The organism is Pandoraea commovens, from assembly GCF_902459615.1.
Lineage (GTDB): Bacteria > Pseudomonadota > Gammaproteobacteria > Burkholderiales > Burkholderiaceae > Pandoraea > Pandoraea commovens.
On the sequence record NZ_CABPSA010000002.1, the window covers coordinates 688110 to 744172 of the forward strand.

The window sequence follows — 56063 nt, forward strand, 5'->3', positions numbered from 1 at the left end:
CGTCTGCGGCACCGACGTCTCCATCGACGTGAATTGTGTCTTCGAAGGCAAGGTCACGATCGGCGACGGTGCGACCATCGGGGCGAACTGCGTCATTCGAAATGCCACGATCGGTGCGGATACCCGTATCGAAGCGTTCAGTCATCTGGACGGCGCAGTGGTCGGGGCGAATGCCGTCATCGGGCCGTACGCACGTCTGCGTCCGGGTGCCGATCTGGCGGACGATGTGCACATCGGCAACTTTGTGGAAGTGAAGAATGCGTCGATGGCCAAGGGTTCGAAGGCGAACCATCTGGCGTACGTCGGCGATTCGACCGTGGGCGCGCGCGTGAATATCGGTGCGGGCACGATCACGTGCAACTACGACGGTGCGAACAAGCACCGCACGATTATCGAGGACGATGTCTTCATCGGTTCGGACACGCAGCTCGTAGCACCCGTCACGGTCCGACGCGGTACGACGATTGCTGCTGGCACGACGGTCTGGAAGGACACGCCGGAAGACGCACTGGTGCTCAACGGCAAGACGCAGGAAGCGAAGGCGGGTTATGTCCGCCCGCGCAAGCAGAAGCAGTAAAATCGGCGGTTATGTGCTGGCGCATGGCCCATTGGCGTGCGCTGGTGAGTGAATACGGATCTCATCCGATTGGATGAGCCAGAGTTTCTGGCACTTAGGAAAGCGAATATGTGCGGCATTGTCGGCGCGGTGGCGCGACGTAATGTAGTACCGGTGTTGGTCGAAGGTTTGCGTCGTCTCGAGTATCGTGGCTACGACTCCTGTGGCGTGGCTGTGCTCAAGGACGGCGTGCCGCAACGTGCACGCAGCGTCTCGCGCGTGGCTGACCTCGACGAGCAGCTTGCCCAGACGCAACTGACGGGCGAGACGGGCATTGCCCACACGCGCTGGGCAACGCACGGCGCACCGGTCACGAACAACGCGCACCCGATTTTCTCGCGCGACGAAGTGGCGCTGGTTCATAACGGCATCATCGAGAATCACGAAAGCCTGCGTGACGAATTGCGCGGTCTTGGCTATGAGTTCGTGTCGCAAACCGACACCGAAGTCATTGCCCACCTGATTCACCACATTCTCTCTAACGGCGCAGCTGGCGATCTGTATCAGGCGGTCCGTCTGGCGACGCGTCGTCTGCATGGCGCCTATGCCATCGCCGTGTTCCGCAAGCAGGAACCGCATCGCGTCATCGGCGCACGTGCGGGTTCGCCGCTCGTGGTCGGTGTGGGCGAGGGCGAGAACTTCCTCGCGTCGGACGCGCTGGCGCTGGCTGGCACGACCGACCAGTTCATTTATCTGGAAGAGGGCGATGTCGTCGAACTCACGCTGGACGGCGTGAAGATCGTGGATCGCAACGATGCGGCTGTCGAGCGCGAAGTGCGCACCGTTCAGGCTTACACGGGTGCCGTGGAGCTGGGACCGTATCGTCACTACATGCAGAAGGAAATCTTCGAGCAACCGCGCGCGATCGGCGACACGATGGAAGGCGTCGAAGGTATCTCGCCGACGCTTTTCGGCGAGAAGGCCGAAGCGATGCTCAGCAACGTCGATTCGATTCTGATTCTGGCGTGCGGCACGAGCTATTACTCGGGCATGACGGCGAAGTACTGGCTGGAGTCGCTGGCGCAGATTCCGACGCAGGTCGAAGTGGCGAGCGAGTACCGCTACCGCGACAGCGTGCCGAATCCGAAAACGCTGGTCGTGACGATCTCGCAATCGGGTGAGACGGCCGACACGATGGCGGCGCTGCAACACGCGCAATCGCTGGGCATGACGAACACGCTGGCGATCTGCAACGTGGGGACGAGCGCGATGGTGCGTCAGACCGCGTTGCATTACCTCACGCGCGCGGGTACGGAAATCGGTGTGGCGTCGACGAAGGCGTTCACGACGCAGCTCACGGCGCTGTTCCTGCTGACGCTGACGATTGCGAAGTTGCGTGGTCGTCTGAGCGCGGCGCAGGAGGCAGATTACCTGACGCAACTGCGTCACCTGCCGTCGGCGCTGCACAGCGTGCTGGCGCTGGAGCCGCAGATCATTGCGTGGGCCGAAGAGTTTGCCCGTCGCGAAAATGCGCTGTTCCTGGGGCGCGGTCTGCACTACCCGATTGCTCTGGAAGGTGCACTCAAGCTCAAGGAAATCTCGTACATCCACGCCGAGGCGTATCCGGCTGGCGAGCTGAAGCACGGTCCGCTGGCACTGGTGACGGATCAGATGCCTGTCGTGACGGTGGCGCCGCGCGACGCGCTGGTGGAAAAGCTGAAGTCGAACATGCAGGAAGTGCGTGCCCGTGGCGGTCAGCTGTATGTGTTTGCCGATTCGGACACGGAGATCGCGAATGCCGAAGGCCTCCATGTGATCCGTATGCCGGAGCACTACGGCCAGCTGTCGCCGATTCTGCACGTTGTGCCGCTTCAACTGCTCGCGTATCACACTGCCTGCGCTCGTGGCACCGACGTCGACAAGCCGCGCAATCTCGCGAAATCTGTCACGGTGGAGTGAGGTGACCGACGGAGGGGCTGGCGTTCGCCGGCCTTGTCGGCAAGCTCGAAAAGAGGCACCTGCGGGTGCCTCTCTTGCTTTGTGCGTTCAGCGATGTCGACGTGAGTCGTTTCCGGACATCGGTGGGTTTACGTCGCTGCGGACCAGACCGCGAGTTCGTAACCATCGGGATCGAGGAAGTGGAAGCGGCGGCCGCCGGGAAACGAGAACACGGCACGGCTGATCGTTGCACCGGCCGCTTCGACACGCTGTTGGGTTCCAGCGAGGTCATCGGCGTAGAGGATCACCAGCGGGCCACCGGGGCGAACCGCTTCTCCCGTCGTGAAGCCACCCGTGAGGCGTCCGTCAGTGAATTCGGTGTACGTCGGGCCGTAGTCGGTGAAGGTCCAGCCGAACACGCTGCCGTAGAACGCCTTGCTGCGTGCGATATCGGAAACATTGAACTCGATGTTGTCGATCTGACGATCGCGGCCTTGGTGGCTCATGCTTGTTCTCCTGCGGAAGACGGTTCGTCGGGAAGGGCGTAGCGGAAGTCGTAAGCGTGCGTGCCGTCGGTGATCTCGATGACGAGACTGCCGGTCAGGCCCGTCAGCGCGTCGGTCCCGGAATCGGGCACGACGGTAATCGACTGCGTGGGCACACCGCGCGTCATTGTCGAGCTGTGTTGCAACACAAACGTCCCGTTGCGCCCATGAAGCGCACCGCGCACGGTTTCCATGGCGACGTAACCGGCTGAGCCGGGTGTGCCGCTGCGAAATGCCAGCATCTCTCCCCGACCGGTTGCGCTCAGATCCCCGTGGTACGTCTTGTCCAGCGAGAGACGACCAAGCCCGGTGTCCTGCGCAACGGCACTTAACGCTTCCGGCCCGAGCTGAACATCGAAAAGCCCTTTGGCGGTCTGATTCACTTGTGTGCTCCTCCAGCTGAATACGAGTACTGTGTTTTTGTACAGTATTAAGTGTACTCAAACCTGAGCAAGATGCAAGCTGGAATCGTGTCCATCGCCTGACCTCAACAAAAAAGGGAGTCCCTTTCGGGACTCCCTCAACTACTGGAGCACTCAAATCAACGGCTAAACATCTCGCGAAGCGTTTAGCTTAGAACTTGTGGCGCAGGCCCGAGATCACCGCCGTTTGGGTCTTCGTGCTCGACGCACCGCCAGCACCGTTGATCGATGCGGCCGAGGCGTCGCCAGCGGCCTTTTGATAGATGCCGACCAGGTACACGTCGGTACGCTTCGAGAGCAGGTAGTCCACTGCGGCGTTGACCTGGTGGTACTTCGGGCTCAGGTTGGCGAGCGTGGCGCTACGCGTGCTGGCGTCCGTGTACGTGTACGACAGGCCCAGCAGCAACGACGGCGTCAGGTTGTACGTGCCGTTCAGTTCGTAGTTCGACACGCGTGCGCCCGTGCCGCCAACGTACTTCAGCTGCGTGTTGCTGTAGATGAAGCCGACGTTAGCCGGACCGAACTTGTAGCTGCCGCCCGTGGCGAACACGCGCTGCTTGTCCACACCGACCGTTGCCGTGCCGACCTTGGCCGAGTAGAAGTCGCCGCTGTAGTCGCCAGCCACTGCGCCGCCGGTGTTCGCGCCGTTCGGCGTGCCGACTTCCAGGTAACCGATACCGAACTTGAACGGACCGTTGGCGTAGCTCGCACCCAGGCTCCATGCGCGGTTGTTCGAGAAGCCCGTGCCGTTACCGCTGTTGGCCTGGTTCGAGAAGCCATACAGGCCGCCGAACGAGAAGCCTGCGTAGTTGGCGCTCGTGTACTTGATCGAGTTGTTGATGCGGAACGAGTTGTACAGGTTGTCAACGTCGCCGACGTGAGCGCCGAGCTTTGTTGCAAACTGCTTGGCCGACGTCAGGCCGCTCACGTAATCCACCACGGAGTCGTACTGACGACCGATGGTCACGCTACCGAACGTCTTGTTCGACAGACCGACGAATGCCTGACGGCCGAATTCACGGCTGCCCTGACCCAATGCGCCGTTCGTGATGTTGAAGCCGTTCTCCAAAGTGAAGATGGCCGACGTGCCGCCGCCCAGATCTTCCGAACCCTTCAGGCCCCAGCGGTTCCCCGATTGCAGGCCGTCGGCCGTCGTGAAGTTCTTACTTCCGCCGACGTTGCTCACGTAGGCCAGACCGCCATCGAGAACGCCATACAGCGAAACGTTGCTTTGCGCATGTGCAGCACCTGCTGCAGCGACTGCGATCACGCCAGCCAGTGCGGCGGCCAGTTGCGTCCTTTTCATCGGTCGAATCCTCTATCGAAAACTTATTAATCAATTCGAACCCTTCGCCTGTGGACGGGCGCCCCGTGGGTTCGGGCCGAACTATATCGAACGACGCCGCAATTCCATAGGTGTATTAACGAAATGAGGCGTGCGATGTCTGCTCGACGCAACGCATCGCGGCACATCGCGACGAATGCTCTCAAATTCATTTTCATGACACATGAATGCCGTAAAAAGGAATCCGCGAGAGGTCCAACGTGCAGACCGCTTGCGCTGAATTTCACCGCAGCGTCATCTGCCTTTCACGCTCGGCTACCAGCACCGCATAGCGCTTGCGAACCTTATCGGCGTAGCGCTGGCGCAGCGTGGCGCGTGCCTCACCGCTGCCGGCGTTATACGCGCCCACGGCTTCCCATCCATACCCGTACTGACGAACGAAGCCTGCGAGAATCCACGCGCCGGTGACGATCGACGCACAGGCGTCTTCACGCAATCGACGTTCGGTCAAACCGTAGCGGGCGAGTGTCGGCAGGTGGGCGCTGTTGATCTGCATCAGCCCGATATCGTGCGTGCCGTTGCGGTTGACGTTGCTGGCGTTCACGTCGAGATTCGATTCGACTTGTGCGATGGCGTACAGCAGCAGCGGATCGAGACCATAGCGATCGGCGGCGACGTCCCAACAGTCGGCCCGTGCAGGTGTCGACACAAGCGCAACGAGGACAGCGGCTGCGGCGCAGGCATGACGAAGACGAAGGTGACGAAGGAGAGGGGAGATCGGGGGGGATGACAAATCGAGACTCCTGACAGTGCCACGACCGCGCGGGTGGGCGAGATTATCGATAAACGCTCGCCGCCTCGGCTTTCAGAACGTGCTCATCCCTGTGCGAGTCGTGCGTCGATTCGCAGACTCAAGGTGCTGTCGGCTCAACGTGTCAGTCGTCGCATGGGGGCTTCCGAAATGACGATATGAATTGATATAAACGACATATCGTCATAATTATCGTATTAATAGACGAATTAACGCTACATTTCATCTGAAGCTCTCCCTAGAATTGAGGCATATCGCGTCGCGCGGCAAACCGTGACGACGCGTCGACCGACGTTCCTGAATTGGGGGAAAACATGAAGAAGATCGCCTTGCTGGGTGCGGGACACATCGGCCAGACCATCGCGCGTTTGTTGCACGACAGCGGCGACTACCGCGTGACGGTGTTCGACCGCAACGCGCAGTCCTATGAAGCGGTGCGCGACTATGCGCACGCATTCGTCGAACTCGCCGGCAATGACACTGGCTCGCTGCAACGCGCTGTTACCGGTTTCGATGCCGTGGTCAACGCGTTGCCGTACACGATGGCCACGAGCGCGGCCACCGCCGCCGTGGCAGCGGGCTGTCACTACTTCGATCTGACCGAAGACGTGGCGGCCACGCACGCGATTGCGCAACTGGCCGAAGGCGCGTCGACAGCATTGATGCCGCAATGCGGACTCGCACCGGGCTTCATCGCGATTGCGGCGCATCACCTCGCGGCGGCGTTCGATCGCGTCGACTCCGTGAAGATGCGCGTAGGTGCGCTGCCAGCCTTTCCGACTAACTCGCTGAAGTACAACCTGACGTGGAGCGTCGATGGTTTGATCAACGAGTACTGTCAGCCGTGCGAGGCGATTCGTGATGGTGCGCGTCTGAGTGTGCAGCCGCTGGAAGACCTGGAACATTTCTCGCTCGACGGTGTGGAGTACGAGGCCTTCAATACTTCGGGCGGTCTCGGCACGTTATGCGAAACGCTGGCGGGGCGCGTGCGCGACCTCGACTACAAGTCGGTGCGCTATCCGGGGCACGGTGCGTTGATGAAGGTGCTGTTGAACGAGTTGCGTCTGAAGGACGATCAGGAAACGATCAAGACGATTCTCAAACGCGCGATTCCGAGCACTTTGCAGGACGTGGTGCTCATTTTCGTGGTGGTGAACGGAATCCGTCGAGGCGTGCTGACGCAGGAAGTATTCGCGCGCAAGATCTTCGCGGAACGCAACAACGGTCACAGCGCGAGCGCCATCCAGATCACGACGGCGTCGGCCATTTGCGCCGCCGTCGACATGTTCTTCGCAAAGCAACTCCCGCAGCGCGGTTTCGTGCGTCAGGAACAGATTGCCTTGCCGGACTTTCTGGCGAATCGCTTCGGTCAGGTCTACGCGCACTCGACGCATATCGAGTCGCTTTCCTGACGTCGCGGACGTAGCCCAGGACACGAAAAAACACGACGGCCCGGCAAGCGGTGCGCCCCGCCATCGGCGGGCCGTCGTTGAGGAAACGCATTGGCTGACGCGAATGCGAAGAGGTTTGAAGCGGTTTAAATCGGTTTAAAGCGGTTCGAAGCGATGTGAAACGTCGTTACGGCGTTTTAGAAGCGATGCTGGATGCCCGCCGTCACGCCGACCTGCGTATCGGCTGCGCCCGTCAGGTCACGCGAAAGACTGACCTTCTGGCCGTGCTTCGCGAAGGCATAGCCGCCGGACAGATACAGCGCCGTGCGCTTGGACATCGCATATTGCGCGCGCAGGGAGATGAGCGTCGGATCGGCGTCGCCCGCGTCCTTGATGTCCTGATGGTAGATCGCGCCATACAGCGTGAACGCCGGGGTGAAGTCGTACGATGCGCCGAGCCAGTACATGTCGCTGCGCAGCGACGCGGTGCCTGCGCTCACGAACGTCTTCTTGTAGTTGCGATACCCGGCCATCACCTTGGCCCCGCCAAAGCGATAACTCGCGCCCGCGTGGATCCCCTGAATGTAGTCCGTCGTGTCGGCCGGCGTCACGCTGTTGCCCGCGCCGTTTTGACGGTCATACGTTGCGACGACGGCGAACGGACCGTTCTCGTAGCCGATGGCGAAGTCGTACTTCGACGACGTCTTCATGCTGTCGGCCACGTTGCCGAAGCCATACATCGCGCCGAGTTTCAGGCCGTTGAACTCGCCGTCGTAGCGCACGGCGTTAGCCGAGCGGGAGAACAGACCGTCTTTGCGTGCGCCGGTGGCCGTCGAACTCGTCGCCCACGAGTAGTTCGGCGCATAGCCCATCGGGTCGAACTGGAGCATGTAGTCGTACGTCGTGGTGAACGTGCGGCCGAGCGTGAACTGGCCCCACTTCTTGTGCGACAGGCCCACGGTGGCGCGGCGGTCGAAGATCGCGCCGGGGCCATCGTCGAACTGGCCGTTCACGACGTTGATGCCGCTCTCGAGGTTGAACACGGCCTTGAGATCGCCGCCGAGATCTTCCGTGCCCTTGAAGCCGAAGCGCGACGTGTTCTTGCCGCCCGAGACCGCACGCATTGCACCGCCGTTATCGGCAGCGTGATTCACATACTCGACACCGGCGTCGACGATCCCGTAAATCGTCACGTTCGATTGGGCGTGCGCCTGAGCGGCCAGTGCGCCCACAGCGATCAGCGCGGCGCGCGCCATACTGCTTCGTTTCATTGTTGTCTCCTCTCTTCTCTTTCTCGTGGTGTTGCGCGGGAGAGCGCCCGCGCGTCGCATGAAAAGCGTGGCTACGTCTCCCTTAGCCGTTCGATTGCGCAAACGCCCAGCAGTCGTTGGCGGGGAATTCCACCCAGTGATTGCCGGGTTCGCGTGGGACGTGACCGAATGCGCGGAAGCGCAACGCGCCGCAATGGAACAGGTACTCCCAGCGGTCGCCGAGATACATCGACGTGACGAGCTGCGCGTTCACACGGTTGTGGCCCGGACCGTCGGCCACTTGCACGCGCTCAAGACGAATGACGGCCTGCGCATCCTGCCCCGGGGCGAGCGTGTCGCGTGCACGTGCTTGCAGTGCGAAGCCGTCGCCCGCGAGCGTGACGAGATCGCCGTCGACGGCGCTGACCGTCGCGTCGATGCGGTTATTGCTCCCCATGAATTCCGCCGTGTAGAGCGAGCGCGGCGAGCCGTACAGTTCTGCCGGTGTGCCTTCCTGCTCGATGCGGCCGTTGCGCAGCAGCAGAATGCGATCCGACATCGCCATCGCTTCGGTCTGATCGTGCGTGACGCACAGCGCCGACAATCCCAGCGACACGATCAGCTCGCGCAGCCAGGCACGGGCTTCTTCGCGCAGCTTGGCGTCGAGGTTCGAGAGCGGTTCGTCGAGCAGAATGACGGGCGGGTTGTAGACGAGCGCACGTGCAATGGCGACACGCTGTTGCTGACCGCCCGAGAGCTGGAACGGGAAGCGTTCGGCGAGATGGCCGAGACCCAGTTGGTCGAGGGCGTTCTGCACGCGTTCACGACGCTGCGCTGCGCCCACTTTGCGCAGCTTCAGTCCATAGCCGACGTTGTCCGCCACGGTGCGGTGCGGCCACAGCGCGTACGACTGGAACACCAGACCGAGCGAGCGTTGCTCGACCGGACAATCGACGCCTTTGGCGCCGTCGAAGAAGACCTGATCGTCGAGCGCGATGCGGCCTTGCGACGGTTGTTCGAGGCCAGCCACGGCACGCAGCAAGGTGGTCTTGCCGCTGCCCGAAGCGCCCAGCAGACACACGACTTCACCGGCCTTGAGTTCGAACGAGACACCCTTGAGGATGGGGTTGGCGCCGTAGCTCAGAAAGAGGTTGTCGACGATGAGCTTATCCATGCAATTTGACTCCGAAGCGCAACGCCACGCCCAGACCGGCGCCGACCATCGCGATGTTGATGACAGAGAGCGCGGCGACCTGATCGACGGCGCCGGTCGCCCACAGCGACACGAGCAGCGAGCCGATGACTTCCGTGCCCGGCGAGAGCAGGTAGACGGCCGTCGAGTATTCGCGCTCGAAGATCATGAAGATGAGCAGCCACGCAGCGAGCAGGCCGAAGCGCACCAGCGGCAGCGTGACGTCGAGGCTCACACGGCTGCGCGTGCCGCCGACGCTGCGCCCGGCTTCTTCCAACTCGGGGCCGACTTGCAGCAGCGCGCTCTGGATGAGGCGCATGCCGTAGGCGAGCCACACCACCGTGTAAGCCACCCAGATGCTCCACATCGAGTTCTTCAGTTCGCGCAGCCCCGGAACGAACAGGAAGATCCAGAGGAATGCGAGACCGGCGAGCAGGCCCGGCACCGCACGTGGCAGCAGCACGAGGTAGTCGAGCAATTTCGCGGCCCAGTCGTTGCGGCGATGACCGGCAAAGGCGACGAGCGAGTAGAAGCCCACCGCCAGCGCACCGCCGATCACACCGATGCCCAGCGTGTTGACGATGGCGCGCACGAGGTTGTCCTGCTCGAACAGTTCGGTGAAGTTCGCGAGCGTGAGTACTTCGGCGAGCGCGACGCCTTCGCCCCAGTGCGTGACGAACGAGCGCAGCACGATGCCGGAGATCGGCACGAACACCGTCACGATCAGCCACACGGCGACGATGGCCAGCGCGATCCAGCGCCAGATGCCCAGCGGCAACACCGTCTGACGACCCGCTTTGCCCTTGACCGTGACGAACTTGTTAGCGCGCTTGAGGAGGTGGCGTTGCAACAGCACCAGCGGGAAGGTGATCGCCACGATGCACATCGCCACGGCTGCCATCAGGTGATACGACGGCACGCCGAGCTTGTTGGTCAGCTTGTAGAGGTAGGTGGCAAGCACCAGATGGCCCTCGGGGTCGCCAAGCACCAGCGGCAGACCGAAGACTTCGAAACCGAGGAAGAACACGAGCACGCCCGCGAACAGCAGCGCAGGCATGGTCATCGGCAGGCTCACGTCGAGCGCCACGCGGAACGGGCGCGCACCGGCCACGCGGGCAGCTTCTTCGACGTCGGAGCCGAGATTACGCAGCGCGGCCGACGAATACAGGTAGACGTGCGGCACGTGCGTGAGGCCCACGATTACGGTGATCGCGAAGATCGAGTAGACCGACCACGGGGCGTCGAGACCCGTCAGTTCACGGAACCAGACCGAGTAGAAGCCGACGGGACCGGCAGCCACCACGTAACCGAACGCGAGCACCATCGGCGAGACGAACACCGGCGTGAGCAGCAGCGGTTCGAGCCAGCGGCGGCCGGGCAGGTCGGTGCGCACCATCAGGAAGGCGAGAATGCCGCCGAACGGGATCGAGATGAACAGCATCCCGAACGCGATGATGAAAGAGTTCTTCACGGCCGACCAGAAGTCGGGGTCGGTGAAGATGAAGCGGTAGCCGTCGATGCCGAACGTGCGGCTGGCGTCGAAGAACGGTGCGGAGAGCAGACTCTGCAACACGATGAACGACAGGGGCAGCAACACCGCAATCGTGAGCACGGTGATGACGAGCCAGCGCGACGTAGCCGCGAGTGCGCGCCAGGGGGGCGCTACGTGAGGGGCGGCACCCGCTGGCGGGCGGCCAGCAGGGGCCGCTGCGCGGTTGGCAGTAGAGGACGACAGCATGAGGGTCTCCCTGCACCCCGCAGGGCGCATATCGAGAAAGGCTTGGGGAGAGGCGGGCCGCGCGTTACGTCGTCAGGAGACGAGGTGAGGGCGCGGCCGCCGGACTTGAGGCCTGGGGCTTAGAAAAACTGAGGGCGGATGCAGCGACTTCGGTCGGCGCCGATCAACGCTTGATCGACTGCTGCCAGCGCTTGAGGAATTCAAGACGCTTCGACTGATCCAGATAGACGAGCAGACCCGCGCCGATGGGGATCGGCTTGAGCGCTGCACCAAGCTGCTGTGTGAGGTTCGCCATCGAGGTTTCGCCGTCGACGTCCGCACGGATCGAGAACAGGTTGGCCTGGTTGGCGAGCAGCGTCTGACCACGCTTGGAGAGCAGATAGTCGACCCACAGCTTGGCGGCGTTCGGGTTCTTCGACTGCTTCGAGATCGTCACGAGACGGCTCACGACCTGCGTGTAGTCGCGCGGATAGACATAGCCGATGGACGGATCCTTCTTCGCCTTGGCGAACGCATACGAGCCGAGAATGTTGTAGCCGATCAGGTTTTCACCCGACGAGATGCGCTCCATCATCGCGCCCGTGCTCGATTGCAGCTTGGGATTGAGCGCGCCCATCGCGCCGACGAGTTCCCACGTCACTTCCGGGTTCACGCGTACATCCTGCGTCAGATAGTTGAAGCCCACACCCGACTTTTCGATGTCGTAGGTCGTGACCTTGCCCTTGAACTTGGCCGCATTCGTCTGCAGCAGCTTGATCAGCTCCATGCGCGTTTGCGGCACTTCGCCTGCAGGCAACAGGCGCTTGTTGTAGACGATGGCGAGCGGCTCATACGTCGTGCCGTAGGCCTGCTTCTGGTACTGCGCCCATTGCGGAATGTGGGCGGCTTCGGGCGATTCGTAGCTCGCCATCGTGCCGTCGTTCACGAGCTTGACCTGGAGGTCCATCGCGGAGCTCCAGAGCACGTCGGCGCTGGTGCTGTTCGCGGCGTACTCGCTGATGTAGCGGTTGTACAACTCCGTGCTGTTCATGTCGTTGTACTCGACCTTGATGCCGTACATCGACTCGAAGTCTTTGATGAGCGGGCGCACCAGCGCGGTGTCCGTCACCGAATAGACGATCAGCTTGCCTTCCTTCTTTGCGCCGTCGATGGTGGCCTGATAGTTCGCCGGATAGCCGGGCGGCACCTGAGCGTGGGCGGCCGGGAGCGCTGCCGTGAAGAGCGCTGCACCAAGCGTCGTCGCGAGCAGGGCGCGGGGCATTGTCGTTTGCTTCATGTCATCCTCCGGAAGACCCCTTGCAAGGGGTTTGTCGTTTTCGCGTGGCGCATGTTAATTTGCCGAAACTTTCAATTCGCTTTCGATTTCGTGTCGAATCCGGCCCGAGACCCGATTTTCGGGTCATGGATTTCCCTAGGTCTCATGCGCATCCTGCTTGTCGAAGACAATCCGAGTCTGGCCAAATCGCTCTCCGAAGCGCTGACGCAGGCGAACTTCGCCGTCGATTGCATGCACGACGGCGAGGCGGCCGATCACGTGCTGCGTACGCAGGAGTATTCGCTCGTGATTCTCGATCTGGGGCTGCCGCGACTGGACGGGCTAGAGATCCTGCGCCGACTGCGTGCACGCCGTAATCGGGTGCCCGTGCTGATCCTCACCGCACACGGCTCGCTCGAAGATCGCGTGAAGGGCCTCAATCTTGGGGCCGACGATTATCTTTCGAAGCCGTTCGAGCTTGATGAACTGGAAGCACGTGCGCGTGCGTTGATTCGCCGCTCGCAGCATCACGAAAGCGCGGACGTGACATGCGGGCCGCTCGTGTTCGACGGTGTGGAGCGCAGTTTCCGGCTGGATGGCGAGCTGCTTGCGCTGACCAAGCGTGAGCGCGCCGTGCTGGAAGTGCTGATCTTGCGCGGTGGACGCGCGATCAACAAGGAAGCGCTGTCGGAGAAGCTCTTCGGTATCGACGAGTCCGTGAATCCGGACGCCATCGAGATCTACGTCTACCGTCTGCGCAAGAAACTCGAAGGCAGCCGCGTGGCGATCGTCACGTTGCGCGGGCTGGGGTATCTGCTGGAAGAGAAGGCCGATCCTGCCCCCCCCGCACCTTCCGTCGACTGACATCGGACGTACCGTCACCTCATGCCGCAACCGAACCTTCGCCGTCAACTGGCGCTCTGGCTGCTGTTCCCATTGCTGGGACTGCTTGCGCTCGATACCTGGCTGACTTATCAGCGCGCAATGAGTGCGGCCAACTCGGCGTTCGACCGCTCGCTGGAATTCTCGATCAAGTCGATTCGCGAAGGCACGCAACTGATCGACGGCGAGGTGCAGGTCAATCTGCCGTATCTCGCGCTGGAGATGTTCGAATCGGATCGTGGCGGCAAGATCTACTACGTGATTCGTGAAGGCGGCGACGGCGTGCAGGGCGGCGATAACGACGGCCGTGCCGTCACGGGCTATCACGACCTGCCGTTGCCGCCCGCACGCGTCACGCCGGAGCCGTATCACACGGCCTTCTACGACGCGACGTATCGCGGTGAGACGTTGCGCATGGGCGCGCTTCAGTTGCCGGTCCACGACGTCCCGAACGCGAAGACGCGTGTGGTGTGGATCGTCGTCGGCGAGACGACCGAGGCGCGTCACGAGCTTGCCCGTCAGATTCTGACCGGCGCACTTCAGCAAGAGGTGCTGCTGGTGGTGCTGGCGCTCGCGATCGTGTGGCTCGGTGTGACGCGCGGCCTGCGTCCGCTCAACCGGCTCTCGGCCAAGGTCGCCGCGCGCGAGGAGGACGACACGACGCCGCTCGAAAACGTCGATCTGCCGACCGAGGTCAAGCCGCTCGTCGAGTCCATCAACCAGTACGTGGGACGGGTGGGACGCATGCAGGCGTCGCGTCAGCGCTTCTTTGCGGATGCTGCCCATCAGTTGAAGACGCCGCTGGCGATCATCCAGGCAGAGTCCGAGCTGACGCTGCGCGAATCGTTGAGCGCACAGGCGCGTGAGCGCGTAGAGCGCCTCAATCAGGCGGTGAAGCAGGCGGCGAAAAGCGTGCGGCAGTTGCTCTCGCTGTCGCGTCTGGAGGCGGAGGACGGCCCGCCCGTGGCGATGGTGCCGACCCGGCTCGACGAGGCGGCACGCAGCGTCACACTCGACTGGTCGCCGGTGGCGCGCTCGCGCGGGATCGATCTCGGCTTCGAGAACGACGGTGCCGTGACGGTGCTGGCGCAACGTGAGTTGCTGGCCGAGTTGTGCGGCAACCTGATCGACAACGCCATTCGCTACGCGGGGAACGGCGCGATGATCACAGTACGTACACGGCGCGGCGGGCAGACGGGCCGTGTGGACGATGCGGACGTTGCAAACGTTGGGCAAGCGTCGACTGGCGCGCACGACAACCTTGACGGGCCGACGCTTCAGGTCGTCGACAACGGCCCCGGCATTCCGGCGCACGAGCGCGACGCCGTGTTCGAACGCTTTTATCGTCGCGAGTCCGCAGCGCTCACCCCATCCACCGCCGACGGCTCCGGTCTCGGGCTCGCCATCGTCAAAGAAATCGCACGCAAACATCACGCCGTCGTGACGCTTGCAGAAGCCCCGGGGGGCGGTCTGGAAGTCACCGTCCGATTCCCGGCAAACGAGGCTACCTAACTGCCAATGGATGAAATTTCCTCGTTATTCCGTTCTGCGGGAAAAATATTCCATGAAACTGCATAACGAAGGGTAATTCTGCAAGCCTTTTCCCCGTTCCCGCGCGTACGATCGATGCACTCTTTTTTGGCGGGGGCCGATCATGCGCGAGAACGAAACACTTCACTACTTCGATTACGCTGCGACAACGCCAGCGGACGCCTCCGTCATCGCGGCGATGGCCGACTGTCTGGGCATCGACGGTGTTTTCGGTAATCCCGCGTCCAGTTCGCATTCTGCGGGCGTGAGCGCCCGCCGTCTCGTGGAACGCTCGCGTTCGCAGGTCGCGTCGCTGATCGGCGCAGATGCGGCCGAGATCGTCTGGACGTCCGGCGCGACCGAATCGAACAATCTCGCGCTCAAGGGCTATGCCGAGTTGGGGCAGGCGCGTCCGCATCTCATCACCAGCGTGCTGGAACACAAGGCGATTCTCGATACGATGGCGTGTCTGGAAAAGCGCGGTGTGCCCGTCACCTATGTGAAGCCCTCGGCGACCGGCGAGATCACGGCCGAGACCGTGGCGGCGGCGCTGCGTCCGGATACGGGGCTGGTGTCGGTGATGCTCGTGAACAACGAACTGGGGACGCTGACCGACGTCGCGGCCATTTCGAAGGTTGTGCATGCCGCAGGCGCGTTGCTGCACGTGGACGCCGCGCAGGCGCTCGGCAAGACCCCCATCGACGTGAAGGCCATGGGCATCGACATGCTGTCGATGTCGGCACACAAGGTGTATGGCCCGAAGGGCATCGGTGCCCTGTATGTGAGCAAAGACGCGATGTCGCGCATCGCGCCGCAGATGCATGGTGGCGGCCATGAGCGCGGCCTGCGCTCGGGCACGCTGGCGACACATCAGATCGTTGGCATGGGCACGGCGTGCGAGTTGGCGATGCAAAACATGACGGTCGACACCCATCGCATCGAAGCGCTGAGCCGTCGTTTGCTCGACGGTGTGCGCGTGCTCGATGGCGTGGTGCACAACGCCGCAAAAGCCCGCCGCATTCCCCATACGCTCAGCCTGACGATCCGCCACCCCGGCTTCTTCACGTTCATGCTCAATGGCAATCTCGCGGTGTCGTCGACGTCGGCGTGCAATTCGGCCTCCGGGCAACCGTCGCACGTGTTGAGCGCCATCGGGCTGGACAGCGAAGCGGCGAGCCGCACCGTGCGCCTGAGTCTCGGACGGTTTACCTCCGAGGCGTCCGTCGATTTTGCGATTGCGTGCTTCGAGCGCGTGGTTTGCCAGTGCCGCGCGCTGGCGGCGTAATACCTTTGGGGGCACTGCGGTCGGTGCCGTCGGTGCCCAGCGCGGCGACTTCTTGCTGCAACCACTCGCGAAACGCCACGAGACGCGGTAGCGTGGCGCACTCCGCGCGATACGCCACGTAGTACGCGAGCGGCGACGAACAATCGACCTCGGGGTAGAGTCGTACCAGACGATTCGCCGCGAGGTCGTCGCGCACAAGCACGCTGCGTGCGAGCGCAATGCCGTGTCCGTCGACCGCCGCCTGCAATACGGCCGCCGAGTTGTTGATCTTCAACCCGGCGCGCGTCTCCAGCGAGGAGAGTCCCGCCCGCTCGAGCCACGTCGGCCACGTCACGTAGCCGGTGCTTCGGTCGACGGATAAGTCGTGAATCAGCGTCATCCCCTTCAATCCCGCTGGCGTTTTCAATGCCGGATGCGCGCGCAATAGCGACGGCGCGCAGACCGGAAATACCGCCTCGTCCATCAACTTCTCTGCCACCAGTCCCGGCCAATGGCCGAGTCCGTAGCGCACGCCGATATCGATGCCCTGTGCGACGAAATCCACCGGCTTGAGGTTGGTGTCGAGCCGCACGTCTGTGTCGGGCCACGCGGTCTGGAACCGGTCGATGCGTGGCAGTAGCCACTTCGCGGCAAAGGCCGGGCTGACTGCAACGGTCAGCACGCCGACGGTCGAGCCTTCGCGCAACTTGGCGAATCCCAGATTCAGACGGTCGAAGCCGTCGCGCAGATCGGGCAGCGCGCGCTGTGCGGCCTGCGTCGGCACCAGTCGCGCGCGTCCAGACGCGCTGCGCTCGAAGAGCGGCACGCCGAGCCATGCTTCGAGACTGCGGACCATCTGGCCGACGGCCGCCGGCGTCACGTTCAGTTCGCCCGCAGCCGCGGAAAAGCTCTGGTGTCGGGCGCTGGCTTCGAACGCGCGCAAGGCGTTCAGGAATACGGGCGCTTTCATGTGAGCCCCTATGAGAAAGATTTTCTTTCGATGCGACGCAGAATAACTGATTTGTGAAGCCATTGCCCGAGGCGAACAATGCGGTCATCGAAGGACGGCATTGTTTGCACAAGATGTGGATTGCGAAACCGTCCGGCGACACCTCAACGTTTCCCGGGAGTCAGAAAATGCATAGTTTTTCTTCTAAGGTTGCCATCGTGACGGGTGGCGGTTCGGGCATCGGCAAGGAAGTGGCGGCACGACTCGTCGCTGCCGGTGCGAAGGTCGTCATTGGCGGGCGCGACGAAGCCAAGCTCAAGTCGGCCGCCGCGCAGATCGATGCGAGCGCTGAGAACGTGCGCTATCTGGCGGGCGATATCGCGCGTCCGGAGACGGCACAGGCGCTGGTAGATCTGGCGACGTCGGCCTTTGGCGGTGTAGACATTCTCGTGAATAACGCTGGCGTGTTCCGTCCGAAGGCGTTCCTCTCGCTAACCGAAGCCGATTACGACGGTTTCCTCGACATCATCCTCAAAGGCAAGTTCTTCATGGCGCAGGCGGCGGCCAAAGCCATGTCGGTGCGGGGCGGTGGCGCAATCGTGCAGACGGGGTCGCTGTGGGCATTGCAGGCAATCGGCGCGACGCCGTCCTCCGCCTACTCGGCCGCGAACGCGGGCGTGCACGCGCTGACGCGTAATCTCGCGATCGAGCTTGCGCCGTTGAACATCCGCATCAACACGGTCGCCCCCGGCGTTGTCGAAACGCCCGTCTACAACACCTTCATGAGCGACGACGAAGTGAAGGCGACCCTGCCCGCATTCAACGCGTTTCATCCGCTTGGCCGCAATGGTCAGCCGCGCGATGTGGCCGAGGCCATTCTGTTTCTTGCCTCCGACGCGGCTTCATGGATCACCGGTACGGTGCTTCCGGTGGATGGCGGCGTGATGGCCGGTCGCCACGCATAACCATCGTCAGGAGAATGCGAATGAAGCTCGAAGGCAAAACAGCGCTGATCACCGGCGCGACAAGCGGCATCGGTCTCGCGACGGCGCGGCTGTTCGTGGAAGAGGGCGCACGCGTTGCCATCGTGGGACGCGCTGCCGCCAAACTCGACGCCGTACGTGCCGAACTCGGCGAGCGCATCGTCACGATTCAGGCGGATGTGCGAAACGTCGATGACCTGCGGCGAATGCAGGATGTCGTCAAGCAGACGTTCGGTGTGCTGGACGTCTTCTTTGCCAACGCGGGCGTCGCTTTCTCGACACCGCTCGATGGCACAACGCCTGCGCAGTACGACACGCTCATGGACATCAACGTGAAAGGCGTCTTCCTTTCGATGCAGGCGGTGACGCCCGTGCTGCGCGACGGTGCGTCGGTGATCCTGAACACCTCATGGCTGAATCAGGTCGGCACGCCGGGCTTGTCGTTGCTTTCGGCGTCAAAGGCGGCCGTGCGGTCGCTGGCGCGGACATGGTCGAGCGAATTGCTGTCGCGAAGAATTCGGGTGAACGCCGTAAGTCCCGGTGCGACGGACACCCCGATTCACGCGCGCGGGGGCGCATCGGCAGAACAGGTCACGCAGACGAAGCAGAAGATAGCATCGCGCATTCCCGTGGGCCATCTTGGCGCACCGGAAGACATCGCCCGTGCCGCGCTATTCCTGGCGAGCGACGATTCGCGCTACATGCTCGGCGCTGAAATTGTGGTGGACGGCGGGTTTTCCACGCTGTAGACCTTGCGACAGGTAGTCTGGGAGATGGGAAACGAGGGAGTGTTACTTGATCCATAGCAAGTTGACGAATATTCAACGCACTGGGTGCCGGGGAGTGCATTTCGCCGTCTTGTATTATGCTTTGAACGACTTGCGATATTGCTGACTCTAATTCTCTCCCTCTCCCCACCCACCTTCATGTCGGAGGTATGTATGAGCAAAGAGAAAGACCGTCTGGACACCGGCTCGACGACCGGTGCCGGTGCACCGGCGGCAAGCGACCGAAACACGCTTTCGGTCGGAGCGGATGGCCCGCTTCTGTTGCACGACGTTCATTTCCTCGAACAGATGGCGCATTTCAACCGGGAGAAGGTCCCCGAGCGCCAGCCGCACGCCAAGGGCGCAGGTGCCTTTGGTGTTTTCGAAACCACGGAAGATGTGAGCCGTTACACCAAGGCGTCGTTGTTCAAGAAGGGCGCGAAGGTCGACATGCTCGCGCGTTTCTCCACGGTCGCGGGCGAAGCCGGGAGCCCGGACACCTGGCGCGACGTGCGCGGTTTCTCCCTCAAGTTCTATACCGACGAAGGCAATTACGACCTCGTTGGCAACAACACCCCAGTCTTCTTTGTCCGCGACCCGATGAAGTTCCCGCACTTCATTCGCAGCCAGAAGCGTCTGCCGGACTCGGGCCTGCGCGACAACCACATGCAGTGGGATTTCTGGACGAACAATCCGGAGTCCGCGCATCAGGTGACCTATCTGATGGGCGACCGTGGTTTGCCACGCACCTGGCGTCACATGAACGGATATGGTTCGCATACCTACATGTGGGTCAACGCCAGCGGCGAGAAATTCTGGGTCAAGTACCACTTCCACACACAGCAGGGCATGGAGTTCTTCTCCAATGCAGAAGCTGCGACCATGTCCGGTCAGGACGCCGACTTCCACCGTCGCGATCTATTCGACGCCATTGCGCGTGGCGAAAACCCGAGCTGGATCCTGTCGGTGCAGGTCATGCCGTACGCGGACGCGAAGCAGTACCGCTTCAATCCGTTCGATCTGACGAAGACGTGGTCGCACAAGGACTATCCGCTGATCAAGGTGGGCAAGATGACGCTCAACCGCAATCCGGAGAACTTCTTCGCGCAAATCGAGCAAGCGGCGTTCTCGCCAGGCAACACCGTGCCGGGCATCGGTCTGTCGCCAGACAAGATGCTGCTCGGTCGTGCGTTCGCCTATAACGACGCGCAACGCAATCGCATCGGCACCAACTTCCACCAACTGCCGGTGAATCGCCCGAAGGTGCCGGTGCAGACGTACATGTTCGACGGTCACATGGCTTACGAACATAGCGGTAACGCCCCGGTGTATGTGCCCAACAGCGGTGGGCGTCCGTATGCCGATCAGACCGGTGCGGCCGAAGACGGATGGGAATCCGACGGCGCCATGGTCCGCAGTGCCTACACGCTGCACAAGGACGATGACGACTTCTCGCAGCCGGGCGACCTCGTGCGTAACGTGTTCGACGAGGCGGCCCGTACGCGTCTCGTTGAAACCGTCTCCGGTGCCCTGCTCGGCGGTGTTCGCAGTCCGGTGCTGGAGCGCGCGTTCGACTACTGGAAGCAGGTCGACGCTGATGTCGGCGCGCGCATCGAGAAGGCGGTGAAGGCTGGGAAGAAGTGATGCGTACTTGGTAACGCTGTATCGATGTCGATGACGGTGAGGACAATGCAAAGCATCGTCCTCGCCGTTGTTTTATGTGAAGAGTTTCTCGTCGAGCCGTTCAATTCGTTTAAGGATTCGCTGTGCCGTGGGCGTCGCGCGGAGCAATTCGCGAGTCTTTTCATCGACGCGAGCAATGATGTCGTCGACGGTTGACCCGGCTTCCCTTATCGCGCGATCAGGCTCATAGGAACCAATCAACTGGAGCCGGGACGTAGCCTTGTCGCGAAAGATTGATTCGAAGAGTTCCGGTGTCTCGAAAAGCATCCATTCAAGCGCAGGCGCTACGACCTCCACTTCGAATCGTCGCTCTGACGAATACAGAGACAGCATCTCCTCTGAATCGCCTTCCATGTCTAGGATCAGCTCCTCATGATAGGTATAGGCGTTGCGAATCAGCAGAAGTTGTAGTTCGTTCTCCCGTAGGATCGGCGCGGCATGGCAGTCGGCGAGCGTCTGACTCGTGCTCAGATAGAAGAGTGACGAGTCCACAATGTGTTGCGGTAGCCAGGCTTTGAGGAGCTTCGCGTCGTCCGATGACGGGCAAACGATATTTCGCTTCAACATGTTCACGCTCCGCTGTGATTTGGTGAGATGTGGTAGTGCGTAGCGTCTTCCATACACGCACGAAGCTTGCTTTTTAGCGCGTCAGAGAAGTCTTTCCGACGAACGCAATGGTCGATGTCGCGACCGGTCCAGCACAAAATGGTTGATGGCTTGGTGAAGTTGACTAACGCAAGCGTTGATCGACTGAATTCTCCCGTGGTGAACAGACAGCCGATCAGCGCAGAAGGACGCCGCGCGAGTTGTCCCTGCAATTTCGCAATGGGACCGTATGCCAACTTCCGGCTCGCCCGACTTGCAGGCGTCGAATAGTCTTTGCATTCGATCATCGCGGCGATGTTGGCCACGTACACGACCCCGTCGATCTGCTCGACGTTCTTTGTTCCAAAAAGGTCGACCCTGTACGGCCATCTGACCTTCGCCCCACTCAACTCGAATCCCTTGATCACCAAATACTCAAGCGCTTTCCCCGGATCCCATCCGGGCGTTGAACACTGCCGGACGTCCCGCCACAAATCACCGACATCCTCCCACCCGTAATCCCTCACCCGTTCCACATATTCCCTGTCCGCCACCATGCTGTCCTCCGTGAATCTGAGGCCGATTCTAGGGGCGTGAGCCGGGGAAAAGCGGCGATTGGCCGATTTATCGGAATCCGCCGATCGGGTTCGGCATTTGGTCCCAAAAAATGTCACTTATTGTGAGTGCGCGCGGTTCCTGATAGCATCGTGACTGCTGCACGGAGATGGCATTCCTCCGGCGTTCGTTTCGCAAACCGCCCTGCAACGGGGCTGATGATGCCTGCAAGATCCTGGCGTGCCGGGAGGTTGCGGGCTATGCAAACGAGCGTTTTTCTCGTTCCCCTGAAGTCGCATTCCCCAGACCGTTCCCCTTCACGTTCAGGCCATGTGTCGACGGCATTGTTCGTCCTTGTTTGAACCTGTGAAGATGTTCCGCGATTCTCCTTTGTGGTCCTCCATGCGCGATCTGTTAGGCGTATTGCCGCGCGCTGCCCATGCGAGCGCGCTCGCAGCACTCGTCGGCGTGATGGCGGGCAGTGCATCGGCGTTCTTCCTCGTCGTGCTGGATCTTGCGACGAATACGCGCCTCGTCCACCCCTGGCTGCTATGGCTGCTGCCGCTCGCCGGATTCGCGGTCGGCTGGCTTTATCTGCGGCTGGGCGCGAGCGTCGAAGCGGGCAACAACCTGCTGATCGACGAGATTCACGATCCCCGGCGAGTCGTGCCGTTGCGCATGGCACCCCTCGTGCTTTTCGGCACGGTTGTGACGCACCTCTTCGGTGGCTCAGCGGGACGCGAAGGTACAGCCGTGCAAATGGGCGGCGCGCTCGCCGATCAGTTGACGCACGTCTTCCGCTTGTCAGGCGAGCAGCGCCGTGTGTTGCTGATGTCGGGGATCGCCGCAGGGTTCGCGTCGGTGTTCGGTACGCCGCTCGCGGGTGCGATATTCGGTCTCGAAGTGCTTGCCATCGGCCGATTGCGTTACGACGCCTTGCTGCCGTGCCTCGTGGCCGCCCTCGTGGGCGACGCGGTGACCCGCGCGTGGGGCGTGCACCACACCGTCTACACGATTACGCCGACGGCATTCGCGCCGTCGATCACGCTCGCCGGTGCCTTCAGTGCCGCGGCGGCAGGCGTGCTTTGCGGACTGGTCGGCATGGCGTTCGCACAGGCGACGCACGCCACGTCCGCCTTCATGAAGCGGCGTATCGCGTACGCGCCACTGCGTCCCCTCGCGGGCGGTGTGCTGGTGGCAGCAGCGGCCACGATGCTCGGGACGCCCCAGTATCTCGGCCTTGGTATTCCGACCATCGTCGACGCCTTCCATACGTCGCTGCCGTGGTACGACTTCCTCGGCAAGACGATCTTCACGGTGATCACGCTCGGAACTGGATTCAAAGGCGGCGAGGTGACGCCGCTGTTCTATATCGGCGCGACGATGGGCAATGCGTTGTCCCATGTGCTGATGCTGCCAGCGGCAGTGCTCGCGGGCATCGGCTTCGTCGCGGTATTCGCAGGGGCGGCGAATACGCCCATTGCGTCGACGTTGATGGCGATCGAGATTTTCGGTCCGCAGATCGGAGGCTACGCAGCTATCGCGTGCGTGCTTGCGTATCTGTGTTCCGGACACACGGGCATCTATCGTGCACAGCGTGTGGGCCACAGCAAACATGGTGCAGTGCCCGAAGGCACGCGACTCGCGGATCTCCCGGCGTGGCGCAAGGCGCTCAGGGCGAATCCGTCATCGTCGGACAATGCGCATCGCCCTTAAGCACGCAGGCGAGCCAGCTCGGCGAGGGCACGTTCAAACGCAGACGCGTTTTTCATCCCCTGATCTTCGTGATTGGTGTTGAAGAGCACATGAGTGTCGTCGGCGAGCGCGGCGATCCGTTCGACGCGCGCCGAGATGTCGATCAGTTCACTCGCGCTGTACTCGTAGACGAAGCGGCCCGACGACGCCGTGATGCCTCGCCGGTTCCACGCGGCAGCATTGCGCCCGTGCAGACGCACGACGCACAGGTCGTCGCGTGTCGTGGCCCATACGGCGGGCACGGTGTTGTCGAATCCGCAGGGGCTGTCGACGATGGTGTGCGCCGCGCCCGTCTCGCGCAGCATGGCGAGCGTGGCTGCCTCGCGCGATGGCGTATCGAACCAGCTCCGGTGACGAAATTCGATGGCGTGGCGCTCCCCGTCCAGCCGTCGCGCGGTCTCGAAAACGAGGGCGCGTCCGGCGCGGTCGTTCTGCACCCTTGGCGAGAACTGGAAGTGGATGGCTGTCAGTTGCCCGCTTTGACGCAACGGCTCGATGGCCTCGAGATAGCGTCGCCACAACTCGTCGCGCAACTCGGCAGGTATGTCGGTAGCGGCAATTTGTGCGCTTTCCGGCGATGCACGGTGGTGCTGCGCTTCATGTGACGGTAACGCTCGCGCGATATCGGACGGCAACGCGGCGACAGGCGTGCTGTGCCCGGTAAAGGCGCGAAACGCTTTGATGTGAAAGCGAAAGGCGGAGGGCGTGCGCTGCGTCCATCGCCAGGCAACGTCGGCGGCGGGCAGCCGGTAATAGCTGCTGTCGACCTCGACCAGATCGAACGTCGACGCGTAGTGGCGCAGGCGCGCGGCCGGTGTATCGACGCCCGGCGGGTAGAACCGGCCGCACGCGATGAGCGTGGGGTCGGTCCAGGACGACGTGCCGGTGCGGATTGTCATAAGGGCCGTAGGCGGGGTGATGAGTGTGGTGGGTGGTCAACGCGGGTGTCAGCGAGGATTCGTCCGAATTTCGCAAGGAGCTCGATGGGCGTAAAAGCCATCGTTATAATGTATAAATATACAGTACTCTTTGAGCGTACCTAACCCGTTTTCCTGCCGTTCATCCGCCAACTCGCATGTCAGAACAGCCGTCCGCCGCCGCCCGCGATCCTTGGGCCGAACTCAACGACCGTCAGCGTGAGGCCGTCGACTTCGGTGTGGGCGACGATGGCGCGCCCGGCGGCCCGTTGCTCGTGATTGCCGGGGCGGGGTCCGGCAAGACGAGTACGCTTGCGCACCGGGTCGCGAATCTGATCGTGCGTGGCGCAGATCCCAATCGCATCCTGCTGCTCACCTTCTCGCGTCGTGCCGCTGGCGAAATGGAGCGTCGCGTGGGGGCCGTGTTGCAGAAGGTGCTGGGGCTGGCGTCGACACAGCCGCCATCGCTGCCGTGGGCGGGTACGTTTCACGCCATCGGCGCACGGCTGCTGCGCGATTTCGCGCCACGTATCGGGCTGTCGGAAGCGTTCACCATCCATGACCGCAGCGACGCCGAGGATTTGCTCGGGCTGGTGCGGCACGATCTGGGTTTTTCCGCGACGCAGTCACGTTTCCCGCTCAAGGGCACGTGTCTGTCGATCTACTCGCGCGTGGTGAACAGTCAGGCGCCGCTGGCCGAAGTGCTTGCGAAGCATTTCCCGTGGTGTGCGCAATGGGAAGCGCAGCTCAAGCAGCTTTTCGGCGGTTATGTCGACGCGAAGCAAGCGCAGCACGTGCTCGATTACGACGACCTGCTGCTGTACTGGGCGGAGACGATGGGCGCACCGGAACTGGCGCGCGAGCTCGATGCCCGCTTCGATCATGTACTCGTCGACGAGTATCAGGACACCAATCGCTTACAGGCGCAGATTCTTCTCTCGATGAAACCGGACGGGCGTGGCCTGACGGTCGTGGGCGACGATGCGCAATCGATCTACGCATTTCGCGCGGCGACGATCCGTAACATCCTCGATTTCCCGGGCCAGTTCGCCGAGCCGGCGCACGTGGTGACGCTGGAGCGGAACTACCGGTCGACGCAGCCGATTCTCGATGCGTCCAATGCTGTGATCGCCGAGTCGAACGAGCGTTACGCGAAGGCGTTGTGGACGGACCGACCATCGGACCGGTTGCCGCAACTCGTCAATGTGAGCGACGAATCGGGGCAGGCGCGCTGGGTCGCCGATCAGGTGCTGGCGCAACGTGAGACCGGCACGCGACTCACGCAACAGGCGGTGCTGTTTCGCACGGGCAGTCACAGTGCGGCGCTGGAACTGGAGCTCACCCGCCGCAATATTCCCTTCGTGAAGTTCGGTGGGTTGAAGTTTCTCGAAGCGGCGCACGTGAAGGACATGCTGTCGATCTTGCGATGGGCGCATAACCCGGCGAGCCGGTTGTCGGGTTTTCGCGTTGCGCAGTTGATCCCCGGCATCGGGCCTGTAAGCGCCACGCGCTTGCTCGATGCCATGGCGCAGTCCGCGACACCCGCGCAGGTACTGGCCGAGTTCAAGCCCCCGTCGGGTGCCGCGACGCAGTGGCGAGCGTTCGTCGAAGTCTTCATGACGTTGCACGACACACGGCTGGCGTGGCCGGCAGATGTGGACCTGGCGCTGCGCTGGTACGCACCGCTGCTCACCCAACGTTTCGACGACGCCGCCGTGCGTCAGGCCGATCTCGAACAACTCGCGCGCATCGCTAACACCTACTGCTCGCGCGAGCAATTCCTCACCGAGCTGACGCTCGATCCCCCCGATGCCACGAGCGCGCAATCCGGTCCGCCGCTCCTCGATGAGGACTACCTGATCCTGTCGACGATTCACAGTGCCAAGGGGCAGGAGTGGCATTCGGTGTACGTGCTCAACGTGGTCGACGGCTGTATTCCCTCCGACATGAGCACCGGTGACGACGAAGACATCGAGGAAGAGCGACGCCTGCTCTATGTGGCGATGACGCGTGCAAAAGAGTCGCTGCAACTCGTTGTGCCGCAGCGCTTCTACGTCCATCAGCAAACCGGTCTGGGCGATCGCCATGTGTATGGCACGCGCAGCCGTTTCGTGTCCGACAAGATGCTGCCGCTGTACGACATTTTCCCCAAGCCGCGCGAGGACGATGTGCCGCGCGGACCGGTCGGCGACGTCACGGTGCACATCGACGTCGCGAGGAAACTTCGCAATGCCTGGTCCTGAACGTTGTCCCGACATCGTGCTGCGCGAAGCGCGTGCGTCCGATATCGATGCGGTGACGCAGCTTCTCATGCAGACGTATCGCACGACGTGGGCGCCGATGCTGCGTCCGGAGGTGGCGGTGGCGTTCGCCTCCGGTGAACGCACGCGTGCCTATGTGCAGGCGCATTGGTCTGAATTCGTAGTGGCTGTCTCGACTGCGTCGGATGACGATGTCCTCGGCATGGTGCACGTTGTCGGCGATTTCATCGATGCCCTGCACGTAACGCCTTCGCAGCAGCGACGCGGTGTCGGTGCGTTGCTGCTCGCACATGCGGAAGCGAAAATGCGGTCGCTCGGCCATCCGCTCGCACGACTCGAGACGGACACCTTCAACGTACAGAGCCGCGCGTTTTATGTCCGCAATGGGTATCGGGAAGTGGCCACCTATCCCGACGAGGAGTGGGACAGCGGCTTCACCACGGTGCTACTGACGAAAGCGCTTTAGGCGCAGTCTTCTGCGTCGCGCGGCGTTGTGAAATCTTTCGTCACGTTTCCGCTGTCAGGCGCGGAAATTTTCTAAAGTTGCCGTCTTCCGTGCATCAGGTATAGTCGCCGCATCGGCGGCGGAGCATTACGCTCACGCTGCCCGGAATACCTAAGAAATGGATTGTCGTCGCGGCATCGTAGATGTCGGAAGACACGGAGGCGATGGATGGTGGATCAGATGACGTTGCTGCCGACGGGGCTACTGCTCGTCGGCCTGGCGCTCGGCACGGCGGGGCTTGCCGTTGCCGTGGCCTGGCTCGCGCGCGTCGTCCTGTTCGACCGTCTCGCAGACCCGACGGAGGTGCGCGGCACGGTGGCTGACGTGGTCCACGGGAGCCTGCTTGCGTTCATCGTCTTTGTGCTTGCCCATGTGCTGACCGATGTGCGGGCCAACCTCGGCCATGCCGACGATCAGGCGTTGCACGAAGCGTCGGTGGTGCGACGCCTCGATCGTGAGCTGAAAGCGGTGGGCGACGCCGACGCGCAGTCGGCACGTGTGCTGCTGCGCGGGTATGTGACCTCTGCCGTCACGGACGAATGGAAAACGTTGAGTACCGCCGATCCCGATCTCTCACCGGACACCGAATCTGCGCTGACAGCATTTGTCGGTGCCACGCGGCGCGTCATTGCGCGGCACGAAGACAGCGCGAGTTCGATACGTACGTTGCTGGATCGACTCGAAGAGGCGAGACAGGGGCGGTTTGAAAACGCGACGAAGACGGTGCCGGGCGTGTTCTGGTGGGTCATCTCGTTGTTCATGCTCGCGGCGATGGCGATGAACGGCCGCTATCCGGGGTCGTGGAAGAGCAATCTCATCATCGCCATTCACATGGGCGCGATCGGGATGGTGGTCGCACTCATCGTGAATCTGGATGAACCGTTTCGTGGCGCCTCGGGTATTTCGCCCGCGCCATTGGCGAAGTCGGTGGGAATCGTGGTGCCGCGCTGAGTTGCTGAAGCACTGAGGCCCTGAGGCCCTGAGGCGTCGAACTCGACGCTTAGGCAGGGTGTCTCATGCGCGGCGGCGCGCGGTAGTCGTATGTAGGAATGCAGGAGAAGAGAACGATGTTTTCGAATGTGCCAGCGGCGTCGGCGGAATCGACGCCTGAAATCGAGGCGTTTCGCCCCGGTGTCTATCGTCACTACAAAGGGAATTGCTATCTCGCGCTCGGCATTGCCCGTGCCGACGAGACGGACGAACCCGTGGTCGTCTACACACGGCTCTACCCGCGTGAAGGCTTGCCGATGAGCACGCGGCTACTGCGCATCTGGAATGAACCGGTGATGACGGAGAGTGGCCCGGTGGCCCGTTTCACGTACATCGGACACACGACGCCTCCCGCGTGAGGTATTTGTTCACTGCGCGCCGTCAACGACCGTAAGGCGATTGCCCGACCTCCGAACTGACAGAACTCACCCGAACCGCTGGTAATTCCGGCACCTAGCCCTTCTCAGGACGCCCCCCATGACGACGCTTCATACGATGAGCCGAAAGGCCGTCGCGACTCCTTACGCCCATACGGCCTGTACGATTGAGACGAGCGATGCATCCGCTCTGCGTGAGCCTCGCCGTTCGGCGGGTTCGGACGACTCGGACCTTAGCGGTCGGCGGGCATCGAAGCCCGCACCGCGCAATTTGCGTCGTTGGTGGGCGCTATTCGCGATTCTGCCGTTCGTGACGTCAGTGGCGGGATGTGGTTTGCTGGCGGCACCCTGCCGTGTAGTGTCGGCGGGGCTGAAGATCATTCCGGGGGTAGGGGGCGCACTGGCGACGCCGACGGATGCATGCGCGGCAGCCATCGACTGATCGTAGAAAGCGCTCGCAGAAAAAAAGAAAGCCCGCGCGTTGCGGGCTTAATCCATATCAGGAGGAGACATGGAGGAGACGAGTTCAGTATAGGACGACGTGTTGCATCGCACCATATGTATTTTTACGTAAGTGTCTCCATGTTGCGTAGGCGCAACGAAAAACAAATAATATAAAAAACAATGATTTGCGTCGCTTTCCGTGAGCGATGAGCTATCGTCGCGCCCCGTAGCTTTCCGAGTCGTTCCTCTAGTTATTGTGCGGATGCACGCTTTTTCGTCGACATCAGTTGCAGGATGAACGGCACCGAGTCGCGCAGTGACGGGTTGACCGTCGCGTCGTGATCGAGTCCGTCGTACATGCGCACCGTGGTCTTCGTGCCCGCCTTGGTGACATCCCGCGCGAATGCCTTTTGCATGATGACCGGCACGTCGATGTCTTCCATTCCCATGCCGATGAACACCGGATGTTTAATGCTGAGCGTCGGATAGCGCAGTGACGGTGTCTGGCTATCCAGCAGCTTCTGAATACCCGGCTGCATGCTGTTCCCGGCGTTCAGACCGGCGGCCGTCGAGTGATCGGTCAGCGTATCGATGCACAGCGTGCGGGCCTCATCGAGCACCGGTAACGCCTGTGGAGAGAAGTACTTCGCGGGATTCAACGACGGATCGCGGTCGGCGGCCGACAGGAAGATGTACATCGCGTACGGAATCTTCGGGTCCGGCGCGCCCGGATCGGGCTGACCCGCGAAGAGGGTGGCAGCCGACGTCTGTGCATTGAAATACGGCGTGCCGGTAAGAACTGTGGCGATCACCTTCACGTCCGGGGCGTAAATCGGCTGAAAGCCTGCCGCGGCGAACGCTGCATGAGCCCCCTGCGATTGCCCGACGAAGATCACACGGTTCTGCAACGGAAAGACGCTGCGGGCGGCGAGCAGGCTGTCCAGCACGCTATACGCTTCGGCGCGGGCGTTCAGATAGTGATGCAGCCCTTGCGAACCAAGACCCGCGTAGTCGGGGGCGACGACCGCAAAGCCGAGCGACAGCCAGGTGCCGAGGTACTGAATGTCGCGCGTACTGCGCACGTTGAGCGACGGCGCACACTTGCTGGCAATGCCGACCGTGCCATGTGCCCAGACCACGACCGGCCAGCCGCCGGGCGGTGTCGGTCCCTTGGGCAGGAAGACGGCGCCGGTGTCTTCACGGGCTTCGATGCCGCCGACGCCGTCGATGGAGCTGTAACGGATACTGAATTGCTCACCGGCTTCCGGGAGTCCGTAGTCGGCTTTCAGTGGTTGTCGCTCGACAATCGCGCCGTGCGGAATGGTGATGGGCGCGGCGTCGGGCGTGATCGCGTGTGCGGCGCGGCCGATGACCAGACTGGCGAACAGGGCGGCACTGACATAGCGCCACAGGCGATTGAGCATGTTGAACTGTCCTCGTATTGGGTAATGCGTCTGAAGCTCGGGCGGGCAGCGCTTACGCGTTGCCCGGATGCCTGCTGCTCTTGCGTGTGCCAATACGGGTGACGTTACACCGTCCCCCTGGGAAAGTCTCGACCCGACGTCAGCCGTGTGGTGCGTGAGATGCGTGCGTTGCGTTCTGCGCTTGCGATGCGGCTGCCTGCTCGGCCTCGCGCCATGCGCGGCGCGAGCGACGCATGCGACGCAACGCCAGCGAGGTCATCGTGATCCAGCCGAACGGACGCGGATCCACCAGCATGCTCACTGCACGCGCGTAATCGAGCACCAGACCCGGTGTCCAGGCCATCGTCTTCGCACGCTTGCGCAGTTGTGCGGCCACCCACAATTCGGGCGTAAGCCACAGGCGGACGAACGTCCACCAGCCAGCGTCGCCGCCGTCGTGCAACTGCCCCACACGGCCCTCGATCGCGGCTTCGAGCGCCTTGGCCACACTGCTTGAGCAGTTACGGTGCGTGAGGTTATAGGTGGCGTTCTGCTGATAGGTCTGCCAGAAAGCGCTCAATTGCTGCGGGCTGTAGTTGCGGATACGCACCTTGACCGTCGACGGGCACCACGCTTTCGACTCTGTGGCGTAGTTCGGCTGGAAGGTGCCGGGCACGTCGTTCTCGCGCGTCGCGCGCAGCAACTGTCCGAACTGGTCCGGCGAGCGGTCGATTTCCTTGGCGGGGTAAAGACTCACGTACACGCCTTCGTGACTCTCCAGCGCCGCGTGCCCCGTCGAGATCACGCCGTTCTTGTCGACAGCCGCGATGTAGCGATCGATGACCGGATGACGGCGCGCCGGTGCTTTGGACGACCCCGAGGGCGTCCACACGTGCACCGTGAGCGCTGGCTCGGCGTCGGTGGGTGGGCCGTCCCAGCGCGGCGCACGGGGGCGCTCGCTCCACAGGCGGCGCTTGTCTTCCGGGCTGCCGAGAATCTGTTCGACGCGGAAATCGCCGCGCATGCGACGCGCCCGCATCGCCAGCACGAGTACGTTCCACCCGGTGAAGACGAGTCCGAGTCCGATGGCGTACGGCAGGGTGCCCTTGTAGTGCGTCGGGTAGGGCTGATAGAAGAAGATCGCGACGACGATTTCCAGCGCACCGCCTGCAATGGCCCACGCCCAGCGCGGGTAGCGCACCACGTACGCCGCCACGCATTGCAGCAGGCCGTCGGCGAGGAACAGCGTGCCGAAGAGCATCGATAACCAGAAGTTGCCGTTGTGTTGATCGAACAGCAGGACCAGCAGTGCTGCAACGGTAAAGGTGCCGCCCTTCAGCCCCCGTACGAGACGCTGACCCCCCACCCCGATGGTGGCGATGGCAAGCGTCGCCAGTCCTTCGAGCAGCAGCAGCCACGCGAAGACCTTGAGCGGGAAGTGCACGACGCCGTCGAGTGCATCGACGATCAACGCCATGCCGAAGGCGAAGAAGATCGCGCCGATCCAGATCAGCGCCCGGGCCCGGCGACGCAAATAATTCACGCCAAGCAATAACAGAATCAGACGTACCAACGCAGGGTCTCCGACGCATGCGCGCGTCCCGGTGTCCGGGGCCGACGCGCACCCCGATTGCGGGGAGGGTTTCGATTAATTTGGGATGCGGCCTATTTTTGTGCGCATTTTCGTCCGTATCTTAGCGCGTCAAACGTGACAGGCCAAAAACAAAAGCGGCGCGCTCCTTTCGGGGCGCGCCGCCTGTTGCAGCAGGTAACACGTGGCGCACCGCTCTCGCGAGCGATGCGTCGGATGACCGCTTAGTCCTTCTTGCCTTCGAGCTGCGGCAGTGCGTCGTCGCTGGTCGACGTCAGCAGACCGGCCTTGGCGTACGTCATCAGCTTTTCGCGCGTGTCGACGATGTCGAGCGTACGCATCGTGAGCTGACCGATACGGTCGAGCGGCGTGAAGACCGAGTCGCCCTTTTCCATCGTCAAGCGTTCGGGCTTGTACGTCAGGTTCGGCGACGTCGTGTTCAGCAGCGAGTAGTCGTTGCCGCGGCGCAGTTCAATGGTCACTTCGCCGGTCACGGCGCGGGCCACCCAGCGTTGAGCCGTCTCGCGCAGCATGATCGCTTGCGGGTCGAACCAGCGGCCCTGATACAGCAGACGGCCCAGACGGCGGCCGTTCTCGCGGTACTGCTCGATGGTGTCTTCGTTATGGATGCCGGTCACGAGGCGCTCGTAAGCGATGAACAGCAGCGCGAGGCCCGGAGCTTCGTAGATGCCGCGGCTCTTGGCTTCGATGATGCGGTTCTCGATCTGGTCGCTCATGCCCAGGCCGTGACGGCCGCCGATACGGTTGGCTTCTTCGAACAGTTCGACGGCGTTGGCAAACGTCTTGCCGTTGAGCGCCACCGGCTGGCCTTCTTCGAAGCGCACGGTGACTTCTTCGGCCTTGATCGCGCAATCATCGCGCCAGAACGGCACGCCCATGATCGGCTGAACGATCTTGATACCCGAGTTCAGGTGTTCCAGATCCTTGGCTTCGTGCGTCGCGCCAAGCATGTTCGAGTCCGTCGAATAGGCCTTCTCGACCGACATCTTGTAGTCGAAGCCGTTGGCGATCAGGAATTCCGACATTTCCTTGCGGCCGCCGAGTTCGTCGATGAACGTCTGGTCCAGCCACGGCTTGTAGATTTGCAGGCCCGGGTTGGTCAAGAGACCGTAGCGATAGAAGCGCTCGATGTCATTGCCCTTGTACGTGCTGCCATCACCCCAGATATTGACGCCATCTTCCTTCATGGCAGCCACGAGCATCGTGCCCGTGACGGCGCGGCCGATCGGCGTGGTGTTGAAGTATGTGACGCCGGCCGTCGAGATGTGGAACGCGCCCGATTGCAGGGCGGCGATGCCTTCGGCCACGAGTTGCGCACGGCAGTCGACCAGGCGGGCGTTCTCGGCACCGTAACCCATCGCGCGACGCGGGATTTCTTCGTAGTCGGGTTCGTCCGGCTGACCCAGATTGGCCGTGTAAGCGTAGGGAATCGCGCCCTTTTGGCGCATCCAAAGCAGCGCAGCGCTGGTGTCGAGACCGCCCGAAAAGGCGATGCCGACCCGTTGTCCCGTGGGGATGTGTTGCAGAATCGTGGTCATCGGCGTGAAAAAGCTGGGTTTTTAACCTGTCAAGTATCCCCGTCCGGGCTATGGATGGTCAAGTCTGATGGCCTTTTGGGCGCGATCCGATCATGTTTTCTCCACCATTCATCCACCATTTATCCGCCATTTGTCCGTGACTCCGGTCGGATTCCCGCACGCCGGGATGACATTCCCACGCTGTCATCCCTCACCGTTCACCACTGCGTGCCCGCGACGCCGCACGCCGCCGCCAGAAAGTCCGAAAACGCCCGGATCACGAGCGATGCCTGACGATGCTGCGGGTAGACGACATAAATCGACGACGGCGGTGGTTCGAAGTCGTCGAGCACCGTCACGAGACGACCGCCCAGCAAGGCGGGGGCGACGATAAACACCGGCAGCCACGTCACGCCAAGCCCGGCCACCGCCGCATCGCGCGCCAGTTCGCCGTTGTTCACGCGGAGCCGTCCGGACACCGGAATCTCAAGCGGCTGCCCGTCGCGCGAGTAATGCCAGCTCACACGCTGGCTGTGACCGTAGGGTAACAACGTGTGATCGCTCAGTTCTTCGGGCGTTTGCGGCGCACCGTGGGTTTCGAGATAGCGAGGACTGACGCACGTGACCATGCGCATGGGCGCGACCGTACGGGCGATCAGCGACGAGTCGGCCAGCGCGCCGATACGCACCGCCACGTCGTAGCCTTCGCCGATGATGTCCACCGTGCGGTCGTTCAGTTCGAGTTCGATGGTGACGTCGGGATAGGTCGTGAGAAACGACGGAATCGCCGAGCTGAGGAACATCGTCCCGAACGACATCGGAGCAGACACCCGCAAATTACCGCGCGGGCGCTCCCCCTGACTGCTCACCGCCAGATTCGCGGCTTCCACATCGTCAAGGATGCGCCGGGCGCGCTCGTAGTAGACCCGACCGAGGTCGGTCACGGCCAGTCGTCGGGTCGTTCGCAGCAGCAGGCGCACGCCGAGCGATTGCTCCAGCGAGGAGATGCGGCGGCTCACGAACTGCTTCGAGAGTCCGAGTTTCGCCGCCGCCCCGGTGAAGCTCATGGCGTCCACGGCGCTGACGAAGATGCGCATGTCGTCGAGCAGGTCCATCGGCAAGATTTCCGTCTTCAATAAATTGCGGGTGACAACGAACGCACTTCGATGCGCATTGTCACCCTGAGAAAGACAATCTTAGCCGAGATGCCGACGGCGTTCGCGACTCAAGCTATCGGAGCGCCAGCCGCAAGCCCATCAGAATCGCGGCGGTGCCCGCGACGGCCAGCGTCGTCGGCCGGTGCCCGAAGATGCCCCAGTCGAGCAGTGCGGTCACCACGGGCACCAGATAGAACAGGCTCGTCACCGTCACCAGATTGCCGGACGCGATCATTCGATAGAGCAGCAGCGTCGCGCCGACCGAAATCACGAGACCCATGTAGAGCAGCGGCAGCCAGAAGCCCAACGTGTTGTCGATGTGCCACGGCTGCGTCGGCGCGACGAGCAATGCCAGCGCCAGTCCGACCGCGTACTGCAGCGGCAGCACGTCGAGGGGCGTTTGTCGCGACCCTTTTTGCGCGAGCGTGCCGAGCGTCATGCAGGCGAGCGCGGTGAGCGCCCACACGGACCCCGCTGCCGATAGCCGTGCCGACATCAGACTTTGTGCGACCACGAGCGCCAGCCCGACCAGCGCGACCGCCAGCCCCAACAGACGTCGCGCACTATGGCGCCGCTCCAGCACCACGAGCGTGAGAATCGGCTGGACGCCAAGCACCGTCGCGAGCGCCCCCGGGGTGATGCCGCTGGCGAGCGCCAGCAGATACGACGCCTGATAGCCGCCGATGAGCAGCACACCGGTGCCCGCCACCTGCCAGCCGGTGCCGGGTGCGGGCCACCATTGGCGACGGGTCAGTGCGATCAGCGTGAGCGCCGCGAACGCGACCCCCAGACGGATGACGAGAAAGGCAAACGCCGACGCGTGCGCCAGCCCCCATTTGGCGGCCAGTGCGCCGCCGCTCCACAACAGAACAAACAAGAGCGTCGCGCCATGGCGGCGCAATGCAAGACCATCGAGTTGCATCGATCTTCCCCTGAGCAGCGTGTCCGGTGTGGCGTGCAATGTTTGTGCCGCGACGTCATGACGAGATCGCTCACGTCGCGCGCCTGAAGTGGCACACAACCGGGGCGACATAATCTAGACGACAGCATCGAGGCATCGACACAAGATCATCGCGGCTGGCGCAATGCGCGCAGACCACTTGAACCCGCTGAAATTCGAATGAAAAAGTGTTGTGCCGGGTGACGGACACCCAGCGAGCCGTGTGTGGCGTCAGGCCACGACCACGTCGGCGACCACCACGGTGGGCGGTGCCACGCCGGACGGCGGGGGAGGTGCCACGGCTGCAAAACGTCCGCGCAGTCGAGCACCGACACCGCGTTGCGGCGGCGAAATCGATGCTACGGCGAGGTGGACGAATGCGTGAGCAGTCATGGATCGATGGAGGGATCGAATGGGTGTTGATTCGAATGTCGAATCACGCCCGTCACTCGACGAGCGTGAACACACTTTACACGGAGGTATCCACGCGGGCAAGCGCCCATCGTCGCGTGCGTCAGGCGGTTGGCCACGCGCCCGTGCGCTCGACGCTGGGCGATGCCTCGCCGTCGCGCCAGGCGGCCGGTAGCGCACCTCGTACGCGTCGCACTTCGCGCACATGCAGACGCACCAGCCGCAGCGCACCTTCGAAGCCGCTTTGTGCTTCGTCGTGCCAAAGGACTTCGGCGTCTCCTGCGACGTGCAAGAAGTCGCCCGACGCGAAGTCGACGAACACCAGCCCGGCGCGCGGGTTGGCGTGCAGATTGCCGAGCGTGTTGTAGAACGAGTTGCCGCGAAAGTCGGGCCACACCAGCGTGTTGGCGTCTTCCACGCGCACGAATCCAGGCTTGCCGCCGCGATGCGAGACGTCGGTGCCTGAACTGCGCGCTGTCGCGCCATCGCCTGCGTAATGCGTGGCGATGAAGAACGTGTCGGCACTCGCGATTTGCCACTGCGCGTCGTCGTCGAGTGAGCTTTGCGGCGGTTCGGCCACCGGTGGCGCATCGTGCGCTTGCGGCGTTGCTTCGCGCTTGCGGATGTACTGCGGGCAGTTGCCGAAACTCTGGGCGACCCGCAGCGTGAACCCTTGCGCATCGACTTCATCGATGGAGCCGTTGACGCGATTGCGACGCCGCGTCGAAGGCTCGATCCCCAGCAAGCCGATCGGTGCGCCCGACGTCACCGCGCCGTAGAGCGGATCGGTCGGGGGCGGAAACGCATTCACACGCAGCAGCGTCGGATCGGGCGAATGCGCGAAGCCGGGGGTGCCGCTGAGCAGCGTGGCCCACGGCTGATCGTCGGCATCCAACCCGCCCATGACGAGAAACGGCAACTGCGCGAAGAACTGGCGATGCTGATCCGGCATAGCGAGACGAATCACGCGCGCCCCCACCTCCGCCATCTGCTCACGGGAACCTGCGAGCGTCTGCACGTACATTTCGCCTGCGTGAAAGGGCGATTCCAGTTGAAGCGGTGACGGGGTGGGGGCGTTCATGATGCTCTCCTTCGGTTCAGGCGGCGCTCGGGCAATGCATCAGGCACTGCACAGGCGACGCGAGCAGCCTTCATTCAGTCGTTATGCGGCAACGGCGTTCAGACCGCACGCCGTCGACGGCATCGGCACGAAACGCGGCAGCGCTTCGATGCGCGCCAGCCAGGCGCGCACGGCCGGATACGGTTGCAGCGACACGTTGCCTTCGGGCGCATGCGCCAGGTACGTGTACAGCGCGATGTCGGCAATCGTCGGCGTGGCGGCCGTGACGAACGGCGTGGCGTTCGCTGCGGTGAGATGCGCTTCGAGACGCGTGAGCAGCAACACGCCACGCTCGACCATCGCGGTCGTATCGACGCCACGGTTGAAGACGACCGCCACGCGCGCTGCCGCCGCGCCGAACGCCAGATCGCCAGCGGCCACCGACAGCCAGCGTTGCACGTGAGCAGCAGCCACCGCATCCTGCGGCAGCCAGGCGTGCTTTGCGTCGTAGCGGGTCGCGAGGTAGACGAGGATCGCGTTCGAATCGGCGAGGATCACACCGTCGTCGTCGATGGCGGGCACCTGACCGAACGGGTTGATGGCGAGGTACGCAGGTTGCTTGTTCTCACCGGTCGCCAGATCGACGTCGATGGCCTCATACGGCAAGTCGAGCAGATTGAGCATCAGCTCGATGCGATGACAGTGGCCCGAGAGCGTGAAACGGTAGAACTTGATCGGACGCGCAGGGCGGGCGGGCGCGTAGGCGTGAATATCGGTAGGGCGGGTCATTGGGCATCTCCGTGGGTGAGTGGATGCGGCAGCGCCGGAGTCGGAACCGTCACGCAATAAGCCAATTCTCCATCCAGTCGATTTCCGGATAAATGGCGTGAACTTGATTTGACTACTCCGAAAAACGGAGTAATTATGCGCCGCATGGACAAACTTCGCGCAATGCAGACGTTCGTTGCCATCGTCGATCAGGGCAGCCTGAGTGCGGCGGCACGCGCGCTCGATTCGTCGCTGCCCGCTGTGGTGCGGACGCTGGCGGCGCTTGAAACTTCCCTGGAAGTGCGGTTGCTCAATCGCACGACGCGCCGCATCGCCCTCACGGAAGAGGGGCACACCTACCTCGACACCTGCCGTCAGATCCTCAGCGAGTTACACGAGGCTGAGGCGCGGCTGGCGGCGCGTCACGAGGCGCCGAGCGGTACGCTGGTCATCACCGCTCCGGTGCTGTTCGGACAGATGCACGTCGCCCCGGCGATGTTCCGGTTCCTGCGCGCGTACCCGAACGTCAAATGCAGGCTCCTGCTCAACGACCGCGTGGTGAATCTATGGGAGGAGGGCATCGACGTCGGCATCCGGATCTCGCCGCTCGACGACTCCACGCTTGTCGCGCAGGGCATCGGGGCGATTCGCCGCGTGGTGGTCGCGAGTCCCGCGTGCATTGCGGAGCAGGGCGAAGTGGCGCATCCGCGCGATCTGCTCGGCAAGAACTGCATCCTCTCGCACGGCGGTGGTTACGGCCAATGGCGTTTCTGGGAAGGGGGACGGGAGTTCGTCGTGCCCGTCGACGGCAATCTTGAAATCAGCCACGGCATGACGGCCGTCGAAGCGTGCGCCGACGGCATGGGCTACGGTTGCTTTCTGTCGTATCAGGTGGCGCAGGCGATGGACGAGGGGCGGCTCGTGCGCGTATTGAAGGACTACGAAGGACCGGCGCGACCGGTGAACATCGTCTATCCGCATGCGCGCCTGTTGCCGTCGCGCACACGTGCGTTCGTGGAGTGGATGAAGCGGGAATTGCCTGAAGTGGCGACGCGGTGGCGCTGACGTGACGTCGCGTCGAGCTAGTCGACGAGCGAACGTCAGATAAAAGAACGCGGAAAGCGACGGAGCCGCTTCCCGCTAAAAAAGCCCGCCGACGCCAACCGGCGGGCCGCTTCGTTCTTTTGTCAGTTCAGGCGAGTATTAGTCGCGGTCTTCGCGCCAGCCACGGTGCCAGCCGCGATCGTGACGACGCTCCTCCCAGCGGCGCTCGCGCCAGTCGTCATAACGGTCACGACCGTAGTACACCACCGGTTGCGGCGCGCGATATACGGGTTGTGGGGCCACATACACCGGTTCCGGTGCGACGTAGACCGGCTGCGGCGCCACGACGACCGGGGCAGGCACGCCGAGATAGAGGCCGACATCCACGTGTGCCGAAGCGGCGGTGGAAGCGACGGCGGCAGCAGCGCCAAGGGCAGCGATGATCAGAATGCGTTTCATGGTGTCCTCCATGAGTCCTGCTTTTGTTGATTCGGTAGTGGCGTTGGCCACGTTGTTGAAACCGTTGAAGCCAGTCTAGCGACGGCCTTGCGTAGCAGGTGCTACGAGTGTGTTGGGGATGTGTCGTTTTGTAACGCCGGTGGACGGAGCGGCGAGGCGCGCGGAATGCGATGAGCGGGGAAGTCGAGCAGCGGTGGTCGACGAAAAAATCGGGCGCAGAAAACACAAAAGGCGTCACACGAAATTCGCGTGACGCCTTTTGCATTTAATCGTTGGTAGGCTCGATTGGATTCGAACCAACGACCCCCACCATGTCAAGGTGGTGCTCTAACCAACTGAGCTACGAGCCTAGAAAGACCGCGAGTATATGGGGTATTTCTGAGGCTGGCAAGCGTTTTGCGAAAAAATCTTAACGAAACGCGCGTGGATGCCCCGTCGCGTGCTCATTCTCCCCGTTTGGCGGCGGCACCCGAAGCACCGCGCTTCGGCTTGATGCGCACCCAGATACCCTTGTTGCCGCCGCTGCCCGAGCGCTGTTCCACGTCGAACAGCCCGATGGTCGCGACGAGATCGCTCAGTTTGCCGAAGCCGTAGTTGCGTGCGTCGAAGTCGGGCGCTTGCTTCGCGATGTGACTGCCCATCGCGCCGAGGCTGGCCCAGCCGTCTTCGTCCGACACGCCGGTCACGGCGTTGCGCAACAGCCGAACGAGCCGTGCGTCGCGTTTGAGTTCGGCGGCGCTGCGACGCTTGCGCGGTGTGGGCGCTTCGTCGTCGTCCGGCTCATCGTCCTGACGCAGCAGTTCGGTGTAGATGAACTTGTCGCATGCGGTGACGAAGGGCTGCGGTGTCTTGCGCTCACCGAAGCCGTACACGATCAGGCCCTGTTCGCGAATGCGCGACGCGAGCCGCGTGAAGTCGCTGTCGCTGGAGACGAGGCAGAAGCCGTCGAAGCGCCCGGTGTAGAGCAGATCCATCGCGTCGATGATCATGGCGCTGTCGGTGGCGTTCTTGCCGACGGTGTAACGGAATTGCTGGATGGGCTGAATCGAGTATTCGAGCAGGCACTTCTTCCAGCCGTCGAGATTCGGCTTGGTCCAGTCGCCGTAGATCCGCTTCACGCTGGCGACGCCGTACTTGGCGACTTCGGTGAGCAGACCTTCGACGATGGCGGGTGCAGCGTTATCGGCGTCGATGAGCACGACGAGCGTGGGGCCCTGAGCGGCCACCGGTGTTGTCACGGGCATGGCGGGGTTCCTTGGACGCAAAGATGTGTCGGATCTTTCGGATCGGTCGGACGCTTTGCATTATGACCCGGAACTGTGACCGCCATGCCTAACCTGAGTGACAGAGATGAATGCGAGCGGCTAACGCGTGCCTCGCTGCCCCAGCGGGGCGAACCACAACACGCCGATGCCGACGAGCAGGCTCACCGCCGCGAACATCAGCCCCGAGGTGAACGAATGCGTCCAGTCCTTGAGCACGCCGACCACGATGGGACTCAATGCGGAACCGAGGTTGCCGACCGCATTGATGACGGCCAGCCCCAGCGCGCGGGTGTGCGGCGCAAGGCTGCGATCCGGCACCGTCCAGAAGATCGCCATCGCCGTGTACGCGCCGGTCGACGCCATCGCCACCCCCGCGAGTCGCAGCGATGGTTCCGGTGCGAAGCAGGTGACGACCCAGCCCGCGGCGGAGAACAGCATCGGCAGCACGAGGTGCCAGCGTCGCTCTTGCAGACGGTCGGAGCGGCGTCCCCACCAGATCATGCCTGCGATGGTGCAGACAGACGGGATGGCGGCAAGCAGACCGATGGTGACGTTGCTGCTCGTCGTACCGAAGCTCTTTACGATCTGCGGAATCCACAGCGACGCCAGCGAGAGCGTGTTGACGAGACAGAAGTACCCGAGCGCGAACTTCGCCACGCTCGGCGTGCAGATGGCGCGCCACATGCTGGTGTTTGCGCTCGACTTTGTGCCTGCTTCGCCCGCTTGTCGTGCCGTCGCTTCAGCGCGATCACGCTCGATCATCGCGCCAAGCGTCTGCTTCTCGGTGGCGCTCAGCCAGCGCGCGTCGGACGGCTTGTCGTCGAGATACCACCAGGTGACGAGGCCGAGCAGCACTGTCGGCAAGCCTTCGAGCACGAACAGCCACTGCCAGCCTGCGAGTCCGGCCACGCCGTCGAGGCGCAGCAGATAGCCCGATGCCGCAGCACCGAGTGCCGACGTCACAGGCATCGCAATCATGAACCACGCGTTGGCGCGTGCGCGCGCGGCAGACGGGAACCAGTCGCCCATGTACAGCAGCATGCCGGGCAGGAAGCCCGCTTCGGTAATGCCGACGATGGCGCGAATCAGATAGAGGCTGGTGGCGTCATGCGCGAACATCGTCGCGCTCGATGCCAGGCCCCACGCGATCAGAATCGCGCCGATCCAGCGACGCGCGCCGAACTTCACAAGCATGAGGTTGCTCGGCACGCCACACAGCACGTACGTCAGATAGAAAACCGTCGAGGCCATCCCGAACATCGTGCTGGTGAGCCCGAGGTCCTGACTCATCGTAAGTGCAGCGAAGCCGACGTTGATGCGGTCGAGGAACGAGAACAGGAACAGGACGAACAGAAAGCCGAGCAAACGCCGCGAGACCTTGCGCACGACGGCGCGCTCCATCGCCTCGCTGGCGACACGGTGGACCGGGGCGTCTGCGCGAACGCGAGCGTCGGGTACGGATGCGGCAATGCCGCCGGCAAGACCGGCGGCGGGCGTGATACGACTCATGATGGGGGTCTTCTCCAGCGCTCCCCGCCTTGTTTGATGTGGCGGTGTTTTGAGATGGGGTCCGCCATCGAGGGCGGACGCCGAAAGGAACTGAACGAACGATATGAACGATTGGGCGTCGCGTACCGCCGTCAGGCGGCTTGCAATTGCGTGCTGCCTGCGGCCTGCGCGATGAGATCGATCGCGCGTTGCGGATCGCGAATCTCATTGGCGAGCAGCAGCGCGACTTTGGCGAGGAGCAACTCGCGCTTGTCGGCCGGGGCGGCGTCGATGGCTAGCGCGAGCGTGTCGTAGATGTCTTCGAGGCCTGCGATGGCGGTTTGTTGAGCGGTCATGACGAGCTTCCTTGGAGAGCGGGGCGTTCAGGCGAGCGCCGTCGCCTGCGCAAGGGCGCTGGCCAGACGCGGGGCGTCGAGCTGCAACCAACGGGCGCAGATATGGTGATCGGGGCGTACGAGGTACGCCGTGCCATCGGCCGCGCCGTACTTGGCGGCGGCGTGGCCTGTCGGGTCGGGCAACGTGAGATCGGCACCGGCCACGGTGTTCTCGGACAGCGCGAAGGCGATGACCTTGACGGGCACGCCACGCTCGCGCCACGTCACGATGGCCTGACGCAGCGCATCGTCGAGCGGTGCATCGCCGAACGTTACGAGATGGAACGCCGCACCGAGGTGGTCGTAGAGATAGTCGTTCTCGGCGAGCTTCACGTTCGGTGTGGGCGCGCCGACGCTCGGGCCTGCCGTCATCGTCGCGTTGTCGTCGTTCGGGCTGTTGAGCGGCGAGTGACGATAGTCGTGCGCGCGCGACGTGCGCCAGTGGAACAGCGGACGCACGAATTCATGATCGAGCGAGAGATCGAGCACGGCGTCGCGCAGCACGCGGAATCCGTGTGACGGCGGCGTCATGAAGCGCGTACTCTTGCCCGCTTCCGAAATGATCTCGCGCGCAGCACCCACACGGTCGTGCGTGTACGACGCGAGCAACGGCGTCGGGGCCGCGCCCTTGACCACGGCCGCGAGTTTCCACGACAGATCGATAGCGTCCTGGAAACCGGTGTTGGCGCCGCGCACGCCGAAGATCGGCAGCAGGTGGGCAGCGTCACCCGCGAAGAGCACACGTCCGTGCACGTAGTCGGGCAGCGTCAGCGCTCGCGCCGAATACACCGAGCACCAGTCGAGTTCCCAGGGCTTGCCGCCGAGACCCATCATGTCCAGTTGCGCGTTGATGCGCTCGCGAATCGTTTCCGGTTGCAGCGCATGTTCGGACGTTTCGTCGACCGGCAACTGATAGTCCACCCGCCAGATATCGCCCGGCTCACGATGCATCAGTACGGTGTTGCCCGGGTTCCAATCGGGGGCGAAGAAGGCAAGGCGCTCGGTCGGCAGATCGAGATCGATGCGAATGTCGGCGATGACGAAGCGGCCCTCGTAGCTCGCGCCTTCGAAGCGCAGGCCCAGCGTTGTGCGCACCGTCGAGCGCGCGCCGTCGGCGGCCACGAGCCAGCCCGTGCGCTGCGTGTACTCGCCCTCGGGCGTGTCGATTTGCAACGCGACACCGTCGTCGTCCTGCGTTAGTCCGATCAGCTTGTTGCCCCAGCGCATTTCGACAAGCGGCTCGCGCTCGATGGCGTCGACCAGATAGCTCTCGAGCACGTTTTGCTGGAGGTTGATGAGCGGTGCGAAGCGGTCGTCCTCATCGACGGGCGACTCCATGCGGAACACGCGCTGGCCGCGATAGTACGAGTTACCGCTCGTCCACGGCAGACCGTTGGCGACGACGGCATCGGCCACGCCGACTGCTTGCAGAATCTCCTGCGAGCGGCGCGTGAAGACAATCGCGCGGCTGCCTTCGGAGACTTGCTGTTCGGCTTGCAGCACAACGCAGCGCACACCGTGACGCGCCAGCGCCAACGCGGTGACCATGCCGATCGGACCGCCGCCCACGATGGTGACGGGCACGGCAGGGGTGTCGCTCTGCGGCGCAAAATGGGGATAGACGCGATACGTGTGATACAGCGACGCGCGCGGGGTGGTCTCTGGTTTATGCATGGTGATGCGGCACCCGAAAAGCCGCTCGGCGCGTGTGTTGCGGGGCCTCGTGTCAGCGGAGAGGCGGCGCAGCCACAGCGCGCGAATGACGGGAACCGTCATCGAGCATTTAGTTGCTAACGCAACAATTCTAGTGTGCTAAGGTTGCGTTCGCAACCAAATATCGACCCATTTCGTCTAGGGGAAAACACTGAAATGCGGCCATCCCACAAATCGCTCGACCAGTTCCTGACGTACAAGATGCACCGCCTGATGAAGCAGCACGACAGGCGCGTTGCGCAGTCGTACGCGGACGGTGCGCAGTTGAGTCTGGCGGAATCGCGCGTGCTGGCGGCGGTGGGCACGGCCGGGGCGTTGTCGAACTCGGAACTGGCGCGCCGGGCGAATCTGGACAAGAGTCAGGCGAGCCGTGGGGCGGACGGGCTGGTTACGCGCGGGCTGGTGCGCCGCGCCCCGGACGAGCACGACGGTCGCGCCGTCAAAGTGACGCTCACGCCGGAGGGCGAGCGTGTCTGGCGCGTGGTGATCGATGCCGCACGCACGCATTACGAACGGCTGTTCGAAGCGCTGAGCGACGACGAGATGCGCGTGTACGAACGTCTGCTGGACAAACTGCTGCTGCGCTCGGACGAGCTCGATGAGCTCGAGTGAGTAGGGGGAGTAGGGGGAGTAGGCGTCACCACCATGAATCAGGGCACCCGAAGGTGCCCTTTTCTTTATCGCCGACGTCTAAGCCGATTACGCAAAGTTCAGCGTCTTCGTCAGATCGCCCGGCGGGTTCGTGCCGCGCGCTGCGAAGGCGGCGTTGCGATACGCGATGCCTTCGAGCGTCGGCAGATCGTGCAGACGCGTGACGAAGCGCAGGACCGACGTGGTGTCGTAGAACGTGTGATCGACGTTGCCGCGCTTGGCGAACGGCGACACCACGACGGCCGGAATGCGCGAACCCGGACCCCAGCGGTCACCCTTCGGCGGTGCCACGTGATCCCACCAGCCGCCGTTCTCGTCATACGTGATCACGACCACCATGTTGTTCCACTGCGGCGACTTCATCAGGTGCGCAAGCACGTTCGCCACGTGCTGGTCGCCGGACTCCACGTCCGAATAACCGGCGTGCTGATTCAGGTTGCCCTGCGGCTTGTAGAACGTGACGGCGGGCAGCTTGCCCGCAATCGCGTCGGCGATGAATTTGTTCGAGATCGGGCTGTCGCCTTCCCCGCCATCGCGCAGGTGTTCTTCGCGTGCCGCCGTGCCCGGTGCGAACTGGGCGAAGTAGTTGAACGGCTGATGGTGGTACTGGAAGTTCGGCTTGTCCGCGCCACCCTTGTGGTCGAGTGCCGACTGCCATGCGCCCGCATACCACGCCCACGAGACACCCTTCGTCGAGAGCAGGTCGCCGATGGTGGCGTAGTTCTGCGGCGGCAGCGTCGCCGGGTTCGACGGATCGGCCAGACGCTTGTCACCCGACGCGGCGGGCTTGATCGGCGACGGTTGATACGCGGGCATCATCGTGTTCACGGCGAAGTTGTCCGGCGTGATCGCACCGTCGCGCACGAACTTCGGCTTGCCGTCGGCAGCCGATGCGGGTGAGTCGGGCGCCACGGCGAGACGCACACCCTGCGGACCGTCGGCCAGCACGGCGATCTTGTCTTTGGCCGGGCTCTGCGCGGCGTTCGGATACATCGGCGGGCGTGCCGTCACGAGGAACTGGTGGTTCAGGAACGAGCCGCCGAAGGCCGCCATGAAGAAGTTGTCGCACATCGTGTACTGCTGCGCGATCTTGTAAAGGTCGAGCGTCTTGGCCGTGTCGCCGTAGTAGCCCATGACCAGACCGCCCGAGTCCGCCCAGGCGGCGAACTGGTTGTTCGCGCCGTCGTTGATCTGCATCTGGTTCTGCCAGAACAGGTGCCACAGGTCGCGCGTGATGACCGACTCCGGCAGCAGCTTGCCCTCGGCGTCCTTGAGCATGAACGGTGCGTTCGGCTGGCGCGCAATGTCCTTCTCGGTGATGTGGTACTTCTTGCCGCCGATCATCTGCGCGCGCGGCACCAGACCGTCGAACACCGGCGGGAGCAGCGACATCGGCGTCTTGCCGTCGCGATCGAGCTGCGTGTAGCTCGATGCAGCTACCTTCGAGAGCGGCTTCTCGATGCCGGGGAAGTCGGCGAACAGGTTGTTGAAGCTGCGGTTCTCGAGATAGATCACGACGACCGTCTTCACATTGGCCTTGAGCTGGGCGTCGAACGTGCCACCCGCAGCAACGGCGGTCGGTGCACCGGCACCGCCTTCGGTCGCGCAGCCACTCAGCGAAGCGCCTGCGGCACCGGCGGCGCCGATGGCGGCCAGACCTTGCAGAATGCGGCGGCGCTGCGGATTCGTCGGATCGTCGTCGTGCGAGAGGTCGGCGTCGAGTGCCGGATCGTGAGGCTGGGGCGTGGTGTCGTGCGTCATGATGTCCTTGTTTGACGTGTCGGGCAGTGGGGCGCGCGTGAGCGCCCGCGACCGGTCGGCAAGGACTGACGGGCAGGGACCGCAGGTAACTACGAACCCTTAACGTGTCGGCTTGCCCGGGCGGGCGAGGCAAGCGACGGTTTTACGCGGGGAATGTGACATTTCGGTGACATCGCCGATGCGTCACGCAGTGTGAAACAGGATGGGGCCATCGGGCTCGCAGGTCGCGCGAATCTTAACGAGACGATGAGCGAGACGATGAGCGAGACGATGAGCGCGACGACGGGCAAAAAGCGGCGCGTTCGGACCGACTAGGCAGCCCGACGTCCCGGATAGCCCGTGTCCTGAAAGAGCCCCGTCTGGAATTGCTCGACCAGATCGTCGAGCAGCGCGCGCAGGGCGCTGGGCATCTGCTTGCGCGAGATGTACACGCCATAGACGGTCATTTCGCGCGGCACGTAGTCGGGCAGCAGTGCGACGAGCGAACCGTCGCGCAGATGTGGCAGCGCCGAGTAGACCGGCTGCATCGAGATGCCTGCGCCGGCGAGCGTCGCAGCGAACACCACGTTCACCTCATTGGCCGACAGATTGCCGCCCACCGGTACGCCGAGCGGCACGCCGTCGTGCGTGAATTGCCAGAGGCTCTTGCCGAAGTAGGTGTACGTCAGACAGTTGTGAAGCGCGAGGTCTTCGGCGCGCGTCGGCGTGCCATGACGTTGCAGATAGGACGGCGCGGCGCAGATGACGGAATGGCACGTCGCCAGCTTGCGGGCAATGAGGCCGGGAGACGGCTCGGTTGTCACGCGAATGGCGAGGTCGATGCGTTCGTCCACCAGATCGACGGTGCGGTCCGCGACCACGAGATCGATCGCCACGCCCGGATGCTTCACGATGAAGCGCGTGACTGCCGCGGCCAGAAACGCCTGCCCGAGCGACGTGCTGCACGCCACGCGCAACAAGCCGCGCGGCGTACTGTCGGCGTTCGACGCGCACGCCAGATCGTCGGCGATGCCGAGCATTTCGCGACAACGCGGCAGGGCGTCGTTACCCGCGTCGGTGAGGCTCACGGCGCGGGTCGTCCGATGCAGCAGGCGAGTGCCGAGCCACGCTTCGAGTTCTGCGAGGTAGCGCGAGACCATCGCACGCGACATATCGAGCCGTTGCGCCGCCGCCGTCAGCGAGCCGCGCTCGGCCACTTCCGTAAAGACCCGCATCGCCGTCAGACGGTCCATGATTTGCTCGATCGGTGCAACAAATTGATCGTCATTATGGGCTTTTTTTGCGCGAGTGGCGCGACTACGATGGCAATCATGGAAAGCGCGAAATTGTCCCCTACGGTCCTGCAAGGGCTCTGGACGCCGCGCTGCAACACACAGGAACCCCGCCATGACCTCAGCCGCACAGCAAACCGCCCATCAAGCCACGCTGCATTACATCGCCGACCCGCTGTGCGGCTGGTGCTACGCCGCCGCGCCCCTCGTGCGTGCCGCGCGCGACGTGGCCGGTCTCGACGTCGACTTTCACGGTGGCGGCATGATGGCCGGTCCGAACGCCCAGCCCGTCACGCCGCAGTTGCGCAACTACGTCATGCCGCACGATCACCGGATCGCAGCGCTGACCGGCCAGCCATTCGGCGATGCCTACTTCGAAGGCCTGCTGCGTGACGGCACCGCCGTGTTCGACTCCGCACCGCCCACGGCAGCCGTGCTGGCCGCCGAAGCACTCGCGGGACGCGGTCTCGACATGTTCGCCGCCGTGCAGCGCGCGCACTACGTCGACGGCAAACGCATCGCCGATCGCGACGTGCTGATCGATCTCGCGGCGGACCTCGGGCTGGATCGCGAGGCCTTCGGCAAAGCGTTCGACGCACAGGACGCCAGCGCGCTCATGCAGCACTTCCGCGACAGCCGCGCGTGGCTCACGCGCCTGGGCGGCAGCGGCTTCCCGACATTCGCGCTGGAGATCGACGGCCAGTTGGAACGGCTCGAACCCGGCCGCTATCTCGGTCAGCCGGACGCGTGGCGCGATGCGCTTCGCGAGCGCTTGCTGGCAGCACACCCCGCCGCCGTTGGCGACGCTGGCGCATTGCCGCAATGCGGCCCCGATGGCTGCGCAATCTGAGTCTCACGGCGTCTCACTCGTCACCCGAATTTCACCCGCAAGTCATCCCCCCTCATCCGCAGGAGCATCCTGATGAAAGTCGCACTGATTGGAATTACTGGCCGCGTCGGAACGCGCGTTGCCGAAGAACTGCTGCAACGTGGTCACACGGTTACGGGCATCGCACGGAATCCGGAGCGTGTCGAAGCCGAGAACGGTCTCACCGTGGTCAAGGGCGACGCGTCCGATCCGTCGTCGCTCGCGCCGCTGCTCGCCGGTCACGACGCCGTGATCAGCGCCGGTCGTTTCGTCTCGATGGACGCCGCCAAACTCGTCGACGCTGTGAAGCGTGCAGGCGTGCCGCGTCTGCTGGTGGTCGGCGGTGCGGGCAGTCTCGAGATCGCACCGGGCAAGGCGCTCATCGATACGCCGGAATTCCCGGACGCGTACAAGCCCGAAGCGAGCGCCGGTCGCGTGTTCCTGGAAGTGCTGCGCGCCGAGCCGAAGGATTCGTCGCTGAACTGGACGTTCCTGTCGCCGTCGGCACTGTTCGAGCCGGGCGAGCGCACGGGCAAGTTCCGCATCGGTGGCGACGGACTGCTCGTCGACGCGAACGGCAAGAGCTGGATCTCGATGGAAGACTACGCGATTGCGCTGGTCGACGAGCTTGAGAAGAACCAACACCCGCGCGCGCGTTTCACGGTCGGTTACTAAAACGCAGGCGGCAGGTGACGCTGACGCTCACGGCGATCAGCGCGCCTGCCGGAAAGTGAGGTTGTAACGCACGGCTTGCGCGTCGAAGCTGCCTTCGACGCTTGCAATGCCGTGATAGACGAGTCGCGAGGGGCCACCCCAGACGACGACGTCGCCCGGCTCCAGCCGCACGCGCCGCGTGCGGTCTCCTCGTTGCAGGCCGCCCCACAGAAAGACAGCGGGCAAGCCCAGCGAGACGGACACGATAGGCGCGCCCAACTCGCGTTCGTCGCGATCCTGATGCAACGTCAGTCGCGCGTCGAGCGTATAGCGGTTGATGAGGCACGCGTCGGGCGAGAAGTCGCGATATCCGGCGGCCTCGGAAGCGTCGCTTGCCAGCGCCACGAACGAAGCAGGCATCGCAGGCCACGGCTGTTTCGAGAGCGGGTCGTGCGTGCCGTACCGATAACCCATCTTGTCGCTGATCCACCCTACGTCGCCGCAATTGGTCATGGCGACCGACATCCGCTTGCCGCCCGGCGTCAGCCAGTGACGCAACGGGGCCTGCGCAATCACCGCATCGATATCCGTTTGAAGCGTCGCGAGACGCGCGCGTGCGAAGCCGCGCAGCACAAACGCGCCCGGGCCGAGTTCGTCGGTTTGCGGGGCGTTGGTGGTGTCGTCGTCGGCATCGTTGCCGAAGAGGTCGAACGTCATGGCGATGTCATGGGGGGCGGAGGATGTCAGGTGGCGTCGTGCAGGATCACGCCGAGCGTGTGGCGATGGCCGCTGCGCAGACGGCTCACGCCGTGCCGCATGTTCACGCGATACACGCCGCGTGTGCCATTCACCGGCCGGTGGTGCACAGCGAAGACGACCGCGTCGCCGCGCGTGAGCGGCACCACTTCGGCACGTGACTGCATGCGCGGACGTTGCTCCGTCAGCACGAACTCGCCACCGGTGAAGTCCTCGCCGGGTTGCGATAGCAGAATCGCTACCTGCAACGGGAAGACATGCTCCCCGTAGAGATCCTGATGCAGGCAATTGTAGTCGCCCGCTTCGTAACGCAAAAGCAACGGTGTCGGGCGGCGCTGACCGGCGTCGTGGCATTGCGCGAGGTAGGCGCGATGCGTCGGCGGATAGCGCGTGTCTATCCCCATGACCTTGTGCCAGCGGTGCGCAATGTCGCGCAACGGCGCGTAGAACGCTTCGCGCAAATCGGCGACGAGCGACGGCAGCGGGTAGGCGAAGTACTGGTACTCGCCTTGCCCGAAGCCGTGACGCGCCATCACGATCCGGCTGCGAAAACGTTCGGACGTCGGTGCGATGCCGGTACGTCCGTTCGTCTCTCCGTACATTGCGCACAGGTCCGCGCACTCGTCTGCATTCAGCAGCTTCGGGATGCGCGCCGCGCCGAAGGCGTTCAGTTCGTCTTCCAGCGCGGCCCAGTCGAGCGATGTGACGCGAGCGCTCACAGCTTCACCTTGGCAGATCGATTGTCGCTGTCGTGTCGGTCGCCACGCTCCTCATGCTCGTGTACGAGCAACGCGCGTTTGCGCTCCACGCCCCAGCGGTAGCCCGACAGCGCGCCGTCGTTGCGCACGATCCGGTGACACGGAATTGCCACGGCGAGCGTGTTGGACGCACACGCCTGCGCCACGGCGCGCACGGCACGCGGCGAGCCGATGCGCTCGGCGATCTGGGCGTAGCTCGCTGTCTCCCCGGCGGGCACGTCGCGCAACGCTTGCCACACGCGCTGCTGGAACGCGGTGCCGCGCACGTCGAGCGGCAACGACAGGCCGATGTGCGGCGATTCGACGAAGCCGACCACCTGCGCGACCCAGCGCTCGAATTCGGCATCTGCGCCGACGAGTTCCGCCTTGGGGAAACGATCCTGCAACTCACGCACGAGCGCGTCCGGATCGTCACCCAAAGAAATCGCGCACAGACCGCGCGAAGTCGCCGCCACGAGCAGTGCACCGAGCGAGCACTGCGCGACAGCGAAGCGGATCGACTCGGCCTTGCCGCCCGCGCGGAAGGCCGCAGGTTTCATGCCGAGCAGGGCGTCGGCACTCGCGTAGAAGCGGCCGTTGGAGTTGAAGCCAGCGTCGTAGAAGGCCGACGTCACGCTCTGCGCCTCGGGCAGCGCGTCGCGCACCCGTTCGGCGCGGCGGGCGTTCGCGTAGCCACGTGGCGTGACTCCCGTCACCGAGCGAAAGAGCCGGTGAAAGTAGTGCGGGCTGAGTCCGGCTTCAGCCGCGAGCGTTTCGAGCGACGGGGGCACCTCGGCCGCCTCGATGCGGCGGCAGGCGGCCGTCACCAGCGCGGCATGACGCGCATCGAGCGCGCCCTGATCGGGCTTGCAGCGTTTGCAGGGACGAAAGCCCGCGCGCTCGGCCGCCGTCACGTCGGTGTGGAAAGCGACGTTCTCGCGGCGAGCCAGCCGCGCGCCGCACGATGGACGGCAAAACACACCGGTCGTGCGCACGGAGTAGAAGAATTCGCCGTCCGCCTGTTTGTCGCGTGCCACGACGGCGGCCCACTTGGCGTCGTCGGTGGCGTAGCGGGACGTCACTGACCCCGCGTGTGCATCCGACATATCCGACGTTATGCGGTGCGAGGCGTCGTTGTCGTGCGGGTCGCGGTGCTTGGGTGACGGACGTTTGGCGGTCATAGGATAGAAGTGCATCACAAGGATCTCCCGAGGGCTGATGACTGGCTTTCAGTCTAGGGAGACGGTCGCGATGCTGCGCTCCGTTTCTTGCTATCGAATTCGAAGTCCTTCGTCACACGCCCGGCGGCATGGTCGTGCCGAGCTTCGCGGCGAAACTCATCACCATCACCAGCACGAGGGCTTCGATTGCAACCACGCGTGCGAAGGCGCTCGTATCGAGCGTCGTGTCGCCGGTGTCGAGCGCCAGACGCGGCAGAAAGTGCCAGCGGTTCCACGCGCCCAGCAACGCCGCACACGCGACGAGGACTAACTTCGTGATCAGCCACGCCAGATAAGGGGCATTCTGATCGCTGAACCAGAGCGACGCATTCTCACCGAGCGTGCGCCACGCGTTGAACGCACCGGTGACGAGTGCGACGAGCATCGCAAGTGTGGCGACCGACGACAACCGTTCGCCGTAGGCGGCTCGCGCGCCGACGGGCCAGTGACGCCAGCCCGGGATCACACATCCGGCGACCAGCACCAGGCCCGTCCACGATGCCGCTGCCGCCACGTGCAACGTATGCACGCCGATGGCGAGCCACGGCATCGACGCATCGGCGGCGTGCCCCGTGCTCGCGCGCGCCAGCGCAAGAATCACGGCACCGGCAGCATAGACCCACCGGCCATAACGTTCCTGACGATGCTCGCGACGGTGATGCCGGTCGCGCGGATCGTCGGCAATCGGCATGACGGCGCGCAGACGCCGCCGCGCTTCGTACCATGCCCACGCGCCCGCGCATAGCAGCGCCACACCGAGTCCGGCCACCCACTGCGCGCGGCCGAAATGCGTCTGCGTGAGCACGACCCACACGTCGCTGAACATCGCCGACGAATCTTCCCAGTCGCCACCCGTCATCGCCTCGGTGCTTGCCAGCACATAGGCGATCCATGCGAGCACGGCCAACCCGGCCGCGAACGCCGGTAGCACGCGACGCGTGAGACCACTGCGCACCGCGTGCGGGCTGCGCAGCAGCAACACGCCGAGCGCCAGCGCCAGTGCGAGATTCAGCAAGCCCGCCGTGGCGGGCTGCCAGGTGCCCGCGGCCAGATCCGCTGGCATCACTTCACAGTGAACTTGAAGCTGCCCTGGGTGCGGTGACCGTCGCTCGCGACGGCCACCCAGTTCGCCTGATATTCACCGGCGGCGAGTGTCGGGACGGCGAGCGTGAGCGTCTTGCGGGCGGCATCGAGTTCGGGCTTCGCTTGCGTGACGGCGTTGCCCTTGGCGTCCACGACGGTGAGCTTCGAGAGCGCGCCTTCGAGCGCCGAGTCGAACGTTACACGCACCGACTTCGGCGCCTCGACGGTGGTCTGCGCCGCCGGTTCGCTCGACGCGATGTGCGCGTGCGCCCAGACTCCCTGCGACAGGCTGGCCAGCCCGATGACGGCCGCAGCAGTAAGGCCCTGCGTCGCGCGACGCAGCGCACCGGTTGCGCGACGGGCCTGAACAGCGGAGGAAGCGATTTTGGAGGTGCGCATATCGAATTTGGCTAAAAAGACGGGAACAAAGCGGCCATCCGGCAGCGGCGGCACGCGAGGATTGTCGAACTGCGTGAGCCAACCGTCAGAGGCAATGGCGCGTGAAGCGCGCCGCTCGCGCAGTATCGCAGACCTTGCAGACAGGCGCAGCGGCCCACCGGTTCCACCGCCGGACGCCTTGCGCGGCTTCGCGTCGCGCCCTTGCCAAGGGCCTTACACAATCGAACGTCCCGACGGAAACCTGTGGGTTATGTGCAACTGAGTTGCAAAACTGAAGGACTCGCCGTATCATCGCGCCATATTGCAACTCGGTTGCATTTAATCGGCTGCCGAGTTGGCTGCGCGATGTCCGGTGAATGGCTGGCATCGCCAAGAATGCGCGCTGACGCGCCTGCGAAAAGCGTGACGCTGCGCCGGTCCCCCCGACGGCGTGCACCAGCGGCGTCACGCTTCGCCGTACCGGTCAACCCAGGCACCGGTGCGGCGCCACCCGCCTCCAGTGGGGCGACGTCGGCGCGCATCCTTCGGGCGAACGCCTGCCCCACAAGACCACAGGACTTTGTTGTCATGACACACCCTCTCTCCCAAACCGGCGCCGCCGTCGATGCAGATCGCCGTCTGCCCGTCACCGTCCTTTCCGGATTCCTCGGCGCCGGTAAAACCACGCTGCTCAACCATGTGCTGCGCAATCGCGAGGGCTTGCGCGTGGCGGTTCTCGTCAACGACATGAGCGAAGTCAACATCGACGCGTCGTTCGTGGAGCGTGGCGCAAGCAACGCCGGAGCGGCCCTCTCGCGCACGGAAGAGCGCCTCGTCGAGATGAGCAACGGCTGCATCTGCTGTACGTTGCGCGAGGACTTGCTGATCGCCGTGCGTGAACTGGCACAGGACGGTCGCTTCGACTATCTGCTGATCGAGTCGACGGGCATTGCCGAGCCGATGCCGGTGGCCGCGACGTTCGAATTCCGCGACGAAGCGGGACAGTCGCTCGCCGACATTGCACGTCTGGACACGATGGTGACCGTCGTAGACGCCCTGCACGTGCTGAAGGATTTCAACGGGCTGGACACGCTGGCGCAACGCGGTGAAGTTGCTGGCGACGAGGACGAGCGTCGTCTCGCCGAGCTGCTGACCGAGCAGATCGAGTTCGCCGACGTGGTCGTGGTGAGCAAGGTGGATTGCGTCGACGCGTTGCAACTCGACGCCGTCAAGGCGCTCATCACCGGCCTCAATCCGTCGGCCAAAATCGTGTTGGGCGAGCGCGGTCAGGTGCCGCTGAACGAAGTGCTGGGCACTGGCCTGTTCGACCCTGTGCGCGCGGAGCAGATGGCCGGTTGGGCGCAGGCGCTCGTGGGCGAACACGATTCCGAAGCGGATACGTACGGCGTGACGAGCTTTGTGCTGCGTCAGCGCGAGCCGATGCACCCGGCGCGTTTCGCCGCGTTCATGTCGATGCCGTTCGACGGGCTGATCCGCGCGAAGGGTTATGTCTGGGCGGCGAATCGTCCGGCATGGGCGCTTGCGTACTCGCGTGCGGGCAATACGGCGACGCTGGAGTCGGTCGGTCAATGGTGGGCTGCGGCCGATCCGGACTTGTGGCCGCCTGTCGGCGACCCGCAACGCACGGCCATCGAATCGAACTGGGAAGCGCCGTGGGGCGACCGCATCAACGAGGTCGTGTTCATCGGGCGCGATCTGGATCGCGACGCCATCGAGAAGGCATTCCGGGATTGCCGCCTGAGCGCCGTCGAACTCTCGCAGGGCGACAAGGCGTGGCGTGACGACGAACACGCACTGCCGCTGGAAATGGCCGACGAGGCGTGAGCGCATGAGTCGTACCCATGTGCAGAAGCCCGTAGCGGCACGCGAGCGCGCGCTGAAGCGAACGCCTGAACCGTCAGAGCGGAGTGCGCGTGCACATGCCGCTACTGAGACGCGGGCCCGGTTCACGTTGTCGCGCAGTTTTGTGTTCGAAGCGGCGCACACGCTGAACCGCCGCGACATCGATCCGCCGAGCATGGACGCGAGTCGTCGCATCCACGGTCACAGCTATCGCGCGACCGTGGAAGTGACCGGCGCGCCGATGGGCGAGTCGGGCATGGTGCTCGATCTCGCGCAACTCGACGCCGCCCTCACGCGCGTGAGCGAGCGCCTCGACCACCGTCTGCTGGACGATGTCGCAGGACTCGGACCCGCAACGCTGGAGAATCTCTGCGCGTTTATCTGGCGCGCACTCGCGCCGCATCTCGTGGGGCTATCGCGCGTTACCGTCAGTCGCGATGCGCGCGGGGACGCCTGCTCGCTCTCCATGCGCGAGGCATGAAGCGCGAATGCTTGTCGACGCGCGTTAGCATTCGTCGACGTTAAAAAAGATGCGACCGGCACCCTGAGGTACCGGCCGCGTGGACACCGAGGGAAGGCGGTGCCCGAGGTGTGGCGCACGGCGGGAAGCTACCCGTACGCCACGACCACTGTTGTCGACCAGGCGGTATTGCACCTTAAAAGTCGGGCGTTTCCACCGGACGCAGGTCGAACACAAGCACTTCGGCATCCTTGCCGCCGGACAGCGTGAGTGCCGTTTCATCACGCACTCGCACACCA

Annotated in this window: 53 protein-coding genes, 1 tRNA gene, 1 pseudogene and 1 riboswitch (2 of these 56 cut by a window edge); of the genes and pseudogenes, 21 read left to right on the forward strand and 34 right to left on the reverse strand. The window is 63.5% G+C overall.

All coding sequences use genetic code 11. The features are described from left to right. Together glmU and glmS are read left to right on the forward strand one after the other, a co-directional pair. On the forward strand, positions 1-577 hold the end of the coding sequence (gene glmU, locus PCO31010_RS09290; protein WP_150663984.1) for a bifunctional UDP-N-acetylglucosamine diphosphorylase/glucosamine-1-phosphate N-acetyltransferase GlmU. It extends 785 nt beyond the left edge of the window; the window shows 577 of its 1362 coding nt (coding positions 786-1362); its start codon lies off the left edge, out of view; it ends in the stop codon at positions 575-577. Positions 578-685: 108 nt separating this feature from the next. After that, positions 686-2515 carry a glutamine--fructose-6-phosphate transaminase (isomerizing) gene (glmS, locus tag PCO31010_RS09295; protein ID WP_150663985.1) on the forward strand — a complete coding sequence of 610 codons (1830 nt, stop codon included), beginning with the start codon at positions 686-688 and terminating at the stop codon, positions 2513-2515. 128 nt (positions 2516-2643) lie between these two features. On the opposite strand, the gene PCO31010_RS09300 is transcribed toward glmS, so the two are convergent. The 4 genes from PCO31010_RS09300 to PCO31010_RS09315 all read right to left on the reverse strand — a co-directional run bounded on the left by PCO31010_RS09300 (position 2644) and on the right by PCO31010_RS09315 (position 5539). Continuing rightward, positions 2644-3000 carry a VOC family protein gene (locus tag PCO31010_RS09300; RefSeq protein ID WP_150663986.1) on the reverse strand — a complete coding sequence of 119 codons (357 nt, stop codon included), beginning with the start codon at positions 2998-3000 and terminating at the stop codon, positions 2644-2646. Further along, positions 2997-3422 (reverse strand): DUF3224 domain-containing protein, encoded by a 426-nt coding sequence (locus PCO31010_RS09305; protein WP_150663987.1) that lies wholly within the window; start codon positions 3420-3422, stop codon positions 2997-2999. Before PCO31010_RS09305 ends, PCO31010_RS09300 begins: the two co-directional genes overlap by 4 nt. 190 nt (positions 3423-3612) lie before the next feature. Further along, positions 3613-4767, reverse strand: a complete 1155-nt coding sequence (locus tag PCO31010_RS09310; protein ID WP_150663988.1) for a porin — start codon at positions 4765-4767, stop codon at positions 3613-3615. A 262-nt stretch (positions 4768-5029) separates the two neighbouring features. Further along, complete coding sequence (locus tag PCO31010_RS09315) at positions 5030-5539, reverse strand: lytic transglycosylase domain-containing protein (protein WP_246184519.1); 510 nt, start codon at positions 5537-5539, stop codon at positions 5030-5032. 332 nt (positions 5540-5871) lie between these two features. Here PCO31010_RS09315 and PCO31010_RS09320 point away from each other — a divergent pair, with 332 nt between their 5' ends. Then, positions 5872-6969 carry a saccharopine dehydrogenase family protein gene (locus PCO31010_RS09320; protein WP_150663989.1) on the forward strand — a complete coding sequence of 366 codons (1098 nt, stop codon included), beginning with the start codon at positions 5872-5874 and terminating at the stop codon, positions 6967-6969. A gap of 176 nt (positions 6970-7145) precedes the next feature. On the opposite strand, the gene PCO31010_RS09325 is transcribed toward PCO31010_RS09320, so the two are convergent. The 4 genes from PCO31010_RS09325 to PCO31010_RS09340 all read right to left on the reverse strand — a co-directional run bounded on the left by PCO31010_RS09325 (position 7146) and on the right by PCO31010_RS09340 (position 12389). Next, positions 7146-8219: a porin gene (locus tag PCO31010_RS09325; protein ID WP_150663990.1), complete on the reverse strand. Its 1074-nt coding sequence runs from the start codon at positions 8217-8219 to the stop codon at positions 7146-7148. A gap of 82 nt (positions 8220-8301) precedes the next feature. After that, positions 8302-9372 carry an ABC transporter ATP-binding protein gene (locus PCO31010_RS09330; protein WP_150663991.1) on the reverse strand — a complete coding sequence of 357 codons (1071 nt, stop codon included), beginning with the start codon at positions 9370-9372 and terminating at the stop codon, positions 8302-8304. Continuing rightward, on the reverse strand, positions 9365-11128 hold the full coding sequence (locus PCO31010_RS09335; RefSeq protein ID WP_150663992.1) for an ABC transporter permease: 1764 nt from the start codon (positions 11126-11128) through the stop codon (positions 9365-9367). The genes PCO31010_RS09330 and PCO31010_RS09335 overlap by 8 nt, the downstream gene beginning before the upstream one ends. Before the next feature lie 163 nt (positions 11129-11291). Continuing rightward, complete coding sequence (locus PCO31010_RS09340; protein WP_150664212.1) at positions 11292-12389, reverse strand: ABC transporter substrate-binding protein; 1098 nt, start codon at positions 12387-12389, stop codon at positions 11292-11294. Positions 12390-12548: 159 nt separating this feature from the next. Between PCO31010_RS09340 and PCO31010_RS09345 the strand changes: the two genes are divergently transcribed. The 3 genes and pseudogenes from PCO31010_RS09345 to PCO31010_RS09355 form a co-directional block, all read left to right on the forward strand. Next, the gene (locus PCO31010_RS09345; protein ID WP_150663993.1) at positions 12549-13247 is read left to right on the forward strand and encodes a response regulator; all 699 of its coding nucleotides are present in this window, start codon (positions 12549-12551) and stop codon (positions 13245-13247) included. Positions 13248-13268: 21 nt separating this feature from the next. Further along, on the forward strand, positions 13269-14777 hold the full coding sequence (locus PCO31010_RS09350) for a sensor histidine kinase (protein WP_150663994.1): 1509 nt from the start codon (positions 13269-13271) through the stop codon (positions 14775-14777). A gap of 142 nt (positions 14778-14919) precedes the next feature. Then, positions 14920-16077: pseudogene (locus tag PCO31010_RS09355) on the forward strand (cysteine desulfurase family protein); the annotation flags it as partial. On the opposite strand, the gene gcvA reads toward PCO31010_RS09355, so the two are convergent. Continuing rightward, positions 16001-17029: a transcriptional regulator GcvA gene (gene gcvA, locus PCO31010_RS09360; protein ID WP_150663996.1), complete on the reverse strand. Its 1029-nt coding sequence runs from the start codon at positions 17027-17029 to the stop codon at positions 16001-16003. The pseudogene PCO31010_RS09355 and the gene gcvA overlap by 77 nt on opposite strands. 167 nt (positions 17030-17196) lie before the next feature. Here gcvA and PCO31010_RS09365 point away from each other — a divergent pair, with 167 nt between their 5' ends. The 3 genes from PCO31010_RS09365 (at position 17197) to PCO31010_RS09375 (ending at position 20402) form a co-directional block, all read left to right on the forward strand. Beyond that, positions 17197-17973, forward strand: a complete 777-nt coding sequence (locus PCO31010_RS09365) for an SDR family NAD(P)-dependent oxidoreductase (protein WP_150663997.1) — start codon at positions 17197-17199, stop codon at positions 17971-17973. A 20-nt stretch (positions 17974-17993) separates the two neighbouring features. Further along, on the forward strand, positions 17994-18740 hold the full coding sequence (locus PCO31010_RS09370) for an SDR family oxidoreductase (RefSeq protein ID WP_150663998.1): 747 nt from the start codon (positions 17994-17996) through the stop codon (positions 18738-18740). A 192-nt stretch (positions 18741-18932) separates the two neighbouring features. After that, the gene (locus PCO31010_RS09375; protein ID WP_150663999.1) at positions 18933-20402 is read left to right on the forward strand and encodes a catalase; all 1470 of its coding nucleotides are present in this window, start codon (positions 18933-18935) and stop codon (positions 20400-20402) included. Between the two features lie 72 nt (positions 20403-20474). Here the strand turns inward: PCO31010_RS09375 and PCO31010_RS09380 are convergent, their stop codons facing one another. After that, positions 20475-21008 (reverse strand): hypothetical protein, encoded by a 534-nt coding sequence (locus PCO31010_RS09380; protein ID WP_150664000.1) that lies wholly within the window; start codon positions 21006-21008, stop codon positions 20475-20477. Between the two features lie 2 nt (positions 21009-21010). Then, on the reverse strand, positions 21011-21583 hold the full coding sequence (locus tag PCO31010_RS09385; RefSeq protein WP_150664001.1) for a restriction endonuclease: 573 nt from the start codon (positions 21581-21583) through the stop codon (positions 21011-21013). Between the two features lie 154 nt (positions 21584-21737). Then, positions 21738-21816: riboswitch (Fluoride riboswitch) on the forward strand. A 167-nt stretch (positions 21817-21983) separates the two neighbouring features. Between PCO31010_RS09385 and PCO31010_RS09390 the strand changes: the two genes are divergently transcribed. Next, the gene (locus PCO31010_RS09390) at positions 21984-23297 is read left to right on the forward strand and encodes a voltage-gated chloride channel family protein (protein ID WP_150664002.1); all 1314 of its coding nucleotides are present in this window, start codon (positions 21984-21986) and stop codon (positions 23295-23297) included. On the opposite strand, the gene PCO31010_RS09395 is transcribed toward PCO31010_RS09390, so the two are convergent. Continuing rightward, positions 23294-24235: a DUF72 domain-containing protein gene (locus PCO31010_RS09395; protein ID WP_150664003.1), complete on the reverse strand. Its 942-nt coding sequence runs from the start codon at positions 24233-24235 to the stop codon at positions 23294-23296. The genes PCO31010_RS09390 and PCO31010_RS09395 overlap by 4 nt on opposite strands. A gap of 176 nt (positions 24236-24411) precedes the next feature. Between PCO31010_RS09395 and PCO31010_RS09400 the strand changes: the two genes are divergently transcribed. The 5 genes from PCO31010_RS09400 to PCO31010_RS27190 all read left to right on the forward strand — a co-directional run bounded on the left by PCO31010_RS09400 (position 24412) and on the right by PCO31010_RS27190 (position 28828). Next, entirely contained in the window at positions 24412-26496 is a 2085-nt protein-coding gene (locus PCO31010_RS09400; protein ID WP_150664004.1) for an ATP-dependent helicase, read from the forward strand. Next, the gene (locus tag PCO31010_RS09405; RefSeq protein ID WP_150664005.1) at positions 26483-26980 is read left to right on the forward strand and encodes a GNAT family N-acetyltransferase; all 498 of its coding nucleotides are present in this window, start codon (positions 26483-26485) and stop codon (positions 26978-26980) included. The genes PCO31010_RS09400 and PCO31010_RS09405 overlap by 14 nt, the downstream gene beginning before the upstream one ends. Positions 26981-27187: 207 nt before the next feature. Then, positions 27188-27970 (forward strand): bestrophin-like domain, encoded by a 783-nt coding sequence (locus PCO31010_RS09410; protein WP_150664006.1) that lies wholly within the window; start codon positions 27188-27190, stop codon positions 27968-27970. Between the two features lie 116 nt (positions 27971-28086). Then, entirely contained in the window at positions 28087-28368 is a 282-nt protein-coding gene (locus tag PCO31010_RS09415) for a DUF1653 domain-containing protein (protein WP_150664007.1), read from the forward strand. Between the two features lie 289 nt (positions 28369-28657). After that, the gene (locus PCO31010_RS27190) at positions 28658-28828 is read left to right on the forward strand and encodes a DUF6726 family protein (RefSeq protein ID WP_306592201.1); all 171 of its coding nucleotides are present in this window, start codon (positions 28658-28660) and stop codon (positions 28826-28828) included. A gap of 253 nt (positions 28829-29081) precedes the next feature. On the opposite strand, the gene PCO31010_RS09425 is transcribed toward PCO31010_RS27190, so the two are convergent. The 8 genes from PCO31010_RS09425 to PCO31010_RS09455 form a co-directional block, all read right to left on the reverse strand. Further along, positions 29082-30254: an alpha/beta fold hydrolase gene (locus tag PCO31010_RS09425; RefSeq protein WP_150664009.1), complete on the reverse strand. Its 1173-nt coding sequence runs from the start codon at positions 30252-30254 to the stop codon at positions 29082-29084. Between the two features lie 139 nt (positions 30255-30393). Then, the gene (locus tag PCO31010_RS09430) at positions 30394-31806 is read right to left on the reverse strand and encodes an HdeD family acid-resistance protein (protein WP_150664010.1); all 1413 of its coding nucleotides are present in this window, start codon (positions 31804-31806) and stop codon (positions 30394-30396) included. 242 nt (positions 31807-32048) lie between these two features. Continuing rightward, the gene (gene argG, locus PCO31010_RS09435) at positions 32049-33383 is read right to left on the reverse strand and encodes an argininosuccinate synthase (protein WP_150575224.1); all 1335 of its coding nucleotides are present in this window, start codon (positions 33381-33383) and stop codon (positions 32049-32051) included. Between the two features lie 197 nt (positions 33384-33580). Beyond that, positions 33581-34477: a LysR family transcriptional regulator gene (locus PCO31010_RS09440; protein WP_150664011.1), complete on the reverse strand. Its 897-nt coding sequence runs from the start codon at positions 34475-34477 to the stop codon at positions 33581-33583. A gap of 115 nt (positions 34478-34592) precedes the next feature. Further along, the gene (locus tag PCO31010_RS09445) at positions 34593-35441 is read right to left on the reverse strand and encodes a DMT family transporter (protein WP_150664012.1); all 849 of its coding nucleotides are present in this window, start codon (positions 35439-35441) and stop codon (positions 34593-34595) included. A gap of 249 nt (positions 35442-35690) precedes the next feature. After that, a complete protein-coding gene (locus PCO31010_RS26615) occupies positions 35691-35852 on the reverse strand; it encodes a hypothetical protein (RefSeq protein WP_174984545.1) in 162 nt (53 codons plus the stop codon). Positions 35853-35973: 121 nt separating this feature from the next. Further along, on the reverse strand, positions 35974-36951 hold the full coding sequence (locus tag PCO31010_RS09450; RefSeq protein WP_246184520.1) for a pyridoxamine 5'-phosphate oxidase family protein: 978 nt from the start codon (positions 36949-36951) through the stop codon (positions 35974-35976). Between the two features lie 81 nt (positions 36952-37032). After that, complete coding sequence (locus PCO31010_RS09455) at positions 37033-37719, reverse strand: glutathione S-transferase family protein (RefSeq protein WP_150664013.1); 687 nt, start codon at positions 37717-37719, stop codon at positions 37033-37035. A gap of 144 nt (positions 37720-37863) precedes the next feature. Between PCO31010_RS09455 and PCO31010_RS09460 the strand changes: the two genes are divergently transcribed. Beyond that, positions 37864-38763 (forward strand): LysR family transcriptional regulator, encoded by a 900-nt coding sequence (locus PCO31010_RS09460; protein WP_150664014.1) that lies wholly within the window; start codon positions 37864-37866, stop codon positions 38761-38763. A 138-nt stretch (positions 38764-38901) separates the two neighbouring features. On the opposite strand, the gene PCO31010_RS09465 is transcribed toward PCO31010_RS09460, so the two are convergent. The 6 genes from PCO31010_RS09465 to PCO31010_RS09490 all read right to left on the reverse strand — a co-directional run bounded on the left by PCO31010_RS09465 (position 38902) and on the right by PCO31010_RS09490 (position 44023). Beyond that, positions 38902-39201 (reverse strand): hypothetical protein, encoded by a 300-nt coding sequence (locus tag PCO31010_RS09465; RefSeq protein ID WP_150664015.1) that lies wholly within the window; start codon positions 39199-39201, stop codon positions 38902-38904. A gap of 273 nt (positions 39202-39474) precedes the next feature. Next, a tRNA-Val gene (locus PCO31010_RS09470) sits at positions 39475-39551 on the reverse strand. Between the two features lie 93 nt (positions 39552-39644). After that, complete coding sequence (locus PCO31010_RS09475; protein ID WP_150664016.1) at positions 39645-40445, reverse strand: NYN domain-containing protein; 801 nt, start codon at positions 40443-40445, stop codon at positions 39645-39647. 120 nt (positions 40446-40565) lie between these two features. Further along, entirely contained in the window at positions 40566-41975 is a 1410-nt protein-coding gene (locus PCO31010_RS09480; RefSeq protein ID WP_150664017.1) for an MFS transporter, read from the reverse strand. 131 nt (positions 41976-42106) lie between these two features. Further along, positions 42107-42310, reverse strand: a complete 204-nt coding sequence (locus PCO31010_RS09485) for a DUF2783 domain-containing protein (protein ID WP_150664018.1) — start codon at positions 42308-42310, stop codon at positions 42107-42109. 27 nt (positions 42311-42337) lie between these two features. After that, positions 42338-44023, reverse strand: a complete 1686-nt coding sequence (locus PCO31010_RS09490) for an FAD-dependent monooxygenase (RefSeq protein WP_150664019.1) — start codon at positions 44021-44023, stop codon at positions 42338-42340. 195 nt (positions 44024-44218) lie between these two features. On the opposite strand from PCO31010_RS09490, the gene PCO31010_RS09495 reads away from it, so the two are divergent. Then, a complete protein-coding gene (locus PCO31010_RS09495; RefSeq protein WP_150664020.1) occupies positions 44219-44674 on the forward strand; it encodes a MarR family winged helix-turn-helix transcriptional regulator in 456 nt (151 codons plus the stop codon). 87 nt (positions 44675-44761) lie between these two features. On the opposite strand, the gene PCO31010_RS09500 is transcribed toward PCO31010_RS09495, so the two are convergent. Beyond that, a complete protein-coding gene (locus PCO31010_RS09500; RefSeq protein ID WP_150664021.1) occupies positions 44762-46474 on the reverse strand; it encodes an acid phosphatase in 1713 nt (570 codons plus the stop codon). A gap of 311 nt (positions 46475-46785) precedes the next feature. After that, the gene (locus PCO31010_RS09505; RefSeq protein WP_150660970.1) at positions 46786-47706 is read right to left on the reverse strand and encodes a LysR family transcriptional regulator; all 921 of its coding nucleotides are present in this window, start codon (positions 47704-47706) and stop codon (positions 46786-46788) included. A 154-nt stretch (positions 47707-47860) separates the two neighbouring features. On the opposite strand from PCO31010_RS09505, the gene PCO31010_RS09510 reads away from it, so the two are divergent. Together PCO31010_RS09510 and PCO31010_RS09515 are read left to right on the forward strand one after the other, a co-directional pair. Further along, a complete protein-coding gene (locus tag PCO31010_RS09510) occupies positions 47861-48595 on the forward strand; it encodes a DsbA family protein (protein ID WP_150664022.1) in 735 nt (244 codons plus the stop codon). Positions 48596-48667: 72 nt separating this feature from the next. Further along, positions 48668-49288 (forward strand): NAD(P)-dependent oxidoreductase, encoded by a 621-nt coding sequence (locus PCO31010_RS09515; protein WP_150664023.1) that lies wholly within the window; start codon positions 48668-48670, stop codon positions 49286-49288. 36 nt (positions 49289-49324) lie between these two features. Here PCO31010_RS09515 and alkB read toward each other — a convergent pair whose 3' ends face one another. From alkB to PCO31010_RS09540, 5 genes are all read right to left on the reverse strand, one after another. Continuing rightward, the gene (gene alkB, locus PCO31010_RS09520; protein WP_150664024.1) at positions 49325-49984 is read right to left on the reverse strand and encodes a DNA oxidative demethylase AlkB; all 660 of its coding nucleotides are present in this window, start codon (positions 49982-49984) and stop codon (positions 49325-49327) included. A gap of 26 nt (positions 49985-50010) precedes the next feature. Further along, complete coding sequence (locus PCO31010_RS09525) at positions 50011-50742, reverse strand: 2OG-Fe(II) oxygenase (protein ID WP_150664025.1); 732 nt, start codon at positions 50740-50742, stop codon at positions 50011-50013. Continuing rightward, the gene (gene ada, locus PCO31010_RS09530; RefSeq protein ID WP_150664214.1) at positions 50739-51866 is read right to left on the reverse strand and encodes a bifunctional DNA-binding transcriptional regulator/O6-methylguanine-DNA methyltransferase Ada; all 1128 of its coding nucleotides are present in this window, start codon (positions 51864-51866) and stop codon (positions 50739-50741) included. Before ada ends, PCO31010_RS09525 begins: the two co-directional genes overlap by 4 nt. A gap of 187 nt (positions 51867-52053) precedes the next feature. Beyond that, positions 52054-53043 (reverse strand): copper resistance D family protein, encoded by a 990-nt coding sequence (locus tag PCO31010_RS09535; RefSeq protein WP_150664026.1) that lies wholly within the window; start codon positions 53041-53043, stop codon positions 52054-52056. Then, the gene (locus tag PCO31010_RS09540; protein ID WP_150664027.1) at positions 53043-53462 is read right to left on the reverse strand and encodes a copper resistance CopC family protein; all 420 of its coding nucleotides are present in this window, start codon (positions 53460-53462) and stop codon (positions 53043-53045) included. The genes PCO31010_RS09535 and PCO31010_RS09540 overlap by 1 nt, the downstream gene beginning before the upstream one ends. A 567-nt stretch (positions 53463-54029) precedes the next feature. On the opposite strand from PCO31010_RS09540, the gene PCO31010_RS09545 reads away from it, so the two are divergent. Next, the gene (locus PCO31010_RS09545) at positions 54030-55286 is read left to right on the forward strand and encodes a GTP-binding protein (protein ID WP_150664028.1); all 1257 of its coding nucleotides are present in this window, start codon (positions 54030-54032) and stop codon (positions 55284-55286) included. Between the two features lie 4 nt (positions 55287-55290). Continuing rightward, entirely contained in the window at positions 55291-55785 is a 495-nt protein-coding gene (locus PCO31010_RS09550) for a 6-pyruvoyl trahydropterin synthase family protein (protein ID WP_150664029.1), read from the forward strand. Positions 55786-55960: 175 nt separating this feature from the next. Here PCO31010_RS09550 and PCO31010_RS09555 read toward each other — a convergent pair whose 3' ends face one another. Beyond that, positions 55961-56063: the 3' portion of a pirin family protein gene (locus PCO31010_RS09555; protein WP_150664030.1), read on the reverse strand. Its footprint extends 617 nt past the window's final position; only the last 103 of its 720 coding nucleotides appear in the window; the start codon falls outside the window, past its right edge — the gene reads right to left on this strand; its stop codon occupies positions 55961-55963.

Coding starts and splice junctions, on each gene's coding strand:
- glmS (WP_150663985.1), top strand. CDS start 686: ATGTGCGGCATTGTCGGCGCGGTGGCGCGACGTAATGTAGTACCGGTG.
- PCO31010_RS09550 (WP_150664029.1), top strand. CDS start 55,291: ATGAGTCGTACCCATGTGCAGAAGCCCGTAGCGGCACGCGAGCGCGCG.
- PCO31010_RS09495 (WP_150664020.1), top strand. CDS start 44,219: ATGCGGCCATCCCACAAATCGCTCGACCAGTTCCTGACGTACAAGATG.
- alkB (WP_150664024.1), bottom strand. CDS start 49,984: ATGACGTTCGACCTCTTCGGCAACGATGCCGACGACGACACCACCAAC.
- PCO31010_RS09385 (WP_150664001.1), bottom strand. CDS start 21,583: ATGGTGGCGGACAGGGAATATGTGGAACGGGTGAGGGATTACGGGTGG.
- PCO31010_RS09330 (WP_150663991.1), bottom strand. CDS start 9,372: ATGGATAAGCTCATCGTCGACAACCTCTTTCTGAGCTACGGCGCCAAC.
- PCO31010_RS09480 (WP_150664017.1), bottom strand. CDS start 41,975: ATGAGTCGTATCACGCCCGCCGCCGGTCTTGCCGGCGGCATTGCCGCA.
- PCO31010_RS09450 (WP_246184520.1), bottom strand. CDS start 36,951: ATGAACGCCCCCACCCCGTCACCGCTTCAACTGGAATCGCCCTTTCAC.
- PCO31010_RS09535 (WP_150664026.1), bottom strand. CDS start 53,043: ATGCCAGCGGATCTGGCCGCGGGCACCTGGCAGCCCGCCACGGCGGGC.
- PCO31010_RS09500 (WP_150664021.1), bottom strand. CDS start 46,474: ATGACGCACGACACCACGCCCCAGCCTCACGATCCGGCACTCGACGCC.
- PCO31010_RS09505 (WP_150660970.1), bottom strand. CDS start 47,706: ATGGACCGTCTGACGGCGATGCGGGTCTTTACGGAAGTGGCCGAGCGC.
- PCO31010_RS09415 (WP_150664007.1), top strand. CDS start 28,087: ATGTTTTCGAATGTGCCAGCGGCGTCGGCGGAATCGACGCCTGAAATC.
- PCO31010_RS09410 (WP_150664006.1), top strand. CDS start 27,188: ATGGTGGATCAGATGACGTTGCTGCCGACGGGGCTACTGCTCGTCGGC.
- argG (WP_150575224.1), bottom strand. CDS start 33,383: ATGACCACGATTCTGCAACACATCCCCACGGGACAACGGGTCGGCATC.
- PCO31010_RS09540 (WP_150664027.1), bottom strand. CDS start 53,462: ATGCGCACCTCCAAAATCGCTTCCTCCGCTGTTCAGGCCCGTCGCGCA.
- PCO31010_RS09400 (WP_150664004.1), top strand. CDS start 24,412: ATGTCAGAACAGCCGTCCGCCGCCGCCCGCGATCCTTGGGCCGAACTC.
- PCO31010_RS09300 (WP_150663986.1), bottom strand. CDS start 3,000: ATGAGCCACCAAGGCCGCGATCGTCAGATCGACAACATCGAGTTCAAT.
- PCO31010_RS09465 (WP_150664015.1), bottom strand. CDS start 39,201: ATGAAACGCATTCTGATCATCGCTGCCCTTGGCGCTGCTGCCGCCGTC.
- PCO31010_RS09485 (WP_150664018.1), bottom strand. CDS start 42,310: ATGACCGCTCAACAAACCGCCATCGCAGGCCTCGAAGACATCTACGAC.
- PCO31010_RS09445 (WP_150664012.1), bottom strand. CDS start 35,441: ATGCAACTCGATGGTCTTGCATTGCGCCGCCATGGCGCGACGCTCTTG.
- PCO31010_RS09515 (WP_150664023.1), top strand. CDS start 48,668: ATGAAAGTCGCACTGATTGGAATTACTGGCCGCGTCGGAACGCGCGTT.
- PCO31010_RS09405 (WP_150664005.1), top strand. CDS start 26,483: ATGCCTGGTCCTGAACGTTGTCCCGACATCGTGCTGCGCGAAGCGCGT.
- PCO31010_RS09510 (WP_150664022.1), top strand. CDS start 47,861: ATGACCTCAGCCGCACAGCAAACCGCCCATCAAGCCACGCTGCATTAC.
- PCO31010_RS09440 (WP_150664011.1), bottom strand. CDS start 34,477: ATGGACCTGCTCGACGACATGCGCATCTTCGTCAGCGCCGTGGACGCC.
- PCO31010_RS09345 (WP_150663993.1), top strand. CDS start 12,549: ATGCGCATCCTGCTTGTCGAAGACAATCCGAGTCTGGCCAAATCGCTC.
- PCO31010_RS09365 (WP_150663997.1), top strand. CDS start 17,197: ATGCATAGTTTTTCTTCTAAGGTTGCCATCGTGACGGGTGGCGGTTCG.
- PCO31010_RS09545 (WP_150664028.1), top strand. CDS start 54,030: ATGACACACCCTCTCTCCCAAACCGGCGCCGCCGTCGATGCAGATCGC.
- PCO31010_RS09455 (WP_150664013.1), bottom strand. CDS start 37,719: ATGACCCGCCCTACCGATATTCACGCCTACGCGCCCGCCCGCCCTGCG.
- PCO31010_RS09340 (WP_150664212.1), bottom strand. CDS start 12,389: ATGCCCCGCGCCCTGCTCGCGACGACGCTTGGTGCAGCGCTCTTCACG.
- PCO31010_RS09425 (WP_150664009.1), bottom strand. CDS start 30,254: ATGCTCAATCGCCTGTGGCGCTATGTCAGTGCCGCCCTGTTCGCCAGT.
- PCO31010_RS09380 (WP_150664000.1), bottom strand. CDS start 21,008: ATGTTGAAGCGAAATATCGTTTGCCCGTCATCGGACGACGCGAAGCTC.
- PCO31010_RS26615 (WP_174984545.1), bottom strand. CDS start 35,852: ATGACTGCTCACGCATTCGTCCACCTCGCCGTAGCATCGATTTCGCCG.
- PCO31010_RS09475 (WP_150664016.1), bottom strand. CDS start 40,445: ATGCCCGTGACAACACCGGTGGCCGCTCAGGGCCCCACGCTCGTCGTG.
- PCO31010_RS09460 (WP_150664014.1), top strand. CDS start 37,864: ATGGACAAACTTCGCGCAATGCAGACGTTCGTTGCCATCGTCGATCAG.
- ada (WP_150664214.1), bottom strand. CDS start 51,866: ATGTCGGATGCACACGCGGGGTCAGTGACGTCCCGCTACGCCACCGAC.
- PCO31010_RS09325 (WP_150663990.1), bottom strand. CDS start 8,219: ATGAAACGAAGCAGTATGGCGCGCGCCGCGCTGATCGCTGTGGGCGCA.
- PCO31010_RS09350 (WP_150663994.1), top strand. CDS start 13,269: ATGCCGCAACCGAACCTTCGCCGTCAACTGGCGCTCTGGCTGCTGTTC.
- PCO31010_RS09335 (WP_150663992.1), bottom strand. CDS start 11,128: ATGCTGTCGTCCTCTACTGCCAACCGCGCAGCGGCCCCTGCTGGCCGC.
- PCO31010_RS09320 (WP_150663989.1), top strand. CDS start 5,872: ATGAAGAAGATCGCCTTGCTGGGTGCGGGACACATCGGCCAGACCATC.
- PCO31010_RS09310 (WP_150663988.1), bottom strand. CDS start 4,767: ATGAAAAGGACGCAACTGGCCGCCGCACTGGCTGGCGTGATCGCAGTC.
- gcvA (WP_150663996.1), bottom strand. CDS start 17,029: ATGAAAGCGCCCGTATTCCTGAACGCCTTGCGCGCGTTCGAAGCCAGC.
- PCO31010_RS09370 (WP_150663998.1), top strand. CDS start 17,994: ATGAAGCTCGAAGGCAAAACAGCGCTGATCACCGGCGCGACAAGCGGC.
- PCO31010_RS09395 (WP_150664003.1), bottom strand. CDS start 24,235: ATGACAATCCGCACCGGCACGTCGTCCTGGACCGACCCCACGCTCATC.
- PCO31010_RS09490 (WP_150664019.1), bottom strand. CDS start 44,023: ATGCATAAACCAGAGACCACCCCGCGCGCGTCGCTGTATCACACGTAT.
- PCO31010_RS09390 (WP_150664002.1), top strand. CDS start 21,984: ATGCGCGATCTGTTAGGCGTATTGCCGCGCGCTGCCCATGCGAGCGCG.
- PCO31010_RS09375 (WP_150663999.1), top strand. CDS start 18,933: ATGAGCAAAGAGAAAGACCGTCTGGACACCGGCTCGACGACCGGTGCC.